This is a genomic window from Paenibacillus puldeungensis, assembly GCF_042678945.1.
Taxonomy (GTDB): domain Bacteria; phylum Bacillota; class Bacilli; order Paenibacillales; family Paenibacillaceae; genus Fontibacillus; species Fontibacillus puldeungensis.
Genome location: NZ_JBHTLM010000002.1, coordinates 460,999 through 518,669, shown reverse-complemented (window position 1 = coordinate 518,669; position 57,671 = coordinate 460,999). Strand labels below are relative to the sequence as shown.

The 57,671-nt window shown below is 49.1% G+C and carries 44 protein-coding genes and 1 riboswitch (2 of these 45 only partly in view); of the genes, 15 read left to right on the top strand and 29 right to left on the bottom strand.

The window, feature by feature from the left end:
- Together ACFQ3W_RS04825 and ACFQ3W_RS04820 are read right to left on the bottom strand one after the other, a co-directional pair.
- Positions 1–268, bottom strand: partial view of an HD-GYP domain-containing protein gene (locus tag ACFQ3W_RS04825; RefSeq protein ID WP_379317155.1) — the 5' end (the start) only. 353 nt of this gene lie to the left of the window's left edge; only the first 268 of its 621 coding nucleotides appear in the window; it begins with the start codon at positions 266–268; its stop codon lies beyond the left edge, outside the window.
- A 312-nt stretch (positions 269–580) separates the two neighbouring features.
- On the bottom strand, positions 581–1,546 hold the full coding sequence (locus tag ACFQ3W_RS04820; protein ID WP_379317153.1) for a tyrosine-type recombinase/integrase: 966 nt from the start codon (positions 1,544–1,546) through the stop codon (positions 581–583).
- A gap of 219 nt (positions 1,547–1,765) precedes the next feature.
- Between ACFQ3W_RS04820 and ACFQ3W_RS04815 the strand changes: the two genes are divergently transcribed.
- A complete protein-coding gene (locus ACFQ3W_RS04815) occupies positions 1,766–2,575 on the top strand; it encodes a TatD family hydrolase (RefSeq protein WP_379317231.1) in 810 nt (269 codons plus the stop codon).
- Between the two features lie 76 nt (positions 2,576–2,651).
- Here ACFQ3W_RS04815 and nfsA read toward each other — a convergent pair whose 3' ends face one another.
- A complete protein-coding gene (gene nfsA / locus ACFQ3W_RS04810; protein ID WP_379317151.1) occupies positions 2,652–3,395 on the bottom strand; it encodes an oxygen-insensitive NADPH nitroreductase in 744 nt (247 codons plus the stop codon).
- 163 nt (positions 3,396–3,558) lie between these two features.
- Positions 3,559–4,173 carry a LysE/ArgO family amino acid transporter gene (locus ACFQ3W_RS04805; protein WP_379317149.1) on the bottom strand — a complete coding sequence of 205 codons (615 nt, stop codon included), beginning with the start codon at positions 4,171–4,173 and terminating at the stop codon, positions 3,559–3,561.
- A gap of 200 nt (positions 4,174–4,373) precedes the next feature.
- On the opposite strand from ACFQ3W_RS04805, the gene ACFQ3W_RS04800 reads away from it, so the two are divergent.
- The 4 genes from ACFQ3W_RS04800 (at position 4,374) to ACFQ3W_RS04785 (ending at position 7,935) form a co-directional block, all read left to right on the top strand.
- A complete protein-coding gene (locus tag ACFQ3W_RS04800) occupies positions 4,374–5,828 on the top strand; it encodes an aminotransferase-like domain-containing protein (RefSeq protein ID WP_379317147.1) in 1,455 nt (484 codons plus the stop codon).
- A gap of 447 nt (positions 5,829–6,275) precedes the next feature.
- Positions 6,276–7,133 carry an SPFH domain-containing protein gene (locus tag ACFQ3W_RS04795; protein WP_379317145.1) on the top strand — a complete coding sequence of 286 codons (858 nt, stop codon included), beginning with the start codon at positions 6,276–6,278 and terminating at the stop codon, positions 7,131–7,133.
- An 18-nt stretch (positions 7,134–7,151) separates the two neighbouring features.
- Positions 7,152–7,346 (top strand): toxin-antitoxin system HicB family antitoxin, encoded by a 195-nt coding sequence (locus ACFQ3W_RS04790; protein WP_379317143.1) that lies wholly within the window; start codon positions 7,152–7,154, stop codon positions 7,344–7,346.
- Positions 7,336–7,935, top strand: coding sequence for a hypothetical protein (locus tag ACFQ3W_RS04785; RefSeq protein ID WP_379317141.1), 600 nt, complete (start codon positions 7,336–7,338; stop codon positions 7,933–7,935). Before ACFQ3W_RS04790 ends, ACFQ3W_RS04785 begins: the two co-directional genes overlap by 11 nt.
- 184 nt (positions 7,936–8,119) lie before the next feature.
- On the opposite strand, the gene ACFQ3W_RS04780 is transcribed toward ACFQ3W_RS04785, so the two are convergent.
- The 10 genes from ACFQ3W_RS04780 to ACFQ3W_RS04735 form a co-directional block, all read right to left on the bottom strand.
- Positions 8,120–10,345, bottom strand: coding sequence for a heavy metal translocating P-type ATPase (locus ACFQ3W_RS04780; RefSeq protein ID WP_379317139.1), 2,226 nt, complete (start codon positions 10,343–10,345; stop codon positions 8,120–8,122).
- Between the two features lie 81 nt (positions 10,346–10,426).
- Positions 10,427–10,627, bottom strand: coding sequence for a copper ion binding protein (locus ACFQ3W_RS04775; protein ID WP_379317137.1), 201 nt, complete (start codon positions 10,625–10,627; stop codon positions 10,427–10,429).
- 55 nt (positions 10,628–10,682) lie between these two features.
- A complete protein-coding gene (locus ACFQ3W_RS04770) occupies positions 10,683–10,976 on the bottom strand; it encodes a metal-sensitive transcriptional regulator (protein WP_379317229.1) in 294 nt (97 codons plus the stop codon).
- A 731-nt stretch (positions 10,977–11,707) separates the two neighbouring features.
- The gene (gene qoxD, locus ACFQ3W_RS04765) at positions 11,708–11,992 is read right to left on the bottom strand and encodes a cytochrome aa3 quinol oxidase subunit IV (protein WP_379317135.1); all 285 of its coding nucleotides are present in this window, start codon (positions 11,990–11,992) and stop codon (positions 11,708–11,710) included.
- Position 11,993: 1 nt separating this feature from the next.
- A complete protein-coding gene (gene qoxC, locus ACFQ3W_RS04760) occupies positions 11,994–12,590 on the bottom strand; it encodes a cytochrome aa3 quinol oxidase subunit III (protein ID WP_379317133.1) in 597 nt (198 codons plus the stop codon).
- Positions 12,587–14,560, bottom strand: a complete 1,974-nt coding sequence (gene qoxB / locus ACFQ3W_RS04755) for a cytochrome aa3 quinol oxidase subunit I (RefSeq protein WP_379317131.1) — start codon at positions 14,558–14,560, stop codon at positions 12,587–12,589. The genes qoxC and qoxB overlap by 4 nt, the downstream gene beginning before the upstream one ends.
- Before the next feature lie 24 nt (positions 14,561–14,584).
- The gene (gene qoxA / locus ACFQ3W_RS04750; protein ID WP_379317128.1) at positions 14,585–15,562 is read right to left on the bottom strand and encodes a cytochrome aa3 quinol oxidase subunit II; all 978 of its coding nucleotides are present in this window, start codon (positions 15,560–15,562) and stop codon (positions 14,585–14,587) included.
- Between the two features lie 832 nt (positions 15,563–16,394).
- Positions 16,395–17,609, bottom strand: a complete 1,215-nt coding sequence (locus ACFQ3W_RS04745; protein WP_379317126.1) for an SLC45 family MFS transporter — start codon at positions 17,607–17,609, stop codon at positions 16,395–16,397.
- Between the two features lie 3 nt (positions 17,610–17,612).
- Positions 17,613–18,350 (bottom strand): glycerophosphodiester phosphodiesterase, encoded by a 738-nt coding sequence (locus ACFQ3W_RS04740; RefSeq protein WP_379317124.1) that lies wholly within the window; start codon positions 18,348–18,350, stop codon positions 17,613–17,615.
- Between the two features lie 159 nt (positions 18,351–18,509).
- Positions 18,510–19,064, bottom strand: a complete 555-nt coding sequence (locus tag ACFQ3W_RS04735) for a flavodoxin family protein (protein WP_379317122.1) — start codon at positions 19,062–19,064, stop codon at positions 18,510–18,512.
- Positions 19,065–19,318: 254 nt separating this feature from the next.
- Between ACFQ3W_RS04735 and ACFQ3W_RS04730 the strand changes: the two genes are divergently transcribed.
- The 3 genes from ACFQ3W_RS04730 (at position 19,319) to ACFQ3W_RS04720 (ending at position 21,225) form a co-directional block, all read left to right on the top strand.
- On the top strand, positions 19,319–19,543 hold the full coding sequence (locus tag ACFQ3W_RS04730; protein WP_379317120.1) for a PspC domain-containing protein: 225 nt from the start codon (positions 19,319–19,321) through the stop codon (positions 19,541–19,543).
- A 41-nt stretch (positions 19,544–19,584) separates the two neighbouring features.
- Positions 19,585–20,256 (top strand): PspA/IM30 family protein, encoded by a 672-nt coding sequence (locus ACFQ3W_RS04725; RefSeq protein ID WP_379317118.1) that lies wholly within the window; start codon positions 19,585–19,587, stop codon positions 20,254–20,256.
- A 180-nt stretch (positions 20,257–20,436) separates the two neighbouring features.
- Positions 20,437–21,225 carry a polysaccharide deacetylase family protein gene (locus ACFQ3W_RS04720; RefSeq protein ID WP_379317116.1) on the top strand — a complete coding sequence of 263 codons (789 nt, stop codon included), beginning with the start codon at positions 20,437–20,439 and terminating at the stop codon, positions 21,223–21,225.
- 306 nt (positions 21,226–21,531) lie between these two features.
- On the opposite strand, the gene ACFQ3W_RS04715 is transcribed toward ACFQ3W_RS04720, so the two are convergent.
- From ACFQ3W_RS04715 to ACFQ3W_RS04690, 6 genes are all read right to left on the bottom strand, one after another.
- Positions 21,532–22,467 (bottom strand): SPFH domain-containing protein, encoded by a 936-nt coding sequence (locus ACFQ3W_RS04715; RefSeq protein WP_379317114.1) that lies wholly within the window; start codon positions 22,465–22,467, stop codon positions 21,532–21,534.
- The gene (locus ACFQ3W_RS04710; RefSeq protein WP_379317112.1) at positions 22,467–22,901 is read right to left on the bottom strand and encodes an NfeD family protein; all 435 of its coding nucleotides are present in this window, start codon (positions 22,899–22,901) and stop codon (positions 22,467–22,469) included. Before ACFQ3W_RS04710 ends, ACFQ3W_RS04715 begins: the two co-directional genes overlap by 1 nt.
- A gap of 184 nt (positions 22,902–23,085) precedes the next feature.
- Entirely contained in the window at positions 23,086–24,051 is a 966-nt protein-coding gene (locus tag ACFQ3W_RS04705) for a DUF4367 domain-containing protein (RefSeq protein ID WP_379317110.1), read from the bottom strand.
- Positions 24,044–24,634, bottom strand: a complete 591-nt coding sequence (locus ACFQ3W_RS04700) for a sigma-70 family RNA polymerase sigma factor (RefSeq protein ID WP_379317108.1) — start codon at positions 24,632–24,634, stop codon at positions 24,044–24,046. The genes ACFQ3W_RS04705 and ACFQ3W_RS04700 overlap by 8 nt, the downstream gene beginning before the upstream one ends.
- Positions 24,635–24,844: 210 nt before the next feature.
- Positions 24,845–26,236 carry an L-cystine transporter gene (locus tag ACFQ3W_RS04695; protein WP_379317106.1) on the bottom strand — a complete coding sequence of 464 codons (1,392 nt, stop codon included), beginning with the start codon at positions 26,234–26,236 and terminating at the stop codon, positions 24,845–24,847.
- Positions 26,237–26,404: 168 nt separating this feature from the next.
- Positions 26,405–27,775 (bottom strand): MATE family efflux transporter, encoded by a 1,371-nt coding sequence (locus tag ACFQ3W_RS04690; RefSeq protein WP_379317104.1) that lies wholly within the window; start codon positions 27,773–27,775, stop codon positions 26,405–26,407.
- A gap of 340 nt (positions 27,776–28,115) precedes the next feature.
- Here ACFQ3W_RS04690 and ACFQ3W_RS04685 point away from each other — a divergent pair, with 340 nt between their 5' ends.
- The gene (locus ACFQ3W_RS04685) at positions 28,116–29,819 is read left to right on the top strand and encodes an alpha-amylase family glycosyl hydrolase (protein ID WP_379317102.1); all 1,704 of its coding nucleotides are present in this window, start codon (positions 28,116–28,118) and stop codon (positions 29,817–29,819) included.
- A 237-nt stretch (positions 29,820–30,056) separates the two neighbouring features.
- Here ACFQ3W_RS04685 and ACFQ3W_RS04680 read toward each other — a convergent pair whose 3' ends face one another.
- From ACFQ3W_RS04680 to ACFQ3W_RS04665, 4 genes are all read right to left on the bottom strand, one after another.
- The gene (locus ACFQ3W_RS04680; RefSeq protein ID WP_379317100.1) at positions 30,057–32,123 is read right to left on the bottom strand and encodes a methyl-accepting chemotaxis protein; all 2,067 of its coding nucleotides are present in this window, start codon (positions 32,121–32,123) and stop codon (positions 30,057–30,059) included.
- A 130-nt stretch (positions 32,124–32,253) separates the two neighbouring features.
- Positions 32,254–33,099 (bottom strand): sugar ABC transporter permease, encoded by an 846-nt coding sequence (locus ACFQ3W_RS04675; protein WP_379317098.1) that lies wholly within the window; start codon positions 33,097–33,099, stop codon positions 32,254–32,256.
- Positions 33,096–34,394 (bottom strand): sugar ABC transporter permease, encoded by a 1,299-nt coding sequence (locus ACFQ3W_RS04670; RefSeq protein ID WP_379317096.1) that lies wholly within the window; start codon positions 34,392–34,394, stop codon positions 33,096–33,098. The genes ACFQ3W_RS04675 and ACFQ3W_RS04670 overlap by 4 nt, the downstream gene beginning before the upstream one ends.
- 99 nt (positions 34,395–34,493) lie before the next feature.
- Positions 34,494–35,819, bottom strand: a complete 1,326-nt coding sequence (locus tag ACFQ3W_RS04665) for a sugar ABC transporter substrate-binding protein (protein WP_379317094.1) — start codon at positions 35,817–35,819, stop codon at positions 34,494–34,496.
- A gap of 788 nt (positions 35,820–36,607) precedes the next feature.
- On the opposite strand from ACFQ3W_RS04665, the gene ACFQ3W_RS04660 reads away from it, so the two are divergent.
- The 4 genes from ACFQ3W_RS04660 to ACFQ3W_RS04645 all read left to right on the top strand — a co-directional run bounded on the left by ACFQ3W_RS04660 (position 36,608) and on the right by ACFQ3W_RS04645 (position 42,811).
- Positions 36,608–38,353 carry an alpha-glycosidase gene (locus ACFQ3W_RS04660; RefSeq protein ID WP_379317092.1) on the top strand — a complete coding sequence of 582 codons (1,746 nt, stop codon included), beginning with the start codon at positions 36,608–36,610 and terminating at the stop codon, positions 38,351–38,353.
- Between the two features lie 259 nt (positions 38,354–38,612).
- Positions 38,613–39,647 carry a LacI family DNA-binding transcriptional regulator gene (locus ACFQ3W_RS04655; protein WP_379317090.1) on the top strand — a complete coding sequence of 345 codons (1,035 nt, stop codon included), beginning with the start codon at positions 38,613–38,615 and terminating at the stop codon, positions 39,645–39,647.
- 102 nt (positions 39,648–39,749) lie between these two features.
- Positions 39,750–40,412, top strand: a complete 663-nt coding sequence (gene pgmB, locus ACFQ3W_RS04650) for a beta-phosphoglucomutase (RefSeq protein ID WP_379317088.1) — start codon at positions 39,750–39,752, stop codon at positions 40,410–40,412.
- Between the two features lie 80 nt (positions 40,413–40,492).
- Complete coding sequence (locus tag ACFQ3W_RS04645; RefSeq protein WP_379317227.1) at positions 40,493–42,811, top strand: glycoside hydrolase family 65 protein; 2,319 nt, start codon at positions 40,493–40,495, stop codon at positions 42,809–42,811.
- A gap of 370 nt (positions 42,812–43,181) precedes the next feature.
- Here the strand turns inward: ACFQ3W_RS04645 and pulA are convergent, their stop codons facing one another.
- The 3 genes from pulA to ACFQ3W_RS04630 all read right to left on the bottom strand — a co-directional run bounded on the left by pulA (position 43,182) and on the right by ACFQ3W_RS04630 (position 51,444).
- Positions 43,182–45,149, bottom strand: coding sequence for a type I pullulanase (gene pulA / locus ACFQ3W_RS04640; RefSeq protein WP_379317086.1), 1,968 nt, complete (start codon positions 45,147–45,149; stop codon positions 43,182–43,184).
- Positions 45,150–45,154: 5 nt separating this feature from the next.
- On the bottom strand, positions 45,155–47,296 hold the full coding sequence (locus ACFQ3W_RS04635) for an amylo-alpha-1,6-glucosidase (protein ID WP_379317084.1): 2,142 nt from the start codon (positions 47,294–47,296) through the stop codon (positions 45,155–45,157).
- Between the two features lie 608 nt (positions 47,297–47,904).
- Positions 47,905–51,444, bottom strand: coding sequence for a DUF6359 domain-containing protein (locus tag ACFQ3W_RS04630; RefSeq protein ID WP_379317082.1), 3,540 nt, complete (start codon positions 51,442–51,444; stop codon positions 47,905–47,907).
- Positions 51,445–51,709: 265 nt separating this feature from the next.
- Between ACFQ3W_RS04630 and ACFQ3W_RS04625 the strand changes: the two genes are divergently transcribed.
- Complete coding sequence (locus tag ACFQ3W_RS04625) at positions 51,710–53,059, top strand: metallophosphoesterase (protein WP_379317080.1); 1,350 nt, start codon at positions 51,710–51,712, stop codon at positions 53,057–53,059.
- Between the two features lie 285 nt (positions 53,060–53,344).
- Here the strand turns inward: ACFQ3W_RS04625 and ACFQ3W_RS04620 are convergent, their stop codons facing one another.
- Complete coding sequence (locus tag ACFQ3W_RS04620) at positions 53,345–54,781, bottom strand: NAD(P)/FAD-dependent oxidoreductase (RefSeq protein ID WP_379317078.1); 1,437 nt, start codon at positions 54,779–54,781, stop codon at positions 53,345–53,347.
- A gap of 73 nt (positions 54,782–54,854) precedes the next feature.
- Positions 54,855–54,954, bottom strand: a riboswitch (purine riboswitch).
- Positions 54,955–55,207: 253 nt separating this feature from the next.
- Here ACFQ3W_RS04620 and ACFQ3W_RS04615 point away from each other — a divergent pair.
- Positions 55,208–56,518, top strand: a complete 1,311-nt coding sequence (locus ACFQ3W_RS04615; protein WP_379317076.1) for a hemolysin family protein — start codon at positions 55,208–55,210, stop codon at positions 56,516–56,518.
- A 69-nt stretch (positions 56,519–56,587) separates the two neighbouring features.
- Here the strand turns inward: ACFQ3W_RS04615 and ACFQ3W_RS04610 are convergent, their stop codons facing one another.
- Positions 56,588–57,671, bottom strand: partial view of a hypothetical protein gene (locus ACFQ3W_RS04610; RefSeq protein ID WP_379317074.1) — the 3' portion only. Its footprint extends 356 nt past the window's final position; the window shows 1,084 of its 1,440 coding nt (coding positions 357–1,440); the start codon falls outside the window, past its right edge; the stop codon is at positions 56,588–56,590.

The window sequence follows — 57,671 nt, the reverse complement described above, 5'->3', positions numbered from 1 at the left end:
GCTTTAAAGACAAGGGTCCAGGCTGGTTAATAATATCCCATGGAATCATCGATTTTCCAATATCGTGCAAGAAGCAGCCCCGAATTAAAACGCCCTTCTCCCTTCTGCTTATGTTTAGCGGCTCCGCAATTTTTTCAGCCAGCATAGCTACCCGCACACAATGATGGTAGGTCTCAGGATGCTTATTCATAAGCATATTGAACCATTTTACCGCATCGGGGTCTTTTCCAATATACAGCTCGTCGATGAAGTCATTATAGCCAGTCAACCGTTTTGCCCCCTAAATATCCTGTTTCGTCACTTGCCCGGTCAAGTTCCCCAATGGGTGTTACTTTATTAGCGATGTTACATAAAAATTCACTATTCCGTAGCTCATTTATGCACTTTTTCCGTTTCTCCTCAGGGCAAACGGTTTAAAAATGAACAAATGTCGTACAATAACAATTATGCGACATATATCAGTAAAATTTGTAATAAATGTGGCAAGGTTTGTAATACAATACATGTTACATTATAGGACAAAAGATGCAATTTTGCATTAAAATCATATTAAATAGTAGCTTAAAAGAACTAACGTTTTTTATTTAATAAAATCAATCAAGCAGTCCTGGACAAAGTCAGGGGCTGCTTTTTTCATTTGCTCGACGGTATGTAAATAACGCTGTGTCGTATTGATATGCGAATGTCCCAGCGTTTCTTGAACCTGCTGCAAGGATGCCCCCTGTAGCAGCGCTAGCGTTGCATTCGTATGTCTTAACCAGTGTGGGGTCGGCTCTTTAGTGATCCCGCTCTGTTCTGCGGCTCGTTTTATAATCCGCTCAATTTGACGTGTGGTTATGGGGAATAGCTCTTGATTGGCTTCAGGCTCACCGGATTTAGATATATTACTAGCATGTTCCTCGTACATTTTCCACAGGAGTGGAGGAATTTTAACCTCACGGCTCTTCCCTCGCTTAGCCTGCGTAATCGTTAACCACATGGACGTTTCCATCAAATCCGTATGGAAATCCCTCCACTTGATCCCTTTTAGCTCCGACACCCGCAACCCAAGCAAAACTAGAGACAAGCCGATCAAATAATTTCTAAGGCTTTGTCTACGTAAACTATCCAGCAGTTTTCCTACTTCATTTCGGGTCAAAAAGTGCTTTCGGCTAGTAACGGTCGTCATTGGAATTTTAATGTTTTGGGTAGGGTTATGCTTAAAGATTCCGATACCTTGATCACTTCCCCATTTGTAAAACGACTTCAATGGAGCGATGAAGGCAGCGACACTGGCGGGGGCTAGCGGTTTTTGGGACTGCCTATAGAAGCCTTGGGTCAAGTAAATTTTGTAGGCTTCAATTTCTCGCCACGTCACATCCTTGAATGCCATGCCGGATAAAAAACTTCTAAATTGCTCTAGTGCTCTATAGTAATTTTTTCGAGTATTCGGTGCTTTGGTACACATGGTCAAAAACATCTCAATAATCTGTTCGTCATGATAGCCTTGGGTTTGAGGTTGAAAGGGGTACTGCTCAGTGACCGCTGTTAAATAGTCTTGTAGCATATGATTAATGAACCTCCTGTTGACTGATATATGTCGCATAATTGTTATTGTACGACATGAATATTTTGCCAATAAAAATTTGCACAAAAATACTAGAATCTGTATGGTGAAAAGTTCACCTAACCCCTTTATCTTCCTGACAGAGCCGCCGAAAAAAAGGTATAATTAAAAGCAAATGAGCCTGCCTTGAAGGGAACTGATGAAATGTCCTCAAAATTAATGGGATGGCCGCTGGAAGCTCCACTCCCGCTAATCGATGCACACATTCATATGGATCTCTATGATGAAGTAACCCGGGAACGTCTGCTGCAGGAACTGCCTGGCTTCGATTTGGAAGCTGTTATAGCCGTGTCTATGAATCTTGCATCATGTAAGGTCAATCTTGCTTTAGCAGAGCGGCACCAAGGGCTTGTGTATCCGGCGTTTGGCTTTCATCCTGAACAACCGATCCCGCTGGAATCAGAAATCACCCGGCTGCTGGATTGGATAGGACAACATGCAGGAGAAATGATTGCAGTAGGTGAAATCGGGCTTCCCTATTACGCACGGAAGGATTCTCAGGCACAGGGGATTCCCTTCGATTTGGAACCGTATGTTGATTTAATGGAAAAAATGCTGCTAACCGCCAAAAAGTATGACAAGCCCGTCGTCCTGCATGCTGTATATGACGATGCGGACCTCGTGTGCGATTTACTCGATCGTCATAACATCACCAAAGCCCACTTTCACTGGTTTAAAGGGTCAAAAAAAACGGTTCAACGGATGGCGGACCGTGGGTTTTACATCTCGTTTACCCCGGACATTCTATACGAGCCGGAAATTCAGGGGCTCGCCCGAATGTATCCGCCAGACCGGGTCATGGCGGAGACGGATGGACCTTGGCCGTTTGAGGGACCATTTTGCGGACAAATCACGCATCCTCGAATGGTCGGAAATGTCGTAAACGCCTGGGCTAACCTTCAGGGAATGAGCCAAGGTGCTTCAGCTGCGACGCTTTATCACAATACCCGGCGCTTTTACGGAATTTAGCGCATTAAAGCAAAAACGGGGCCTCATGTTTAGGCCCCGTTTTTTTTAGAAATGTAAGTTGAATTTCCGTATCACGTTACTTCAATTCGAAGCCTCGTCGCTGCAAAAACTCCCGCATATGAAGCCGGGACGGCTGCGCCAGCTTCTCTGCCATCAGCACAGACCACGGCGTATCCTTCGCTCCGCCGCTCCGCTTGCGCAGATAATCCGACATAACTTCATCGTACTGATTAACGGCAGCGTTGGAGCATTCGCTATCATATTTATTCCAATGCAGCACTGCTTCAAGCGGAAGTCGCGGACGTTGCCCCGGTTCTTGATCCGGATAACCGATGCACATGCCGAAGACAGGGTATACAAGTTCCGGTAAACCTAGCAGCTCAGCGACTTCCTCGATCTTGTTGCGTATCCCGCCGATATACACGATGCCGAGCCCCATCGATTCAGCAGCAACCGCCGCATTTTGAGCTGCCAGAGCGGCATCAATCGTAGCCACCATAAAATTTTCCGTCGTTCCCTCATAAGTCTCCCGATCCTGAAGATGCCGCTCTGCCGCCGACTTCAGCCGGGATAAGTCCGCACACCAGACAAGAAAAACAGGGCATTCCGAGACATAAGCCTGATTTCCGCAAAGCCCCGCGAGTCGCTCCTTGAGCTGTAGCTCGCTCACCGCAATCACACTATAAGCTTGGACATTGCTTGAAGTGGAAGCCATTTGCGCCGCCTGGATAATCTCCTCCACCTGCATCGGCGTAACTGGCTGACTGCTATATTTTCGGATAGAACGATGATTTTTAAGTAATGATAGAACCTCATTCATTCCTTGACCACTCCTAAACCTCTCATAATAGATATTAACCGTTTGCTCAGGAAAAGTATCTGTAAAGTTCCCTTCAATATACTAGTCTCATTATGGAGCTTCCATACCCGATACGCAAGCAAACACGGTACCAGACGTGGGTGGGATACCGACAAAAACTCAGTTAAAAAGCTATTCCAGTAAAGAGCAAATATGCTGCCATCGCCCACACGACGAACGCCGATACTTGGTTAATTCGTTTTATCAGTCCGCCGCTGCGGTTTAGCTTCAACGCCATCCGGCCAGCTATTGCCAACCCGGCAAACCATATCCATGAGACGGCGATTGCCGCCAGTGCAAATGCAAACTTATCATTGCCATTATAATGAAGCGAGCTTGTACCTATGACGCCGATCGTGTCCATAATGGCATGAGGGTTGAGCAGGGACACTGACATCGCAAACATAATCTGCTTTTGGACTGGGAGTCCTTCAGCTTCCGCAGCATCACCGGACGGAGCACTGCGCCAGATCGACCAACCCATATAGATCATAAAGCAAGCCCCCACGATAAAAAGAACCGTTTTTAGCCATTCCAGCGATAAAATGATCATGGATACGCCAAGTACCGCTAAAGTAATGAGTACTGTATCGCAAAGCGCCGCTGTCATAACAGCGGGAAGCGCCCGGCTCCAGCTTCGTCCGGCAGCCCCCTGGTTAAATACAAATATATTTTGTACGCCAAGCGGTATAATGAGTCCTACAGCGAGCACGAACCCATGTATAAAAGCCCCTATCATTCGATCTCTCCTCTACTTTGCTTCGTTAAACTTGGATTTACCAGCTATATATTTTCGTCGCGACTTCTGATCTTTATTGTAGCGTGACCTTGACTCGGTGGCTCCATCCATTTGGATGGTTATTAAACCAACCAAATTATATAATGTATAAGCAAGCAGTTTTACATAAAAATCATAATCAGTTAGGAGCGGATGTTCCTATGATAGACAAACCAAAATGGCGGCCGAATCGCCTTTCCCCCGTTTCTCTGCATATTCAGATAACGGAGTATATCCGAGACAAAATCGTCAGCGGAGAGTGGCCCGTCGGAACCCGGCTTCCCTCCCAGCGCGACCTGGCAAAAAGCTTCAGTGTCAACCGCAGCACTGTCGTCGCTGCGATGGACGAGCTCACCGCGGCCGGACTGATTGAAGGCGGCCGTGGCGGCGGAACCCGGGTCGTGAATCAGACGTGGGGCGCGCTAGCCTCTGCACCGCCCCCGGACTGGAATGCCTATGTCCGCGGGGGAATTCACCGGCCGAACCTGCCGGCGGTGCAGGAGATCAACCGGGCGGAATTCCGCCCAGGTATTCTTCGCCTCGGTACCGGTGAATTGTCGCCGGAGCTGCTGCCGCGGTATGGAATGAGCGAGCTGCTGCACCGACTTGCGGACCATGTGCCAAGCTTGGGATACGGAGAACCCAACGGTGACCTGCGACTGCGCGAAGAGATCGCCTCCAGAATGAAAGGGCTCGGCGTATCTGCTTCCCCCGGCTCGATCCTGGTCGTATCCGGCGCGCTTCAGGCGCTGCAGCTTATCTCCGTCGGACTGCTTCAGAAAAGATCGACCGTGCTGTTGGAACGCCCTTCGTATTTGTATTCTGTTCCGGTGTTTCAATCCGCCGGCATGAAGCTGCAGGGCGTGCCGATCGATGAAGAAGGCTTGCGGCCTGAGCTGGTCGTCCCCTACGCTAAGCAGTACGGTGGCGCGCTCCTTTACACCATTCCAACCTTTCATAACCCCTCAGGGACAGTGATGAGCGAAGTGCGCCGGGAGCGGCTGCTGACAGCGTGCCAGAAGGAAGGGCTTCCGATTCTGGAGGACGACGTCTACCGCGATTTATGGCTTGATACGCCGCCGCCCGCTCCGCTGAAGGCGCGGGATACGAGCGGCAGCGTCCTGTATATCGGCAGCCTGTCAAAAACACTCAGTCCCGGCCTGCGCATTGGCTGGATCACCGGTCCCCAGCCGGTCATCGAGCGGCTGGCCGACATCAAGATGCAGAGCGATTACGGCTCCAGCGCTTTATCGCAGCAAGTAGCTGCGGAATGGCTGGCCAGCGGCATGTACGACCGCCATGTAGAGGAGCTTCGGGGCCAGCTAAAGTATCGCAGAGATAAGGCGTTATCTGCGCTGCAGAGGCATTTCGCGGAATTGGCCAGCTGGCAAGCTCCGCAAGGAGGATTTTACATCTGGATAAAGCTCCGTAACTCCCCTGCTCCGCGGAAGCTTTTTGATGCTGCGCTCAAAGAGAACATTCTGATCAACCCGGGCAATTTGTACGACCCGGAAGCTATCGATCGGATCAGACTCTCCTATGCCTACGCCTCACCTGAGCAACTTGAGGAAGGCATCGCTCGTTTGGCTGAAATTGTAAGGCGCCTATGCAAGTAAAAACGGACCGAACAGTATAAGGGCATTTATGCAAATGCCCCCTCCTTAGATTCATCCTTCTCATCACCTGATCAGATCACGGACAGAAATAAGGGAAAATAATGGTCCTATTTCAGCGATCTAGCCGTTTTTTTAAAAATAGGTACAAATAATGGTCCTATTCACCGCTTCAAGCCCCAAAAGCCACCTTTTTTCTACTATCCGCATGAAATAGGTCCAAAAAATTCCCCTATTTTGCTCAAAACTTTCTGTTCAGCAAAAATAAGGCCATTTTTTACCCCTATCTTACTCGTGCCCGTTAAAGCACCGCATTTCGCCTTATGTTCACACATTTGCAAAACAGGCTGAAAAGTAAGCACTATTTTAGGTCGTACGTATTTACAATATATTCTAAAAGTGATATCATAACAACATCAATACAATATGAATAAGAAGGAGTGCCCTCACATGTATAAGGAAAAAGAAATATCGTATCTGAACGGATTTATCGCCATGTTGTTTATTGCCGGCTTCACCGCCGTAGGCGTGTACTTGCTGACACTGACCGACGTGCTTCCGATGGTAGCCGGAATCGCGGCCCTCGTTATTGCATTTATTCTGCTGACGGGTCTAACGATCGTGCAGCCGAATCAAGCCGCTGTCGTTACTTTTTTCGGCCGTTATCTCGGCGTCATTAAGAAAAGCGGGTTTTATCTGGCTATCCCGTTCTCCACTCGCAAAAAAGTATCGCAGCGCGTTCGAAATTTCAATAGTGCTAAACTGAAGGTCAACGATGTGAACGGGAACCCGATCGAAATTGCTACTGTGGTCGTTTTCGCGGTTGTCGACTCTGCTAAAGCACTTTTTGAAGTGGATGAGTATGAAACCTTCGTTGAGATTCAAAGTGAAGCTGCACTACGTCACGTTGCCAGCAAATATCCTTACGATGAATTGAATGATTCGGGCAGCTTCTCACTACGTGCAAATACCGAAGAAATCGCGTTGGAGTTAACCGAGGAATTGCAAAAACGTCTTGCCATGGCCGGAGTTAAAGTCATCGAATGCCGCCTGACTCATTTGGCCTATTCGACCGAAATTGCCAGCGCTATGCTGCAGCGCCAACAAGCCGAAGCGATTATCGCTGCCCGCGAAAAAATCGTCGACGGGGCGGTTACGATGGTACAAATGGCTATCGAACGTCTGCAGGCTGGTCACGTCGTGGAATTGGATGATGAACGCAAAGCCGCTATGATCAACAATCTACTCGTCGCCGTTGTATCCGACCGTTCCGCCCAGCCGGTCATCAACTCAAGTACGCTGTACTAAGATAGGCTCAAAAACACCATGGCCAGCAAAAAAAGCTTCCCACTTCGCCTTGACCCAATTCTTTATCAAGCTTTGGAACGCTGGGCAGCGGACGAATTCCGAAGCGTGAATGGTCATATCGAATACCTGCTACGAGAAGCTCTGCGCCGGGAAGGCCGCCTGCCTTCCCCCCATGGACTTCGCAGGGAGGAGGAAGAGAAGGATGCAGACTAAAGCGGTTCGCAAGCGTTGGTGGGAATCTAAAACCACGGTCCTTCTAAAAGAATATGAAAAGATGTACGGCGGAAAATTTGTAGCTGCGAAGTTCAAAGACTTCAAATATACCGGCCAGTATGTGCGAGTATTGCTTACCAAGGGTCTTGGAGAATGCACCATTACCCTGACGGAGGCCAGCTCCGATTCATCCAACAAAAACCTTGTCATCGGCATAAAATACAGCTTCCGGCCGCGCCGTAAGTTGGAGTTTGATCTTTTTTCCGCCAAGCGGCCTGCATTTGCCTTGTTCCTGCATGGACGGAGACCAACCACTTTGCCCACATCGGATATGAACAAGCGGTTCCAGGCTAGGGCATCTCATCCCAGCGTATTCCGTTCTGTCTTAAAACAAGATGGACTGGCGGAAGCGCTCGATCAGCATCCAAGCGCTTATGTGAGAACCCGCGTTAAAGAGAATAAAGCGACGCTCACCTTTACGGAAAGCTGCAAAAATCCGGATGTCCTAAAAATTGAGGACTGCCTGAAGCTGGTGAATCTGTTCATAGCGGGACTGCAAGAGCAGGGCGTTATTTACGTAACGCATTAGCACGAAGTGATTATTGTAGCGATAATACTAGCGGGTTTAGTGACGATCGTTGCAGCGTTAATAGTAAGCTAAAAAACAAGCCTTCAATGTCGGTTCCCTATTCAGGAACTCATTGAAGGCTTGTTTGCGGTTTTAGGGAATGCTGTTCACGCGGTTGGAAACTAAGGTAAACTTTATTTCCTTCTTATAGTTTCACTCGCTGCAGCCTGAGCGCATTCAGTACGACAGACACCGAGCTCAGAGCCATCGCCGCGCCGGCCAGCCATGGGGCAAGAAAACCTGCCGCTGCCACCGGAATGCCAATGGTATTGTAAGCCAGCGCCCAGAACAGGTTCTGCTTGATGTTGCCCATCGTCCGTTTACTCATGGCGATGGCATCCGGTACCCCGTGAAGGTCGCCGCGCATCAGTGTCACATCGGCTGCCTCCATAGCGACATCGGTGCCCGTGCCAATAGCGATGCCGACGTCGGCAATGGCGAGTGCCGGAGCGTCGTTGATTCCGTCGCCGACCATCGCGACCTTGCGGCCTTGCTCCTGCAGCTTTTTCACTTCCGCCGCCTTGCCTTCCGGCAGTACCTCCGCAAGCACCTCATCGATGCCCACCTCGGCGGCGATTGCTTTCGCGGTGCGTTCATTGTCGCCGGTGATCATGACCACGTGAAGCCCCATCTCCTTCAGCCGCGCCACGGCGGCTTTGGATGTGTCCTTCACGGTGTCGCTCACCGCGACCATCCCCGCATAAGCGCCATCCACGGCAACAAGCAGCACGGTGTTGCCGCCTTCCTCGAGCTCCGCCATCGCCTTAAGCGCGGCGGAAGCGTCCACGCCTTCACGCGCCATCAAGCGGCGCGTTCCGGCGAGCACTCGGCGGCCCAGCACGACCGCCGAGATGCCGTGCCCCGGCGCCGCCTCAAAGGCGGTCGCCTCGGGCAGCTCGAGGCCGCGCGCTCTGGCGCCGGCCACCACCGCTTCCGCCAGCGGATGCTCGGATCCGCGCTCGGCGGCACCCACGAGCCGGAGCAGCTCCGCGTCGTCCACGCCTTCGGCGGGAACGACTTGCCGGAGCTCCGGCTGCCCCCGCGTGATCGTGCCCGTCTTGTCGAGCACGATCGTGTCAAGCCCTTGGGCGGTTTCCAAGTGCTCACCGCCCTTAAACAGGATGCCGTACTCCGCGGCTCGTCCGGACCCGGCCATAATCGACGTCGGCGTTGCTAGGCCCAATGCGCAAGGACAGGCGATGACCAGGACCGCAATCGCCTTTTCCAGCGCCTCTGAAAAGCTGCCCGGCTCGACGAGAAAGAACCATACTAGAAAAGTGACGATAGCGATCCCGACCACGATCGGCACAAAAATACCGGAAATGACGTCAGCCACGCGCTGAATCGGAGCCTTGGAGCCCTGCGCTTCTTCTACAACGCGGATAATTTGCGCCAGTGCCGTTTCGCTTCCTACTCGGGAAGCCTCGATGCGCAGCACTCCATGTTTGTTCACGGTCGCGCCGATGACGGGGTCGCCTTCCTTCTTCTCGACCGGAATGCTTTCCCCGGTTAGCATCGATTCGTCGACAGCCGACAAACCGCCAACGACTACCCCGTCGACTGGAATTTTCTCACCCGGCTTGACGATCAGAAGATCGCCCGGCACAACGGTCTCAATCGGTACGACGGTCTCCACTCCATCCTTGACCACAAGCGCAGTCTTGGCCTGCAGTCCCATCAGCGTTTTGATCGCCTGGGAAGACCGTCCTTTCGCTAGTGCTTCAAACCATTTGCCGAGCAGGATCAGTGTAATGAGGATCGAGCTCGTTTCATAATACAGCTGGGGGGTATGCCCGTGCGGCATCGACAAGGCATCCAAGCTTAAGTACAAACTGTAAAAATAAGCGGCTGACGTGCCTAACGCTACAAGTACATCCATATTGGCGCTGCGGTTTCGCAGCGCTTTATACGCTCCAATATAGAAGCCCGCCCCAATCACAAACTGCACCGGAGTTGCGAGTATGAGCTGGAACCAAGGATTCATGAACAGCTCTGGCGTCCAAATCCATGAAGTGAAGGAGAAGTGTCCGGCCATCGCCCACAGCAGAGGAAAAGACAACACTGCCGATACAATCAGCTTATGCTTCTGTCGGGTAATTTCCCTGGCCCGAATATCCTCCGATTCCTGTTCTGAGGGCTTCAGTACCGCACCGTATCCGAGCTGACCTACTTTATTCATAATCTGATCCAGAGATACTTGCTCCGGCTCGTATTTCACCTGTGCGGTTTCCAGCGCCAGGTTGACGTTGGCCTGCTCTACGCCGGGAAGTCTATTCAGCCCCTTCTCAATCCGGTTCGCACAGGCCGCACAAGTCATACCGGTAATTTGCAGCGTCGCCTGATCGGCGGATGCCGACAGCGCTTTTTCCATAACAATCCCTCCTAATCTCATCTATCACCGCTAAATACCCCATGGGGGTATATTTTAGGCAGCAGAAACGGAGTTCTGCCTTTAAACAACGTCATATCCTTGTTCTTCAATCGCTTCTTTAAGCTGATCAACCGTCAATTGGGTTTCATCATAAGTGATGGAAACCTTTTTAGCCGCCAAGTCCACTTTTCCCGTAGCGCCCAGTCCGGCAACAGCTCCTTCAACCGATTTCACACAATGATTGCACGACATTCCTTCTACATTCAACGTAATATTTTGCATATTTAAGTCCTCCTAAAAAGTTATTTATAAATTAGACCAGCCTTCTGACTAGCTTTTATTTCATAAGCTTATTGACCGTAACGAGCAATTCGTCGACCACTTCCGTCTCGCCAGCCTGAATGCGCTCGATGACACAACTCCTCATATGCCCTTCCAGTAGCAAACGCCCAACACTGTTCAGCGCCGATTGAACGGCAGCTATCTGATTGAGCACATCATCACAGTAAGTGTCTTTCTCTATCAAGCCTTTGATTCCACGAATTTGCCCTTCGATACGGTTCAAGCGGCTTGTCAAATTGCTCTTCATCACTTCGGAATGGTGACTGTGTCTCACCGACTTGGAATGCATGTCATTGTCAGTACAACCGCAATTCTCATCCTTGCAGTGTTCCGCATGGGAATGTTGATTCTCCTCTGGCATACCCCTCTCTCCTTCCCTTGCCTGCTGGCTTCGTTTCTGATGTCATTATAATATACCCCATGGGGGTATGTAAAGATGTTTTTTGATAATCTGGCTAATACAAGTAAAATATCCGCCAATGCCTATGAATATTCGCCTCCGGTACGTGGTATCTGCTATAAAGCAACGTAGAAATGAATGAACGAACGGTTCAACCTACATTTTTACCTTCATCTATGTATGGCCCCTCCAAGTAAATGTAAAAAATACATCTAAATCAGCGGTAATCCCCGTTTCACTTCAAATAGCTGCATAACCTACATCTAATCTCGGCTCCCAAGCGCCTTATCCCTGAAATCCGAACTTTTAAATGTACTTTTTACAACTAAACGACCCTCTTTCGATTTCTAGCCAAAAATAAATGTACAAAATACATCTAGCACAACAAATGGACTACCTCGCCCTAGCTTGACAACACCTAACACAGCTCTCTACATCGAATGCGCAGGGCCTAGTATCTCACCGCATCGGTAGTTGCCTGTACAGAATTTATTCAACTCCGCCGCTAAAAGCTTACAGACTCTATCATTCAAAAAAAGCCCGCCGCCACATTTTATGTGACGACGAGCTTTTTGCAGCTTCCAAAGGTGGGGACGATTCGCCTCCACTCTCGCCCTAACTTATTGATATCCCCAAATCATCGTAAACAGCGTACCGAACACGGTTACGAGGCCGACGAACAGCGCGTAGGCCAGGTTGGTGAGGAGCGCGGTTTTGCTGCCATTTTCGCCGATATGCATAAACATAAAGAGCTGAAGTGACATTTGAATGACCGCGCAAATCACCAAAATGAATATTCCGGTCGATAAAGACAAGTCCCAGAAGATCACGGACAGCGCGACAACCGTAAGGATCAGCGAAAACACATATCCCATGACGTGTTGAACCGGGAATAGCTTTTTCATGTCACATCAGTCCTTTCAAATATACGAAGCTGAAGATGAAGATCCAGACCACGTCGAGGAAGTGCCAGTACAGCGAGAAAATAAACGATTTGTTCGCCGTATCGAGCGAAAATCCTTCCCGTTTCACCTGAATCAACAGCCCGCTACCCCATAATAAACCGAGTGTGACGTGAGCGCCATGCGTGCCAAGCAAAGTGAACAAACTCGAAAGGAACGCACTGGTTTGCAAGGTCGCGCCTTCATTGACATAGGTCACAAACTCGGAAATTTCTACCCCGAGGAACACGAGTCCAAGGAGCAATGTGATCAGGAAAAACGCCATAAACGGCTTTTTCAGTCCCAGACGCATACTGTTTATCGCCAGCCCCATGGTGAAGCTGCTGGTCAAAAGAACGAAGGTTTCGATCAGTACCGGTCCGATTTCAAAAATCTCATGCCCGGAAGGACCGTTGCCGGTCCGATTCCAAAGTGTTAAATACACCGCGAACAACGTAGAGAAGAGAACGATTTCCGCACCCAGGAAAATCCAGAACCCGAGAATCCGATTGCTGTTTTCTTCCGAACGGTATTCAAGCGGCAGCGAATGATCTAATTTCATGCGTGTTCACCCCGCAATCCTGCATCAGTGTTGTTCCGATTTGCAAGCGCTTGTTCGGTCTTCAAAATTTCCTTGACCGGAATATGATGACCATGATCCCGCTCAAACGAACGTACGGCCAGCATAATCACAACGCCGATGCCGGCGATAATTGCCGGAACCCACCAGCTGAACACCAGGAAAAATCCGAGGAAGAAGAAGATCGCGCCCAGGATCACTGGTTGACCGCTGTTATTCGGCATGTGAATCTCTTCAATTTTATCTTCAAAAAGTGGTTTTCCACCTTTTTTAGCTTCCCAGAACGGATCATGTCCGTGCACTTTCGGAATGACGGCAAAGTTGTACTCCGGAATCGGGCTGTGCGTGCTCCATTCCAGCGTCCGTGCATCCCATGGATCACCGGTCTTATCTCTCTCAGCATAACGGAAGCTCCAGTAAATGTTGTACACCAGAATTCCAAAACCGATGGCGAGGCCTACCGCACCGATCGTAGCGATCATGTTTAGCGGACCAAAGCCTGTGCTCTCTGAATAGGTGTACATTCTCCGAGTCATCCCTTTAAGGCCGAGGAAGAATAGTGGCATAAACGCAACGTTAAAGCCGATCGCTATGAACCAGAAGGCCAATTTGCCTTGACGTTCATTGAGCCGGAAGCCGAACAGTTTCGGGAACCAGTAGTAGAGACCGGCGATAACCCCGAACACGGTACCCGGAATGAGCACGTAGTGGAAGTGAGCGACCAGGAACATCGTGTTATGGTACTGATAATCGGCACTCGCCATCGCCAGCATAACCCCGGTTACACCGCCGATCGTAAAGATCGGAATAAACGCGAGAGCATACAGCATCGGGGTCGTAAATACGATTTTCCCCTTACGCAGTGTGAACAGCCAGTTGAATATTTTTACCCCTGTCGGTATGGCAATAGCCATCGTTGTGATCGAGAATACCCCGTTCACCATCGCGCCATGGCCCATCGTGTAGAAGTGGTGCGCCCATACGACGAACGAGAGCAGTGAGATGACAACCATACTGAATACCATCGACTTGTAGCCGTACAGGTTTTTCCGTGAAAACGTCGAGATAATTTCACTGTAAATCCCGAATGCCGGCAGAATAACGATATATACTTCCGGATGACCCCATACCCAGAACAGGTTCGCCCAGAGCATATCCATCCCGCCGTTGGCCATCGTGAAGAACTGTGAGCCAAACAACCGGTCGAACATCATCAGCGCCAGCGCAATGGTCAATACCGGGAATGCGAAAATGATGATAACGCATGTGATCAGTACCGACCAGGTAAACATCGGCATTTTCATCAAAGTCATGCCCGGCGCACGCATTTTCAGAATCGTTACGAGGAAGTTGATCCCCGTCATTAGCGTACCAATCCCGGCAATTTGCAGTGCGATAGAATAGTAGTTATTGCCCACCGTCGGGCTAAACTCGATGCTGGCCAGCGGGAAATATGCGGACCAACCTGCGTCCGGGGAACCCCCGATGACAAAGGAAATGTTGAACAGCATCGCCCCGGCAAAAAACAGCCAGAAGCTGACTGCATTCAGCCGTGGGAACGCAACGTCCCGTGCTCCAATTTGCAAAGGAATAACCACGTTCATCAGACCGATGATAAACGGCATCGCCATGAACAAAATCATGATGACCCCGTGCGTAGTAAAGATTTCATTATAGTGCTGCGCATCAAGCAGCCCGTTTTCAGGCACTGTCAATTGCGCCCGCATAAGCAGCGCATCCACGCCACCGCGGAACAGCATCAACAGGGCAGAAATAATATACATGATCCCAATTCGCTTATGGTCAACCGTTGTTAACCATTCGCGCCACAGGTAGCCCCATTTTTTAAAATAGGTTAGACCGATGAGAATCGCCAGCGATACCACGACAATGCTGACCATCGCGCCGTAAATCATCGGCTCGCCCGTGACGAAAAATTCGTCCCATTTCATGTCAAGCTACTCCCTTCCCCTTCATTAGTTGCCGCCCGAACCTTGCTCATTATTTGCGGAGTGATCCATGCCTTCCATTTTGGAGTGGTCCATGCCCTCCATATCGGAGTGATCCATGTTCTCCATGTCAGAACCATTCTTTGTACCTTCCGAGCCGCCATGCTGATGACCAGCATTTTCACCTTCAGGTGCAGGTTTAAACGCCAGGTGTGTGGAAGTATAAGTTTTACGGCCGACATGCTCCGCCTTCAGAAGCGAATCAAATTCCTGCTCCGTCAGCGCCGTTGCCGACTCTTTAACTTCTTTTACCCATTTGTCATATTCGCTTGGTTTCATAGCCAGTGCTTCAAACTCCATATGTGCAAATCCTTTACCGGAGAAGTTCGAGTTCTTACCCATATAGGAGCCTTCATGTTCAGCTACGATATGAAGCTTGGTTACCATGTCGCTCATGGCATACTTCTGTCCGGCTAATTGCGGAATCCAGAAGCTTGATATCGGGCCGTAAGAATACAAGCGGAACTCGACTGGACGATTCGTTGGGAAGTTCACATAGTTTACCGTTTCGATGCCTTCCTCCGGATAGCTAAAATGCCATTTCCAGTTAGAGGAGGCGGCATAAATAACTAGCGGTTTTTGATTTTCATAGCCTGCAGGCACTTTTTCTACCGCATAGGTACTCCGTACGGTAATTACCGACAGAATTACGACGATCACGACTGGAATTGCCGTCCATGTGAATTCCAGCCATTTGCTTCCTTCATCATGAGGCGGTTCGTAATCTGGAGCCGCTTTGGAAGCACGGTATTTTGTCAGCATGTAAATGTACAAAATATAAACAACTAACAGGATCAACGCCATTGTTAGAATCGAGAAAATAATGACGTCTGACTGGGTCTTGGCCACCGGACCTTTCGGATTCAACACCGTTAGGGAGTTACAACCGGTCAGGAGGACAAGAAGGGCTGAAAAAGCAACTAGCAGCAACCCTTTCCTTTTCATAGGATACCGATACCCCTTTCTTCATTGTGAGCGCCATCATGATAAATCAGGATGACGTTATATTTCAGCTAAAACTTATGTTATGGAAGGGGCGTTCGAATAACAATTCATACAGATAGGTATATCTGTTAATTTATGTAAGATAATAGTGTGATAATTATCCTTTACAATACGGTAAAAGTCTGTTATCGTTCATTTTCGACGAAAATACGCCAAATTTGCTGATTTTGATAAATGTTCACAATAGGTGGTCAAGACGTCAAAGTTCGCAGAATTGTCATATTAATAACACATGGTTGTGACTTTGTTCACTTACTTTGGCTTGTTGAATTTCATTTTTTGCTTGCATGTTAACTCGATTATTACAAATCATGCTGGAACCACCCGGTCTGTGGAAGTCACTCCTAACCACTCGCACCCACATAAAAAAACCGTCCGAAAAAAATCTTCGAACGGTCCATTATGATGGAATCCCATACGTTACCTATCCCTCTTTTATTCTACGTTCTGCTCCCTCAAGCGCTTTAATTCTCACCAAACTTCAATCCGGTAGATCCGGTAATCATGTCACCATTCACCACTAAATGTATTTAGTGCAGCTATTTCCGGGCAAAATGTTGATTTTTGGATTTTAACTGCAAAATGTACATCTAAATTGGATCAATTTGTATTGATAGGGGTAATTTATACCTTTTAGCTGCACTTTTTGCATTTATATGCTCAATACTTCCAATAAGGCGATTTTTAACTGTACTAAATGCATTTAATAAGTTTACGGAAACGTATTTCAAAAAGAACCTCCTAAGGTCCGCCACACTGGAGGCTGGAGCTGCTACTCCGCCGCAAACGGCAGCTTCGCCTCTGGACCTTGCCCTGCGGATTTTCTCTCCGAGGAAACGCCAAGCAAGCACATCAGCGCGCACAGCATTCCGAGCGAAGCGCTAATGAACAGCGCCTTATAGCCGAATACGTCGATCAGCCAGCCAAGCAGCGGCGGTGAGGTGATGGCAGCCAGTGAGGACACGAAGTAGTATATCCCTGTCCGTGTACCGATGCTTTCTTCCCGGCCGGTGGCCACCACCCAGGGATATGAATTAATGTTGATGCAAGCCCAGAAAATTCCCCCGATGATAAGCAGCACGCGGAGCCATAACACGGATTCAACAAAAATGAGTGAACCGAATATGAGGATCAGCCCGGATACACCAATGGATATGATCGCTTTTTTCCCGAATTTGGCCCCGAGCCAGCCGCTTGGCAGTGCAAAAACAAGGAATGCCAGCGAAAAGAACGTTAGCGAAAAGGAGGCTTCCCCATCGCTCATGCCGAGATGCTTTGTACCGTACAGAGTAAATAGCGCTTCAACCCCTTGATACGACACAAACCAGAAAAAGATCGCGCACAGAATGAGTACCGTCGTTTTATCAAGCTGCTCCTTGATCCGAATTGGCTGCTTCGGTTCCGTCTTCACTCCAGCTTCCAGGGCCAGTACAGCTGGCTCCTTAATGACGGCTTTCAATACGAACATAGACGCCAGCATGATGATTCCCGCGAACACAAATGGCACATAAGAACCGATCCCATACAGCTTCGAACCGATGCCAAAGGCCAGCACGGACCCGATCCCGCCCATAAAGTTGATGACGCCGTTTGCCTTCGTCCGCAGGTGCTCCGGAGTAATATCAGGCATTAAAGCAACTGTTGGGGCTCGGAATAAGCTCATCGACAGGTTCATCAGCACCATGAACAGAATCAAAGTAACAAAGCCGGTATGTAAAGGAATTAAAGTTGCAAAAATAGCACCAAGCGGCATACCGATCAACAAATAAGGCATCCGCCTCCCGTACTTCGTGTTCGTCTTATCGCTGCGGTGTCCAATCCATGGCTGCAAAACAATGGCGAAATAATTGTCGATCGTCATCATAAACCCGATCATGGCGGCATGCTTCAAGTAGTCGTCCAGAAACAACGGGACGAACGCGTTGTACAGCGCCCAGGTTAAGCTAATGCTGAAAAAACCGAGTCCCAGCAGCCATGTTTTTTTCATCCGTCACACTCCTTGTTTGGACAACAGCTCGGTCAAGCGGTCGGGATAATCCGTAATAATACCAGCTACACCCGCCTGAAGCAAAGCCTTCATGTGCTCCGATTCGTTGACCGTAAATGGATGATACACAACCCCCGCCTGCTTGGCGGCAGCCACCAGCTCCGGAATCAATGCGTATTTATAGGCGTGCAGCGCGTCCGCTCCGATTTGCTTGGCATAATTCCAAGGCTCATACAAGCCTTCCATGTACAAAATGCCGGTGCGAATTTCCGGGGCAATTTTCTTGCACTCCACCAGAGAATAATGGTTGAAGCTGGAGATAATGATCCGCTTCTCCATACCAAAACGGCGCACGGCTTCGATCACCTTAGCTTCAATCCCGGGATACATGACGACGCCGGTTTTCAGCTCCAGATTGACGATCGTGTCCGTATCCTTCACAAGCTCAAGGAGCTGCTGCAGCGTCGGAACGGTTTCTCCGCGATAATCCTCATGAAACCATGAGCCCACATCATGCGACTTCACTTCCGCCAGCGTAAGATCCTTAATCCACAAAGAAACTCCTCCGGTACGGTCCAGCGTCTCATCATGAATCAGCACGAGCTCCCCGTCCTTCGTCATTTGAACGTCTGTCTCGATTCCAGTAGCACCAAGCTCCAGCGCCCGGGCAAAAGAAACCATCGTGTTCTCGGGCCGATGACCAGCTGCTCCACGATGTGCAAAATTGATGATTTCAGTCAATGTATTTTCCTCCTTGAGGGTTATTTAAAATTTATATATTATCCATCCATCTACTATAATCCTGCAATGTTATTGCTGTGTAAAAAAAGAGATTCACTGTCAACGATTCGACAGCAAATCTCCGATATTTGACGAATAAAATTCACTCGGACTTGCGGATTATTCCCCACGCACTCGTGCTCTAAGCTCGGCATTTAGCGTCTCCGCCTCCCGTATCGCCCGGGTATCCTGGATAATGTCACCTGGCTTGCTTGCCTTACCAATCACATAGCCTGCAAATGGCAGCCCGACAAATTCAAACGAATACTTCAACTGTTGAATAAGAGGAAGCGCCTTAATACGCGGATCGTCTCCCCCTACAATAACGGCATACGCCGTTTTCCGAGCCATCAGCTCTTTAAAATTGTACCGTGAATCCCGGAGGCTTTGCGACCAACGGTCCATAAAGTTTTTCAAGAGGCCGGAAATACCATACCAATAAACCGGCGAAGCAAAAATAATAATATCATGCTCCAGCACCTGCCGAATGACCTCGTCATAATCATCCTCGACTGGATCAAACCCGCCCTCCATATGCCGCTGATCATGAATTGGCAAAATTCGTTTTTCCCGCAGAACGATTTCCGTGCAAGGTACGCCCTCCAGTAGAACTTTGGTTAACTGCTCGGTATTTCCTCCATCCCTTGTACTACCTTGTAAAACTGCGATGCTCATAGCTCGCACTCCTTTCCCTACCGTATTTTTCCGAAAAAACGGCTACTATATTGTTATACGATACTTTGCCCATTTTATGCTAATGTCGCCCACATCCCAGACTTCAAGACGAGGCCGCAACCCGACCAAGGTCCAGTTCACAAACCGTCTCCAGCCCGTTATCCCACCCCAAAAATCCAGGTAGAATAAAACCATGAAGAGCGGATGATAAACGCTAACCCGATTAAATAAATTTTAGAAAGAGAGTGTTTTACATGAGAAAACTGTATCGTTCAGCTACGGACAAACAAATTAGCGGCTTGTGCGGTGGCATCGCCCGCTGGCTCGATGTGGATGCAACCGCGGTCCGTCTGGTCGCCCTAATCGCCGTCTTTTTCAGCTTTGGAACCGCCGTTGCCTTATACCTCATCGCCAGCCTCGTCGTACCGAAGGAACCGATCGGCGTCTTTGGCTACGATGATCCATTCTCAAACTATTAATTCACCAAAAAACAATTGATAAACCAAAGGAGAGATTTGAAATGAGTCTGTTTGACAGAATATCCAATTTAGCAAAAGCATCTATCCATGAAGTATTAGACAAACTGGAAGATCCGGTCCTGATGACGGGGCAATACCTCCGAAATTTGGAGGATGACCTGAATACTGCAGAAAAAATGCTGAAGGAACAACAAATGACAGCAAACATTCAGGAACGCAAAAGCGCGGACATCGCCCATCTGGCTAAGCAATGTGAAGTTCGGGCGCTAACCGCACTACAGGATGGGGATGAAGCTACAGCCCGCCATGCCGCGGCCGAGAAGCTCCGCTATGAGGAACAAGCCCAGCAGTATGCCGCCGAAGCTAAGGAAGCCCGGGATCGGGTAGCCGAGCTGGAAATTCGCCTTAAGGAAGGCAAGGAAGAGTTCACCCGCTTGAAGGAAAAACGGAGTGAACTAGCTGCAAGAGCCCGTAAAGTCCATGATCGGGCCGACATCGAGCGTCCTAACATCAGCTATGGCATTAAAAGCGGCTCCGCTGCCCGCGGGTTCGAACGTATGGAAGAGAAAATTTTGGAATGGGAGGCAAGCAAACAGGTTTCAGGCAGCACTTACGGCTTTAAGGCAGAAAACGATGCAAAACGTGCCGAAATTGACGCCGAATTAAACCGGCTGAACAGCAAGCTGGCGGATTCCAGTAAGGCTGACGCGTAAAGCGTAAGCCCCCCCTCTTCCGTTTTATAACTTACCAGACCAATGAACGACTTTCCGATCATTGGTCTTTTTTTTTCGAGAAACAATTAATCTGATAGACTATTTACGCTCTTAATTATAAAGTAGTATAACTAGACTACGAAGATTTATTTACACAAGCATGTAAGGTCGGAGGCTCTTATGTTTAAAAGAATGACGGTGGCCGGCATCATTATTGCCTTTATAATTATTGGCTTGGTGTTGCAGAGCACCTTTTATTATTACCCTGAGCTTTCTTCCCCTTGGAAGAATTCTAGCATTAAGATCCCTGTGTTAGCCTACCATTCCGTCTCAAATAGCGGAATCAAAAATAGATTCACCGTAAGTACTGCGGAATTTCAGCAGCAGATGAAATTTCTGCACGATGAAGGCTACAAAACGATTAGCCTAGAACAGTTTCGCGCGATTCTGCAGGGGAAAGTCAAGAACAACGGGAAACAAATATTGATTACATTTGATGACGGTTATGAAAATACGTATACCGAAGCCTACCCCATTATGAAGCAGTACGGCTATATCGCCACTCTGTTTGTCATTACCGATTGGATGGATGGCCACAACTATATCAACTGGGACCAAGCGAAGCTGCTGCACCACAGTGGGTGGGACATTATGCCCCATACGAAAAACCATAAGTCGCTGCCGCTACTGACCAGAGAGGATCAGCTTGATGAAATTAGGTCCGCTAAGCAAACCATTGAAAAGCATCTCCGTTCCAAGGTTCGGGTATTTGCCTATCCTTACGGATTTAGAGACAAGACTACGGTGGACATTTTAAAAGGCAATGGCTTTGATTACGCTTTTACCTTTGAAAACGGGATTACAGACGCCTCGCAAGACCCCTTGCTGATGAAGCGATTAATCGTCTGGGGGACTAAAAGTTTGATGTCGTTTGAGGAAGAGTTGCAAGCGGCAAGCAAGAAAAGTTAATAATCACAACTAAATGTAAAAAGTGCATCTATCTTCAGGAAAATTGTGTATTTTTCGATTTTAATTGTAAAACATACATCTAAAGTTGAGTAATTTTGCTTAGCAGAGGCGTTTTGTTCCATTTAAATGTACTTTTTGCATTTAAATGCTCGAAATGTCCAATAAAGCCATGTTTAACTGCACAAAATACATCTAGTGAACCCCTAAAGTGACCGTAAATCCTAAGGTAGCAGTAAGCTCGACGATGCCTATAGCGGTATCTATCAAAGAAAAAGCGCGAGGTAGGAACCTCGCGCTTTGTCATGCCTATTTATCAGCCTTGCCGCTCTTAAACATTTCGCCGATCGCACCGAGGCTGCCGAGTGTCTCGATGGCGTTGGAAGGAATAAATACTTTGTTAGCCGGTCCCTTGGCCACTTCCTTCAAGGCGTCAAAAGATTGATATGCCAGCACCTGTTCATTCAGTGCAGCATCACGCAGCATTTCGATCCGCACTTTTTCGGCTTCTGCGACTGCTTCGATCGCTTTCGCGCGACCGAGCCCTTCCAGTTCCTGCGCCTGACGCAAGCCTTCCGCTTCACGAATCCGCGCTTCCTTATCGCCTTCCGCCTTCAGGATCTTACTTTGTTTATCCCCTTCAGCCCGAAGAATCATGTCCTGCTTAGCGGCTTCCGCTTCAAGCACGATCGCCCGTTTGCTGCGTTCCGCCTTCATTTGCTTATCCATTGCTTCTTGAATATCGAGCGGAGGTTTGATGTCGATGACTTCTACCCGTTCGATCCGAACGCCCCATTTCTCCGTCGCTTCATCAAGCGCAAGCCGGATTTCCGTCGAAATCTTTTCCCGGCCGGACAGTGTTTCATCGAGCTCCAGCTTACCGATAATTTGCCGCATCGTTGCCGTAGTAATGTTCCGCACCCCATATACATAGTCGGAAATACCATAAGTAGCTTCTTCCGGGCCAACGACCTGATAGAAAATAATCGTATCGATCTGCACCTGAACGTTATCCTTCGTAATTACGGTTTGCGGCGGCACGTTAGTCTGTTGAATCCGCAAATCGTGGTACAAACGCACATGATCGATAATCGGGATCAAAATGTTAAGCCCCGGCGTCAGCAGCCGATTAAACTTACCAAGCCGCTCGACAACCCCGACTCTTTGCTGGGGCACGATCTTGACCGTAAGTGAAATAAATACAACCACAACGAAGATAATGATCGCAATAATTGCCCATTCCATTAATAAATGTCCTCCCATCGTTCTACCTCGATAATTGTACTGCTTCGTTTCAATACCCGTACCAGTTCATCCTTGCCGATCGGTGCTGCAGACGTGGCGGTCCAGGTATCCCCGCCGACCTTCACGATCCCGTTCTTCCCCTCCTCAATCGGTTCGACGACTACCCCCTGCTTACCTATAAGTTCGGTACCGATATCCCTAAACCCTTTCGACCCGCGATATTTACGGACAAGCGGTTTGGTAAATACGGTCAGAACAACAGCAACCAAACAGCCTGCGACAACCTGCCAGAAGTAAGCTTCAGGAGCTACGAAAGCAACAGCCGCTCCAACGAGCGCCCCGATACTGAGCCAAAGCAAGTAAAACGTAAGCGAAAGCATTTCACAGATCAGCAATATTCCTGCGATGATCAACCAAATCGCCCATGCATCCATCCTGCAGATGCACCACCTTTCCGCATTATAATTATATATACGTCGGTCAGACCAAAAAGTATCAAGGAATGATTAACCTCTACGGCTTGGTATGAGATGTGGTAGTGTTTAGGGGCTCTACAGACAAAAAAACCGACCGCTTACGCGGACCGGTTTTTATCGTTGATGCGATTATAGCAGTACTTTATTTCATCGACTCGGCGATTTGGATCAGTTCGCTCTTGTCCAGAGCTTCACCCACTTCTTTGGCATCGACACTGTAGAGTACTCCATCCGCTTCCCAGTCGATCGAATGTCCATCCGTAATTACGGCATCCACACCATTAACTTTTGCCTTTTCAACTGTACCGGTTGTAGAGTATTCATATGCGGTTTCATCATCGGCATACCGCTCCTGAATAGAAAACTCCTTATCGGCATCGCCGTTGCTGAAATACAAATCGATGTATTTAGGACTAGCTCCCCCCTGCTCATCGACATATTGCTCAGCGCGGCTAAACGCATAACCTTCAGGCAAATGAGCCGGCAATTTCACCTTGAAATCGGTATATTGACTTAAGCGATCCAGATCTGTCAATGTCCGGGTACGGACACCTTCCTGTTTGTCCGCTTCTGCCTTGGTCACAATTTTCCCGTTTTTAATGTCATTGATCTCCTGACCATCTACCGTATAAAGCGTTCCCGTATGCTCATTCACCTTATTAACCGGATTGCCATCATGGTCAAATACTTTACCCTGCAATGCTTCTGGAATCTGATACGTCAAATTTTCATTAGAAGACGCAACCTGGAAAGCCGTAATATGGCCCAGCGTCACAGTAGTGATAATCCGGTCCAGCAGCCCGCTTGCAAACGACGGCTGAGTAAACAGGGTGCCAAGCAAAACGGCGAATGATGCGGCCACGGCCAAGCTTCCGGCTAGCTTCCGGTGAGAATGTGTACGAACCGGTTGCCGAGAGTTAGCTCCCTCGGAAATCTGACCTCTAACAGCCTCTTTATGACTTGCGGCTCCTAAATCGGCGGCAGCCAGTATTTTGCCCATATCAAGCAGGTCTTGGTATTCCTTTGTTTCACTCATTGAATTCACTTGTCCATTTAGATGGGCGTCCAAATCGCTATTAAACTGACGAATACTTTCACGGTTATTCATCTTTATCCATCCTTTCCATTTCATGCTTCAATTTCTGCATAACTCGAAATAACATTACACCGACGTTGCTCTCGCTGATTTCCATCAATTCGGCAATCTGGACATTTTTTAATCCGGCTCCGAACTTAAGCGCCAGAATATGCCGTTCCTTGAGCTTTAGCGATTTCATCGCCAGGTTTAAGTTCCTTTCGGTTTCCTTGACGATAGTTCGGGATTCCGGCCCCTGATCGCGTGATGCTGCGTCTTTGAACAGGTCCAGAGAAAACAATCTCTGCCGCCGCCGGCTTCGAAAATAATCATTTACCGTATTGCGGGCAATGGTAATCAGCCATACCTCAAACGGAGATCGATCGGTCCGATAAGTACTGCGTTTGGTCAGCATCTTCTCAAAGACCTGGCTGGTCAAGTCCTCGGCCGTATATTCGCTATCTACCCGGTAACGTATATATTTAAAAATTCGGGTATAGTAGGTCTCAAAAATATTGCCAAACTCTTCGTCGGCTGACACGGCTTCCGGCTTTGCTCGATTTTTCTGCTTGTCCTTCTCCGTCAGGGGTGGATACAGCGCGCGCTGCTGTAGCATGTCTCTCGCCCTCCTTTCGCTTACTCGGACGATTCTTTGCGAATGCCTTCTTTTTTCTCTCATCTATCGGCTAATTTCTTGCCTTTGAATCATCCGAATGTTAATACGCTGGTATGCTCTTTTCATTACATAATACCAAAACAACGCAGAAGAACCCCCGAAGATGCTTCATCCGGCGGTTCTTTTGCATTATTATTTTATTTCTACAACCTATGCCTGAACAGCATCAAGGTCTACGTTTCGGTTGAATACCTTCTGATCGTTCTCGCCCAGCACCTTGCTCGTAATGACGCCGGCTGTAATGGAATCGTTGACATTAAGCGCGGTGCGCCCCATATCGATCAACGGCTCTACGGAGATCAAGAGGCCGGCGAGTGCAACCGGCAGGTTCATCGTCGACAACACGATCAGCGAAGCGAAGGTGGCGCCCCCGCCCACACCAGCTACGCCAAAGGAACTGATCGTGACGACCAGGATCAGCGTCAAGATGAAATCCCAACTCATTGGGTTGATTCCGACCGTCGGCGCGATCATGACAGCCAGCATCGCCGGGTAAATCCCGGCGCAGCCATTTTGCCCAATCGTCGCTCCGAACGACGCCGACAGATTAGCGATCCCCTCCGGTACGCCCAGGCGTTTCGTCTGCGTCTCGACATTTAGCGGAATCGTAGCTGCACTTGAACGCGACGTAAAGGCAAACACGAGCGTCGGCAGCACCTTCCGTACATATTGCACCGGATTGTAGCCGAACAGGGCCAGCAAAATCAGATGGATGATGAACATGACGATCAAGGCAACGTAGGAGGCCCCTACGAACTTGATCAGCTTCATGATCTCCTCTGCGTTTGTCGTAGCGCCTACATTCGTGATGAGTGCTAAAATCCCGTATGGCGTAAGCCTCAAAACGAGCGTCACAATCCGCATGACGACCGCGTACACCGCCTCCACTAGTTTTCGGAAGCTCTCGGCTTGCTCGGGTTTCTTTTTATCAAGACCAAGCACCGCTACCCCGATGAAAGCTGAGAAAATTACGACCGCCAGTGTGGACGAGCTCCGCGCCCCGGTCATATCTGCAAACGGGTTGGTCGGAATGAAGTCGAGCACCTGCTGCGGAATCGTTTTGTCTTCGACATCGACCAGCTTCTCCTCCAGCTTTGCACCACGCTGCTGCTCTTTTTCACCAGCCTGGATTTCAATTGCCTTCAAGCCGAAGCTAAGGCTCGTAACGATACTTACGGTCGCAGCAATCGCCGTCGTAATGAGCAGCACTGCGATGATAAGGGCAGTCATTTTGCCTAGATTTTGCTTGCCCTTAAGCTTCATAATTGCCGATATAATCGATACCATGATAAGCGGAATGACGATCATCTGCAGCAGTCCTACATAACCGCGCCCCACCAGATTAAACCAGTCCGTTGACTTCGCAATAACCTCGGAGCCTGCACCATATGCCAGTTGAAGGATTACCCCGAATACGAGTCCGAGCCCGAGTCCGGTGAACACCCGTTTTGTAAAAGAAATATGCTTCTTCTGCATCCATAGCAGAGCACCGATCAGCACAAGCATCACGGCTACATTCAAAATAATACGCAGCGTATCCATCTACGATCTCCCCCTATCGTGATTTACGTTTGTAATCGTACCCTCTAAAACAAGGCGTCCTTATGAGTTACAGACGTAATATTATCATAAATACAAGTATTTTGATAGGATTAATTTTATTCCAAAAAAATGCTTGCACTCATGCGTACAATATAGGGGGCTATTCCCTTAAAAAGGACTTCCACTTACCGTATGACCGCTGCCGATCAGTTCCATGCTTTCCCAACGTCTTGATTTCCAGCGCCGCCGCAGCAGCCAGGTTTTCAGCCATTCGTCGGCAATAAACGCGAGGTATACGCCTACCATTCCCCACCCCACGAGCACTCCCAGTACATACGACAGGAAGACACTAACGAGCCACACGGACGAAACGCTGATATATACCGGGGTTTTCACGTCTCCCGCCGCGCGGAGCGCATTGACCATAATCAGATTCCCGGCACGGCCGGACTCGAGCAGGACCGAAAGCCAAAGCAGGTACATCCCCTGCCGAATAATCAATTGATCGTCCGTAAAGAGGCCTATCAGAAAACTTGAGCCTAGCGCAATCAATAGCGCCGATCCTGCGGAAATAAGTGCAGCCATCCTGACATAACGCCTACCTTTTTGAAAAGCCTCATCAAACAGCTTCGCCCCGATTAACCGGCCAATGACGATTTCCGTAGCCAGCGCCAAGGACAATGTAAACAGGTTGTTGAACATACCGATATTTTGTGCGTAAATTTTGGCCGATAACGCCTGCGTACCTAGGAGCGCAATAAACGAAGTAATGCAAAGCTGTGCCATCGTGGAAAAGAAGCTTTCCCCCGCTGTAGGAATACCGATTTTGAACAGTCCGCCGGCATAAGCACGGATCGACCGGGGACTTACCATATTCCAATGCCACGAAAATCCGGTCTTCATGATCAGAAGTAAGGTCAGTAAAACAAGGCCGGCAATGCGGGCCGTCAGCGTAGACAGCGCTACCCCCGATACTCCGGAAAATGGAGGCGGAAATGAACCGTACAATACGAAATAATTGCCCACCAGATTGATGACGTTCATGCCAAGCGCGACATACATCGTAATACGGGTCATCCCATAGCTGCGAAGAATCGTCGCCATCGTCAATCTGACCGCTTCGATAAAGGCAAACCCCCCGGTAATTTGCAGAAAAGTCGAAGCATCCGGAAGCACCTCCACAGGAAGGTTCATGAAGCGGAATAGCACCGGGCCTCCTGCATAGAGCAGCAAGCTAATGGCTAGACCGAACAGTAAATTCAGTACAATCGCTACCGCGGCCACCTCTGAAGCCGACTGCTCACGCCGCGCTCCTATGTACTGTGCAATCAAGATACTGGTGCCTGCGGACACGACATTGAACATTAAATTGACGAAAAAGATGATTTGATTGGCCACCCCTACGGCGGCAACGGCCTGATCGGAATAATGGCTGAGCATAAACGTATCGATGTTACCCATCAGCATTCCGAGCAGCATTTCCACAAATATCGGCCAGGTTAGTGCGAATAGGGACAGCTTTTTTCCGGCTTCGTTCACAGAGCAGACACCTCCTAATTATCCTAAAATTTCAATTCTATCCTGATCATATAAGATAATAAGGAAAAATAAAACGTTTGCACATTAAAAATACTGCTTATTTTCTAAAAAAAGTCCGAGTCCTGATACAACAGATGAATTTTTGAGTTGTTCTGCATTGTAATAGTGGATAATAGCAAGTAATCATTAATATTACGCTGATATTTGTTGATTTTCTCAAGTAAACCGAGTGAAAAAGCAATATTCATCTATTTTCGCTTGTGCAAACGTTTTAATTATTAAGCGTAGTCAGGTATGATGGTGAAAAGACGATACTTTTATATAAAAGGATGGATTGCATATGCGCGTACCCAAAAGCCCCACCCTCCGGCCGTTTTCAAAACGGATTGGAAGCGCTATCCTGGCACTGCTGCTCCTTGCCGGATGTACAGGAGAGCCTGGCAGAAGCAACGCCCCTGCAGGTTCAGCTGCGGATTCCGGCCATGCCTCCAACAATCAAGCACAGGCGAATTCGGCACAGCCGGCGTCCCAAGCTGTGGACACGCAGCCGTCCAGCGTGTACTATGAGGTCTTTGTCCGCTCCTTCTATGACTCGAATGGAGACGGCATCGGCGACTTTAAAGGACTAACGCAAAAGCTCGATTACTTAAATGACGGCAACCCCGATACGAATGATGACCTTGGTGTTGAAGGGATCTGGCTCATGCCGATTCAGCCTTCTCCAAGCTATCACGGCTATGACGTGAAAGATTATCGCAGCATTAATCCCGACTACGGAACGATGGAAGACTTTCAAAAGTTTCTTGACGAAGCCCACAAACGGGGAATCAAGGTCATCATGGATCTGGTCGTCAACCACACTGCTAAATCGAACCCTTGGTTCGTAGAGTCCGCCAAGAACAAAGACAGCAAATATCGTAACTGGTATATCTGGGCGGAAGATCAAAAACGTGGCACCGGCGGCACGAGCGCTGCAGGTAGCGGAAGTCCGTGGCATGCTCTGCTTGGCAGCCACTATCTCGGTATTTTTTGGGACGGAATGCCTGACCTCAACTTCGATAACCAGGAGGTCCGTGATGAAATGAAGGATATCGGGCGTTTCTGGCTGAAGCAGGGTGTGGATGGCTTTCGGCTGGATGCGGCCAAACACATCTATGAGGATTTAATGAGCGATAAAGGTAAGAAAACAACGGAGAAAAACGTAGCCTGGTGGCAGGAATTCCGCAGCGGTCTGAATGAAGTGAATAAAGACGCCTACCTCGTCGGGGAGATTTGGGATCCTTCGGCCACTCTCATCGCACCGTATTTGGATAAGGCACTAGACTCCGGATTTAACTTCAGCGAAGCCGAAACGATTGTCCAATCGGTAAAAAGCGAAAAGGACGGCAATCTCGGTTTTACCCTGGAGCGAATCTACAAATTGTATGGTGAAAAATCAGGCGGACATTTTGTCGATGCTACGTTTTTGACGAATCACGACCAGAACCGGGTCATGAGCCAGCTGGACGGGGACCTTAATCATGCCAAAATGGGGGCCAGCCTCCTGCTGACGCTTCCCGGAAATCCGTTTATTTATTACGGAGAAGAAATTGGTATGCTTGGCGTTAAGCCGGATGAGCATATTCGCGAGCCTATGCAGTGGCAGCCTGGAGGTGCCCAAGGGCAAACGACCTGGGAAATGGCAACAAACAATCCTGGCAAACCTGGCTCTACCGTTAAAGAACAAATCGCAGATCCAAAATCGCTGCTGTCCCATTACCGCAATATGATACGCTTAAGAAACAGCATTCCAGCTTTAAAAGAAGGAGCTATTCGGGAATATACGACTGGTCTTCCCGGGATTACCGCCTTTGTTCGATATACCGAGAAACAGTCGGTGCTCGTCGTCCACAATTTGACCGGGAGCAGTCAAACGGTTCCATTAAGCTCCGAATCCAATCAGGATGGCAGCTTTAGCAAAATACTGAAATCGACCGATGCGAGCGCTGCCCTTAGCGGGGATAAGCTGACGATCCCGGCTTATACTACGGTGATTTTGGAGTAAATAAAAACAAAAGCCTTAATAGCACTAAGCATAAACAGCAAAAGAGAATAACGACCTCGGGCCGCTCTTGTCCGCCACTTGTTCCTGATTAGACTTGGATGTTGACAAGTGGCTCCCAAATGCGGGCGTAAACTCCCTCCGGTTCGTTATTCTCTTTCTTGATGCCTAAAAAAAGATGCTGTCCCTCGAAAAGATCGAGGGACAGCTTGAAATTTATGCAACGAACAGTCAATCGGGTTAGGCCAAGTCTACCTGGAATGCGCCTAAGGACTCCTTAAGCGATGCCGCCAGCTCCTCGAGACGATTGGAAAGCTGGACTAGCTCCTCGCTTACTTGATGTTGGTCTGCCGCCATGGATGCGACCTCTTGGGTTGATGCATTTGTTTGCTCAACAACTGAAGAGATGCTGGTCAGAAAATCGCGCATTACCGATTGCGAATGGTTCAGCTCTTCAACCGAGGCTGAAGATTGATGAATATGCAAAACGAACTTTTCCATCTCTTGCTTAACATTTTTGAAAATGGATGCCGCTTCCTTTACTGAGTTCAACTGCGCCGCAAACATCGGCGAGATGCTTAAAAGCACTTCTACCGTATTCCCGATCGTCTCCTGAATCTCCTCGGTCACTGCGGAAACCGTCTCAATGGAATGGCCTGACTGGGTAGCAAGCCGACGGATTTCTTCGGCGATAACTATAAAGCCCTTCCCGGCTTCCCCGGCCCTCGAAGCCTCGATTGAGGCATTGAGCGACAATATATTGGTCTGCTTGGTAATGTCCACCATCGGCGCTAATATGCTTTTTATCGAATCAGTACTTTTCGTCAGCTTTCCGGAATTTTCTTCAATTAGCCCTGTCAATCGGGAAACAGCCTCCGTTTTCTCAACAAGCTGCTCCATGTACTGCTGACCGGTTTGACTTACTGCGATGATGCGGGCAGCAGATTCGTTCATTGACGTGTTCGAAGCATTAACCTGACTCACTCGTTTTCCAACCTCTTCAACAAGCATCGTACCGTTCTCCGCTTCATCAGCCAAACTAGCTGCTCCTTGGGCAATTTCACCTGCGGCTCCGGCCATTTCCCCGGCGGCTGAGGAAGTATCTTTCGAAGTACGGGTAAGCTGCTCTGCCGTTACCAGAAGCTCCTGAGTTGAACCATTTGTACGCTCCACCAGCTTCGAAATTTGCTCCAGCATACTATTGAAGCTGTGACCCAGTCGGCCGATTTCGTCTCGCCCTTTAAAATGGGTTCGTACGCTTAAATTCCCCCGTTCCCCCTCTTCCATAAGCCGGCACAGCTTGTCCAATGGCCGCCCAACCATTCGCAGCAGGATATATCCGATTAAGACGGCAACGATGACGGCGCACCCCAGGACATACAACGTCACATAGATCAGCTTGTCCGCAGCGCTCAGGAAGTCGCTCTCGGGAGCAAAGCCCATGATACGCCAATCGGCAGTCTTCAGTGGCTTATACACGACAAGTTGTTTTACACCATGTTCATCCTTTGTACGGAATGATGAGGAGCCACTGCTCTCCTGAAGCTTCTGAGCAAGCTTGATCGTTGAAACAGATTCCAGCAGATCACCGTTCACAGCATGAACGATTTTGTTATCCGCCGTAAGAACTCTTACCTCCCCGGATTTTCCGATTTTCAAATTGGATAAAATATCGCCGAACGATTTCTCTCTAATCTCGAACAGCAAAAAGTATTCTGCTTCCGGATGCTTCATGTTTCGTAGCAGTCTGCCCATCGTGACCGTCGGTTCCGTGTAGGCGTCGAAAAAGCCCTTTTTTAACGCTGGAAACCATACAGGGCGACCGTCGGCTTCCAGTATTGTCTTTACCCTACTCTCAACATTGGCATCCGTACGAATCCCGCTCACGCCGGAGGATTTGTACGATTCCGCCTCCTGAACACTTTTTGCAACCAGCCTTACCCCCTGCAAACGTTCATCCGATCCCTTAAGGGCATCCAGCTTTTTACGAATCCGATCCTCGGCCTGCACTTTTTCAACGGTCCCGATTCCCGGCTTGTTAACGGTTTCCAGATCACTTTTTAAAGCCTGGTCAACCGCCAGCTGCCTTGAGAGCGACTCATACTCCGCAAACATAAAATCAAGCTTGTCCGCTGCCTGCTCAATCGCCTGTGAAGAAGCAGAGGCAACCTGCTCCCGTATAATCTCTTTGGACATCGAATAAGAGCTAAATCCAAGCCCCCCTGATAACGCCACAACTGTCGCAAACAGAATAACAAATAGTTTCATCCCTACCGAATTCATCCGAATTAGGCCACGAAACTTCATTGATGTTCCCCCTCTATATATGTACCATTAGCTTCCTCAACCCTATTTTTGGAACAAAAAAGGTATAGACGCTCAGAAAAACTGAGGCTATACCCAGATGTCTCGTTCAATTTTCCAAAGACAATCACCGTTATCCTTTGCTTGCTCCTGAAGTCAACCCACTGACAAGTAGCCGTTGCAGGAACATGAACAAAATGGTAATTGGCAAAGCGATCAATACAGCACCCGCGGCAAACAGTGTAAAATTCGAGTTCTGGTTACTGCTGACCATGTCCCACATACCTACCGCAAGCGTCCAATTTTCCTTCGTGCGCAGCACCAGCCGAGCGAAAATAAAGTCTACCCATGGACCGACAAATTGGGTTAACGCCATATACGTCAGCATTGGCTTGGACAGCGGAATAATAATTCGTCTGAAAATCATAAAGTTGCTGGCCCCGTCAATACGCGCTGCTTCGTCAAGTGACCGGGGAATCGTATCGAGGAACCCTTTAGCGATAAAGGTTCCTTGCAGTGGTGCCCCCGCTGCATAAACGATGATAAGGGCAATATGGGTATCCAGCAGGTGCAGTTCTCTGAGAAGCAGATAGATGGCAATCATACTCATAAAGCCAGGGAACATGCCCAGGACCAGCAGTCCTGACAGTGCTGTCTTCCGTCCGCGGAACCGGAACCGGGAGACCGCGTAGCTCGTGAGGAGCGTCAGCAGCACGCCCAGCAGCATAGAGAACGTTGCTATTTTCAGCGTATTCATGTACCAGTGGCCAAACAGGTACGTTTCCGAAGTAAACAGTTCATGATAATGCTCTAAAGTAAACTGTTCCGGAATCAGCGTATCACTGTAGAGCGATTTGCCTGGACGAAATGAGCCAAGTACGACCCAAAGCACCGGATATACGGCACAGATGCAGAGAATGACGAGCATAATATAGCTCAACGTCAACCGAATGTTTTTTCTTATTTTCATGCCGCTCATTGGATCATATCCTCCTCTTTAAACGACTTGGTTCTCCGGTAGTTGTAGATAGAGAAAGAGGCGATAATCAAGAAAATGATGATCCCGATGGCGGAAGCCATGTTGTATCTGTTCTGATTAAGTGTCAGTTTGTATAGCCAGGTAACCAGCAGATCGGTTGCTCCAGCATATTGGTAATCCCCTTTGACCGGATCTCCTCCTGTCAGCAGGAAAATCGCGTTAAAGTTGTTGATGTTGCCGGCGAATTGCATAATGAGCGTTGGCGCCGTAGTGAACAGCACCATCGGAAGCGTGACGATTTTGAATTTTTGGAAGCCGGTAGCCCCATCTACCTCGGCGGCTTCGTACATATCCTTCGGAATCGTCGTCAATACACCTAGAATAAGCAGCATCGATACCGGAATACCAACCCACATGTTTACTACGATAACCGTTACCTTCGCCCAGAAGGGATCGGTTAGCCACGGTAAACCGTCAAGGCCGAAATATCCTAAATACTGGTTAATCGGCCCGAATTGTCCGTTAAACATATTTCTCATAACGAGCAGCGAAATAAGCTGTGGAACCGCGTACGGGAGAATTAGAATCGTTCTCCACAGCCCTTTGAACCGGACGCCCTGCTGATTAATGAGCAAAGCGACCAATAGTCCACCGAAGTAAGTGGTAACCGTCGACAATATCGCCCAAACGATCGTCCAGGTTAATACTCCATAGAACGTATGGCTCCACGTTTTGAGCGCGACCAAATTTTTAAACGTTTCAAATCCGACCCAATCGACGAGCATGGCCGGCGGAATATGCTTAGGTGCCGAATAGTTGGTGAAGGCCAGCATAATCATGAAGATAATCGGCATTACGGTAAAGAACAATATCCCTATTGTAGGAATGGTTAAAAATGCAACCGCAAATTTATAGTCAAGCACATAGCGTATAGACTGCAAGAAATTGTTCGGCTTCTTGCCAAGGTCTCTCTCCTGACCAATTTTGCGTGCATCTCTTACATTCATAATGTAAATAATGACAAAAACAGCCAAGAATAATATGGTTATTAAGCTTTGAATCATAATGAAAATAGAATGATCCCAGTGTCCATTCATATTCTTGGGCGTTCTTGGCGTTTCCCCGAGCGTCACGATACCCCAAATCGCTTTATATAAGTTGTTAATAAAATAGGTGAGCCCTAAAGCCTCGAGCAGTAAAAATATCAATCCCTTAATGTACTGGCGATTATATACTTGACCAAGTCCCATACATAGAACTGACAAAATCGTGGCTTTATTTTTATGTCGGTCCATTTGTCTTTCTTCTCCTCTCCCTTGGGAACTTGAGGAATTACCCGCCGCTTTAAGGAAGCGGCGGGTAATTCCATCCCATCTGGGTGATGACAAGCGCGATTACTTGCTAGCCCCGTTGTTCAAATCCTGAATTTGTTTGATTGCTTTTTCCATAGCTGTTTTCGGATCTGCATTGTTGTTCCAGATTTCCGGCAAGGCAGCGTTCAGAGGAGCCCAAACGTTGGCCATTTCAGGAATGGAAGGCATTGGCTGAGAATTTTTCGCTTGCTCTGCAAAAGCGGAGACAAAAGGATCATTTTTAATTTGATCGGATTCCAGTGCTTCCAGGTTAGTCGGAACAGCGCCAACTTTAGAGTTTAGCAAAAGCTGTGCGTCTTTCGAAGAAGCAAAGTTTGCAAACAATTTTGCCGCATTTGGATACTTCGTAAAGGAGTTAACGACCCAAATTTTGATACCGGAGAACGTAATAGCCGTTTTACCGTCTACAGATGGATATGGAGCCAAGCCCAGCTTGTCGCCAAGAGCTTTCTTATAACCAGCAAGTTCCCAAGGACCGTTAATATCCATCGCAGCATCGCCTTTATTGAACAAGCTGCGTTTGATATCCGGAGTGATATCGCCAGTATTGACTGGAAGAATTTCCTTCAAGCTTTTATACACGTTCAAGCCTTGAATTGCACCGTCGTTAGCCAGACCCATGTCGTCTTTATTTGTACCGTTGTCGCCGAACATATAGCCGCCGGTGCTGGCAATGAACGGATAGTTGAAGTACAGGTTCCCGGTTTCCCACATAATCCCGTATTTGTTTTTCGCTTTATTGGTGAAAGTCTTACTGAAGGCAATAACATCTTTAAAATCCTTCGGTGCTTCCTTCACGAGCGATTTGTTATAGAACAATGCCATCGTTTCAGCGGCCCGAGGGTAACCGTAAAGCGTGCCGTCATATGTAGACCCTTGAACGGCTGCTTCCGTGTTTTCCTTCTTCGTTTGTTCCGCAAACACATCGTTCGCTAAGAGCAAGCCCGATGTTGCCGCATTCCCTAAGTGGTCATGTGGAATGACCAATACGTCAGCAGCAAGTCCGGACGGACCATCTTGCGTCAGCTTACCAACTTGATCCGGAGGAGCTACTTCCTCAATTTTCACTTTAACGCCATATTTATCAGTAAACTGCTTTGCAATCTCATCCGTGAACGCTCTTTCGTCTTTACTTTCCCAAATTAGCAACTCAGCGCCATCTTCAGGTTTGATTTCATCGCCTGAGGCCTTGTCATTCGTGCTTGCATTTCCTTTATTTTCGGTTTGGTTTGTTGTTGCAGGTGTGTTCTTACTGTTGCCGCTGTTGCTGTTATTCGACCCGCAAGCCGTAATGGAAACAACCAGCGATAGTGCAGCGATTAAAGTCAGTATCTTTTTGGACTTCATAACAGTTAACCCCTCCTTGATTTGTATAGAAGTGCCTTCAGGCGTTGCGCAAACGATTTCAGAAAAAGAACTGAAGCTTACGTTATTAGTGGGATTTTATGCCTTTACACTCAGCTTTTTCGATTCGTAAGCGCTTTATCTACGCCTTCATAATACAACATGGTCGAGTCCTTGTAAAAACGTTTGCACATGATGTTTTTAGAGTATTTTGACCACTTTTCTTAAAAAAGCTCCTTTTTGCTCCCTCAATCGCAATTTCCCTTCATTTCGTATTTTGCCGAAGCTTGTCGTTTTAGGGTAACTTGTACCTTTTTTCTCTTATTCATTAAGCTCCCATTCATACTTTACCATCGTGCTTGCCTATATTCAAAGCTGCATGTTTTTAAGAAAAAACAGACAACTTGTGCAATGGTTTGAACAATGTTATAATCCACGAAGTTGAAACGAATACTATGTTTGTTTCGGTTCAAAATTTGAAGGCACTGTTATCGAAAGGTACATCCTCTGCCACTTCTTACTGGCCCGGGTGTGCTTTTTTTTCGATACAAGGAATTCCTTTGCGAGATCCACAAAACTTAAGCCTATGCTTCCGAAGCAAGTTTTGTTCGATGCTTTTCTTTGGGGCCTAGGCTCACAAAACTTAAGCCTACGCTTCCGAAGTAAGTTTTGTTCGATGCTTTTCTTCGGGGGCCTAGGCTCACAAAACTTAAGCCTACGCTTCCGAAGTAAGTTTTGTTCGATGCTTTTCTTCGGGGGCCTAGGCTCACAAAACTTTTAGGAGGTTTCACATGCTGCTAGAAGCGATTTATCATCGTCCAAAGCTCAATTGGACTTATGCTTACGATTACAAGACGCTTCATATACGGTTGCGTTCCAAGAAGAACGATCTAACGGAGGTTTACGCTTTCACCGGAGATAAATATATGTGGGACGAAAGCAAGGAGCTAGTCCCTATGCACCTTATGATCAGCGATGAAATGTTTGATTATTGGGAATGCGCCATTCAGCCCCCGCTGCGCAGAACTCGTTATGGATTTCTGCTCAAATCCGGCGATGAGCAAATTTGGATGACCGAAAGTGAATTTACGAAGGAACGGCCGGAAGGCCCTGAGCGTTTGTTTGAGTTTCCGTTCATTAACCCGATAGATGTGTTTACACCGCCGGAATGGGTGAAGGACGCGATTTTTTATCAAATCTTCCCGGAACGCTTTGCAAACGGCGACCGCAGCAATGACCCGGAGGGCGTACTCCCCTGGGGCGGCAAACCGGAGCGCGACAACTTTTTCGGCGGAGATCTGCAAGGGGTCATAGACCATCTTGATCATTTGAGCGAGCTAGGGATTACAGGCATCTATTTCACGCCGTTATTTGAGGCAACGACCAACCATAAGTACGATACTGCCGACTATATGAAAATCGACCCGCATTTCGGGGATGTAGCGACGATCAAAAAGCTCGTGAACGCTTGCCATGAGCGCGGAATTCGCGTTCTGTTCGACGCCGTGTTCAACCATTCTGGGAAAACCTTTGCACCGTTCGTCGATGTGATGGAAAAAGGTGAAAAATCCCGTTACAAAGACTGGTTCCATATCCGCGAATATCCGCTGCAGGTCAAAGACCATGTGCCGACTTATGACACGTTCGCCTTTGAACCGCTGATGCCGAAGCTAAATACAGAAAATCCCGAAGTGAAACAATATTTGCTAGAGGTTGCTGAATATTGGATCAAAGAAGTTGGCATCGACGGTTGGCGCCTTGACGTGGCTAACGAGGTGGATCACCATTTTTGGCGTGACTTCCGAAAAACCGTTAAAGCTGCTAACCCCGACGCCTATATTTTAGGAGAAATTTGGCATGAATCCTCCGCCTGGTTGCAAGGGGATCAATTCGACGCCGTCATGAACTACCCGTTCACCGAAGCCGTTCTGGACTTCGTCGTTCGCGGCAAGCTGGATGCCGAAGGATTTGCCAATGCAATTGGAAAACAGCTGTCGCGTTACCCTCAACAGGCTAGCGAAGTGGCCTTCAACCTGTTGGATTCCCATGATACGCCGCGTTTGCTGACCCTTTGCGAAGGCAATAAGGACAAAATGAAGCTGGCCGCGCTGTTCCAATTTACATATAGCGGGACTCCTTGCATTTACTATGGCGATGAAATCGGCCTGGATGGCGAGCAGGACCCGGACTGCCGCAAGTGCATGGAATGGGAACCGGAGCGTCAGGATCAAAACCTGTTCAAGTTTTATCAGAAGCTGATCGCTATTCGAAAGGAACTCGCGCCGCTGCGTACCGGTGCTTTGAAATTTTTGAGTGCTGAATCGGGTGGATCGAAGCTCGCATATGAACGAATTCTGAACGGTGAACGCGTGCTCGTCCTGCTCAACAACTATGATGCTGGGCAAACCTTTGAAATTTCCGTAGACGGTCAAATCTGGAAAGATGCTCTTAGTGAACAAACCTATAAAGCCGCTGAAGGAAAATTATCAGTTAAACTTTCTGCTTACGAGTATGCCGTGCTGACTGCGGCGAACTAAGATATACCGGGCTGTCCCTCTTGGGGTTCAGCCCCCTCCTACTAATAAAAAATAGAACGAGTACTCGGTGTGACATCATCTTTTCTAATCATGTAATGGCTATGTAAAGTCGAAGCGATGAATTTTGTCAAAATCGTATCGACAATTTCGCTTAAAAAGGCAAATCACCGTCTAGAAAAACGTTTGCACTATTTACTTTCAGCTATCTTTCGATTAATATTACAGTGTAAAGCAAACGGTTCCACAGAGGAGGTTTTTTATGGCTGTTACCATAAAGGATGTTGCCAAAAAGGCCGGAGTATCGCCCTCTACCGTGTCCCGGGTGCTGTCCAATCATCCAAGAATAAGTGCCGAAACTTCGCGAAAAGTCAAACTGATTATGGATCAGCTTGGATACCATCCGAACATGATGGCCAAAAGTCTGGTATCCAAAACGACAAACAGTATATGCATCATGTTGCCAAAGTCCGCTGAGGAGCTTTTCTCCAACTTCTTCTTTATGGAACTGATTCGCGGGATTGTTACTCAAGCAAGCCGCCTCGGTTATGACGTCCTGATTAGTTCGGGAGCCAATGAAAAAGAGGAAGTCGAAAGCGTATCCAGACTTTTAAACGGACGCCGGGTTGACGGGGTGATATTGCTATATTCGCGAACAAACGACCCTGTTATCGATTTTCTTCATGATGGCGGTCATCCGTTCGTACTTATCGGACGCAGTGAGCAGTATCCTGATATTTTGTCGGTCGATACGGATAACATCCAAGCTTCATATGACGCCACAAAGCATTTAATCGCTTTAGGACATGAGCGCATCGGATTCGTCAGTGGACCTCCGGAGCTCGTTGTGTCGAAAGACCGCTTAAAAGGTTACCAAGACGCCTTGAAAGATTCCGGGCTGGAATGTCGGCCTGAATGGATCGTTGAAGGCGAATTTTTGCAAGATAGCGGGTATCGGGCAATGTCATTTTTTATGAATCTCCCGGATCGCCCTACAGCGCTAGTGATGATTGATGACGTCGTTGCATTTGGCGTTTTGCGAGGCTTGCATGAACTGAAATATAAAGTGCCTGAAGATTTATGTCTGGTTAGCTTTAATAATATCCCGTTGTCTGAATTATCAACACCGCCGCTAAGCAGCATGGATATCGGGATATACAATCTGGGTTACACAGCTTCTCAGGTGTTGATCCAGTCTGTCCAGAACAACAGCGACAAGGTGTACCCGAAACGGCAAATCATTCCACACCGCCTCATGGTTCGTGACTCGTCCATGTACTCGGTGCCAAGGAAATAACCGCAGAGTAACTTTTATATCTGCAAAAAATAACTGAAGCCTACTGCTTCTTTTATTTTTTGAATTTTGTTCAAACGTTTGCGCTAAAAAGGGGGAGAGGTCATGACCTTAATCAAAGCATGTATTTTTGATCTAGACGGCGTGCTTGTTAATACCGCCAAATATCATTATTTAGCCTGGAAACGGCTCGCTGCCGAGCTTGGTTTCGAGTTTACCGAGCAGGATAACGAGCAGCTGAAAGGCGTGAGCCGGATGGCTTCCCTCGACATTTTGCTGGGGATCGGCAAGCTTAATCCGGATGAATCCACCAAACAGGAAATGGCCGAGCGAAAAAACAACTGGTATGTCGAGTCCATTTCAAAGATGGACCCTTCGGAAATTCTTCCGGGAGCTTTAGAGTTTTTGAATGAATGCCGGAGCCACGGCCTAAAAACTGCTCTCGGTTCGGCAAGTAAGAATGCAATGACGATTTTGAATAATACGGGACTTACCCCTTATTTTGATGCCATTATTGACGGCACCCGTACCTCAAGTGCCAAGCCAGATCCAGAGGTTTTCCTTCTCGGTGCAGAAGAGCTAGGTTTCTCACCGGCAGAGTGCGTCGTGTTTGAGGACGCCGAGGCGGGCATCGAAGCCGCGCGTCGTGCAGGTATGCGATGCGTAGGTATCGGCGGAGCGGAAACCTTAGGCAAAGCCGACCTCCTCATCTCCTCCCTCGAAGAAATGTCGGTAGACCGACTGCTTCGCGAGCTTGTTGTTTCCTGACAGACCGGGCATTTAAAAGGGATAAGGGTATTTTCCTAAATCATATATTTATTTAGAATCACCTAAAGGAGCCGGATATGATGAAACAATATTTAAAAGTGGATGAATGGTCAATCATTGAGGAATCATTTGATCCTACTAATCATGAAATCTCGGAAAGTGTTTTTAGCATCGGTAACGGATTTATGGGGCAACGTGCCAACTTTGAGGAGCAATACAGCGGTTCCTCCCTTCAAGGTAGCTATATGGCCGGGGTTTATTATCCTGACAAAACACGCGTTGGCTGGTGGAAAAACGGGTATCCAGAGTATTTTGCCAAGGTACTGAACAGCACGAACTGGATTGGCATTAACGTGTTTGTTGACGGTACGGCTTTAGATCTGGCGCAGTGTCAAGTTAAGGACTTTGTCCGGGAGCTTAACATGAAAGAAGGCTATTTGGCCCGCCGCTTTACCGCCGTACTCGCTGACGGCAAAGAGCTCGCGGTAGATGCTCTCCGTTTTGTAAGCATTGCACGCCATGAGATCGGTGCTATCCGCTATTCGGTCACCCCGCTGAACTTCTCTGGTGAAATTCGGTTCGTCCCTTACCTTGACGGGGATGTGAAGAACAAGGACTCCAACTATGAGGAGAAGTTCTGGCTGGAAGTCGAAAAGGCTGCAGGCGCTGACCTTTCCCACCTTACGCTCAAAACGAAAAAGCTCGACTTCCACGTCACTTCCGTAATGGCCTACGATGTTGTCAAAAACGGACAACGCTTGGAACTCTCGCCAGCCTTAACGGAGAAGGAAAAATACGTAGCCAGCGAAGTCGTAGTATCCGCCGCTCAAGGCGAAGAAGTTACGCTATACAAATACGTTGCTAATGTGACTTCCCGGAATCATGGGCTTGGCGAGCTGGTGGAGGCTGGTACGAAGGCCCTGCTCGAAGCGAAGCAAGCCGGGTTTGATCAACTGCTCGGCGAACAGGCGAATGCTTGGGCGGAGAAATGGAAGGAAAGCGACATCATTGTTGATGGCGATGCATCGGCGCAGCAAGCGATCCGCTTTAATATTTTCCAATTGAATCAAACCTACAGCGGCGAGGACGACCGTCTAAATATCGGACCGAAGGGCTTCACTGGGGAAAAATACGGCGGCAGCACCTACTGGGATACCGAAGCGTACTGCGTGCCATTTTACCTCAGCACTGCCGAGTCAGACATCGCTCGCAACCTGCTGATCTATCGCTACAAGCAATTGGAAAAGGCTAAGGAAAACGCCAAAAAGCTTGGCTTCTCCAAAGGCGCTCTTTATCCGATGGTAACGATGAACGGTGAGGAGTGCCATAACGAATGGGAAATTACGTTTGAAGAAATCCACCGGAACGGCGCGATTGCTTATGCTATTTTTAACTATGTAAATTATACAGGGGATAAATCGTATTTGGGCCAATACGGTCTTGAAGTACTCGTGGAAATCTCCCGTTTCTGGGAAGAACGTGTTAACTTCTCGGCGACTAAAGGCAAGTACGTCATGCTGGGCGTAACCGGTCCAAACGAATACGAAAACAATGTCAACAATAACTGGTACACGAACCGGATCGCCTCCTGGACGATGGAATATACGCTAGAGGTTCTGAATTACCTGAAAACGAACGAAAACAGCCATTATACCGCTCTTATCGATAAATTGCAGTTGAAGGACGAAGAGGTTAAGAAGTGGCAGGACGTTATCGAAAATATGTATTATCCGTATGATGAGGAACGCGGGGTATTCCTGCAGCAGGATGGCTTCCTGGACAAGGAGCTTATCGCCGTCAAGGATCTCGCACCGGAAAACCTGCCGATCAACCAAAACTGGTCATGGGACCGTATTCTTCGCTCCTGCTTCATCAAGCAAGCCGACGTGCTGCAAGGGCTGTATTTCCTCGGCGACCGCTACGATCTGGAGACGAAGAAACGCAACTTTGACTTCTATGAGCCGATGACGGTGCATGAGTCCTCCCTCTCCCCTTGTTTGCATGCAATTTTGGCCTGTGAGCTGGGCTACCAGGAAAAGGCTTATGAAATGTACCTGCGCACGGCCCGTCTGGACCTGGACAACTACAACAACGACACCGAGGATGGCTGCCATATTACAAGTATGGCCGGAACCTGGATGTCCATCGTCCAAGGCTTCGGAGGACTGCGCGTCCAAAATAATGAACTCGTACTGCGACCGTTCATTCCGTCGCACTGGAAGTCCTTCTCGTTTAAGGCGATGTTCCGCGGGGCGCGCCTGAAGGTAAACGTCACAGAGGACAGCATCATCGTTGTGAACGAAACGGACAGTCCGGCCGCTGTCCGCATTTACGACCAAAGCTACACTGTAGGTGGTAATGCGGAAATCAAAGCCGAAAGAATGTCTGTGACGATGTAAAAATGTAAGGCAAAAGTAATGCAAATATAAGGCAAAGGACAGAAACCTGCGGAAAGCATAGGTTCTGTCCTTTTTGGTTTGCTTATTTGTTAGTGGAACCAAAAATAAGGGTATATTTTGGCCTTATTTGCTCCTTTTAGTTTACTGAGTGAAAAATAAGGGTAATGTATGGCCCTATTTTTCGAAAATCGCCTCGAGAATGGCTTTTGAGGCGTCATCTACGATAAATAGGTCCATAAAATTCCCCTATTGTCTCGAAAAATGCTTAATTGCTGAGAATAGGTCCAATTTTTACCCTTATTTCACTTTCACTTGCATACAGCACCCCAGATCCAACCGAGCATCTTCCCCAGGATGAATAGACCCTGCCCTACTCCGCAATGCTCAGCACAACCATTCCGATGCCTTGAACGACCAGCTGGCTGCCGCCTAGAGTCCGAACAAACTCGCCACCATAGCGAATCTGCCACGCGCCAAGCTCTGGAAGGCGCAAGGTGACCGCCTCCAGTGACGCAGCGTTGTAGAGCACATACAAGTGGCGTGCCTGATCGCCTCCGGCATGATCCCGCAGTGTATAAGCGACGGTGTGAGCCGGAGCATCTTCAAAGCGCAAATGCTCCCGGATTTCCTCCGCTGTCCGCATGCGAAATGCCGGATGCGCCTTGCGCAGTTCGATCAGGCTCCGCATATAGGCTACGTCATGCTGGTGTGCTGCGCAGCGCTCCCAATCGAGCCAGTTGATCTCGATCGGGGATTTGTAGCTATTTTCCACACCGTCCTTCGTTCGCATAAACTCCTGCCCTGCGTGTATAAACGGAACCCCCTGGCTGGTCATCACGATGGCCGAGGCAAGACGGTGCATAGTACGGCGCTGTTCGTCATTCACTCCGGGAGTAGACAGTACGATTTTGTCCCATAACGTGTGGTTGTCGTGGCACTCGACGTAGTTCACCGACTGTCCGGGTTCCACAGCAAATTGCCGGATCGAGCCGCCATAATCGATGCCCCCGGCGACGCCCCGCTGTACGCTCTCCTCAAAGCCGTCGCCTCCACTGATGAACCCCGTCTTTTCAAACTGGAAAATATCGCCTTTAACCGCGTCCCGAATGCCGTCATTAAAGAAACCGATACCCGGCAGCCGGGCTGCGTTACTCTGATTAGCCCTCGCAGCCTCCGGCAGAACCGTATCCATGATCCACCCTTCACCTAGTAGCATCAATGAAGGGTCTATCTCCTGGAGCTGCCGCCGGATCTCGTTCATGGTATCAACATCAATCAGACCCATTAGATCAAACCGAAACCCATCGATATGGTACTCGCGAACCCAATGAAGCACCGAATCAACAATATATTTTGACATCATCGGCCGCTCCGAAGCGCACTCATTCCCGCAAAACGCCCCGTTTGAAAATGTCCGATCCGGCTTGTAGCGCAAGTAATAACCGGGTACTAGTTTGCTGAAGTGGATCAGGTACCCGTCATATACGTGGTTATACACCACGTCCATAATGACCCGCAGCCCCCGGTCGTGCAGGGCCTGAATCATCCGTTTCAGCTCTGTGATGCGCAGCGCAGGGGAATACGGATCGGTCGAGTAGGAGCCTTCAGGTACGTTGTAATTTTTCGGATCGTACCCCCAGTTGTAATGCGGCTTATTGAGCTTTTGCTCATCCACGCTTTCCGTCGCGTAATCGAAAATCGGCAGAAGCTGAACATGCGTCACCCCAAGCCCGGCAATATTATCGAGACCCGTAGCGATTCCACCATGCCCTTTTGTACCGCTTTCAGCAAGGCCCAGAAACTTTCCTTGGTACTGAGGATCAATGCCGCTGCCAGGATGAATCGATAAATCGCGGACATGAAGCTCATATATCACTGCGTCCACGGATGAATCAAAAGGCGGCTTCTCCTCATTCCAGCCTTCCGGGTTCGTGCTTCGCAGATCGAGGACCACCGCTCTATCCCCGTTTACCCCTACCGCTTTGGCATACGGATCGGCAGCTTCATTCCACTGTTTGCCAACCTTAACACGGTACGTGTAGTAAACATTCGCGCAATCCTCCATAACGGCAAGCGTCCAAGTTCCCTGCACATCCCGCTGCATAGGCAGCTCTTTCTCCGGCTCCCCATCCCAACTTTTGTACAATATCACCTTCGCCTCGGAGGCCGTCGGCGCCCAAAGTCGAAACTTCGTCTGCCCCGGCGTATAGGTCGCTCCAAGATCGTCGCCGTTGTAATTATATTTTGCGTCGAATTCCCCGGAGAAAACGGATATCCCTTCAGTTACCGCCAGGTCGCCGTAATCGACTACAGCATTGCTTTCCTTCTGTACTGACAATGGATTCACTCCCCTTCCTTCAAATTCGGCAATACGTCTTCCGTGTAGGCCCGCAAAATTTCTCCCACGCTCCAAGCCTGGGTAAAGCATCCTCTGCCTGTACATGCAAAATCACCATCAAAAATCTCCGCGATCCCGCCAATGCCTCCATCGCTTAGGTGATCGTCGAACACTTCACACATCTCTTTCGCCGTCTGAACCGCTGCGCTGCTGTAACCGTTTACTTTGCAGTACGCCGTTATGAAAGCCCCCAGCGGGAATGCCCATACCGTCCCCATATGGTAGGCGCCATCACGATCGATCAGCTTGCCGATATAGTGAGCTTTGTAATGCGGATCCTTAAACGAAAGCGAGCGAAGGCCGTAAGGAGTATACAGGTGCTTGTAAACTGTATTTACCACCGCTTTGGCTTTGTACGGAGGCAGCATCGTAAACGGCAGCGAAACAGCCCAGATTTGATTTGGACGGATCGCGGCGTCATTTTGCATCGCCCCATCCAGCTGTTTGACGTCAACTACATCATACAGACAGGCTGCTTCCTCATTCCAAAACCGCCGATTAAACGAATCGCGGACCTTACACGATAATGCATCATATGGCGCAGCTTCCCCGAAACGTTCCGCCAGTTTTGCCATGATACACAGCGCGTTGTACCACAGAGCATTGATTTCAACCGGCTTTCCGTGACGCGGGGTGACCACCCAGTCGCCAACCCGGACATCCATCCAGGTCACCTGATCCAGCCCGCCCCCGGCATGAATAAGCCCGTCCTCATCCATCCCGATGGAAAAGTCTGTTCCACTGGAGTACGCCTCGACAATTTCCTTCAGCTTAGGATAAATCAATTGTTGGATAAACCTGTAATCATCTTCTCCACCGGTGTGTTTCAAATATTCATAGACAGAGTGAAAATACCAAAGCGAAGCGTCTACCGTATTGTAGAGAGGCTCCTGACCATCGTCCGGGAACATGTTCGGGATCAGGCCGTTGCGAAGGTATCGTGAAAAAGACTCCAAAATCTCGCGCGCATCGGCAAATCTTTTGGTCGAAAGCGTCAAACCCTGCAGCGCGATCATCGTATCCCGGCCCCAGTCGGTGAACCAAGGGTACCCCGCCAGCACCGTCTTCAGGCCGGTAGATTCACGGTGAACGATAAAATGATCCGCCGCCTCGACCAACCGGTCTGCAAAGCGGTTGCCGTAACCTGCGTCCTTAACCAGCTTGTCCATCCGCTCCTTATATTCACGGATGATCGTGAAACCGTCCTTGGCGTCCAGCGGTTCGGTAGAGCATTTGAGATAGAACCGTTTATGCTCATATGGCTCAACCGTTATATGGATTTCATACGGCGTATAATGCTGGTCTACACCGAGGAAACCGTTACGGTTTTCAAAACTGTAATAGTGGTTTTCCTCATACAGGTAGGATGGCGTGGCCATCGTCGTGGGGAGGGTTGTGCGATCCAAGTAGTCCCCCTCGGAGGCCATAAACGAGATCGTTAATCCCAGGTTAGCCTCGGGGATAAGCCGCAACTCGTTGCCGGTAAGCCGTGTATTGAAGCGAAGGCTGCCCTTTTCGGATACTTCGCCCGGAGATCGGTAGTTGAACAGCGGGACAAGCGTGACGCTTGTGCGTTCCTTCCCGCCGGAAATGTCATAGCAAACCGTTACGGTGTTGTGGCCGTACTCCATCGCTATCGTTTTGCGCAGCCGGACGTCTTCAACTTGATAGTCATATTCCGGGATGACATCAAGCTTGAAACGTCTCAGGTATTGCTGTCCGTTTTTTTGCCAATTGATATATTGCTGGGAGGCAAGATCGTAGGTTGTATCGCCTATGGTGACCTGCTCCTGCGTCCGGGTAAACACCAGCATGCGATTCACCGGGGCCTTGGCCGAAGCTACCAGATATCCATGCGACATCCGGTAGCCCCCGCCCGCAACAGAATGGTTGGCATAGCCTCCGATCCCGTTTCCAATCAGCCATTCGCGTTCATTGCCCTCCTCAATCGTTCGCCAGGCGCTGCGTCCCAAAATGTACGCTCTGCTGTTTGTTATTGAGTCGTACGCATATGGCGTCTCTCCCGATCCGCCGCTCTGATATTTCTTCTGTATCTTCCCTTTAACGTTCTCTGAAGCATTGCCCATGCCAGTTTATCCCCTTTCGCTAAGGCGTGGCGGCCTCCCCCTAGGCCGTCTACTTAAACGTTTACTCTCTTATATGTGCTGCATTATAACACCGTTTTCATAATTAGGTCAATCGTTTGCACAACTTTGCGTAGAGTAGTGTTGTATGCGCCAACCACATCATTTTTGTGCAGCGGCTAACAGTTTTTGAAGTATTGGCCGCGCTGCATCCACCACAATTGATACATGCGATCATCCATGTCTTGATTTGCAGAAATTGCGGGGGTGAGAACATCTGAAGGACGTCCGCCTGAGTTGTCACTCGGGAAATAAGGGCATTTTGTGGCCCTATTTGGGACAAATAGCTTCAAACTTGAAATATAGGGGAACTTTATGGCCTTATTATTCCATGGAGCCCCAAAAATGCCTCATTATTCTGACTTGAACAAGAAATAGGACCATAAAGTTCCCCTATTTGAACGAACAACACTAAAATGGCCTATTTAAGGCCCTTTTTTACCTCTATTCAGATAAGTTAAACAGGGGAGCACCTTTGTGCCCCCCTGCCTCAACTTGCAGCAGCAATATAGATTTATCCCGTTATGGCTGCTCCAAGCACGAAGTTCGGCTTATGAAGCTTGCTTGCTAATATAGTTCAGGTCCGTCAGGATCAGGTTCGCAAAGCTTTGCGTAATCCCGTTGCCGCATTGTACTGCCACGGACAGCTTGAGCGCACTTAGCTTAACGCTACGTTCAAACGGTGATTTCGCCTTTTGCAGCGAGCTGATTTTGGCCTGCAGGCTGACGGCCGTGCCCTGCTTCTTAATCAGCTTCTTCGCTGTTCCCAGGTCGATCAGCTCGTCAAGGTGAGCGATATCAATCGTAACTTTAAATGAAAACTTAGAGGTCGCTTTGTGACCGACTGCATCCTCCGCAGTTACGACGAGCATGTGGCTACCCGGCGCGAGCCACAAAGGATCAACCTCCTGCAAGCCGCTGATGTTCCGGCCGTCGAGTTTATAGATCGTCTTTTTCACGCCGCTTCCTTGATCTTGAATATTAATGGCAAAAGGAACGGATGACTCCACCTGTAAAAATTGCTGATCTCCCGAGAAAGCAATTTGCGGTGCTGCACGATCGATGTTGACGTACACGGTTTTGGCTGCTTCCGTATTTCCCGCTTTATCCACCGAACGGAACTCAATGATATACTTTCCTTCCTTCGTCAGCACGAAGGATCCGTCCACAGGCGTCCACTCCCCGCCGTTTACGCGATATTCTGTACGATTCACGCCGCTGCCGCCTTCATCCTGAGCTTTGAACGCCACCGTCACATCTGCCTCGTTGTAAACATCTTGCCCGCTTTTTCCGGAAACTACTGCTTCCGTAACCGGAGCAATCGCATCATAAAGCGCTACATGCTCCAGCTTAAGCGGCTTCAGTTGAAACGTTCCCTTGAAGATGGACGAAATTCCGGTGATGTTCACCCGTGAGCCTAACGGAAACGCTTGGTTAAATGCCGCAACGTCGACGCCGGTTCTCCCGTCAAAACGAACGCGTGTCAAGCTGCCATCCCTACCGGCCACGTTAAACTCGAACGAACCGGCAGGAGAAGCTGGCACAACCTCTTTAACTTCAACATTGGTTAATGTGATTAATCGGCCCTGGTTGCTGTCCGTAATCGCATCCTGAGGTTCGGCTGTCGGAAGCGTAGCCGTCCCTTTCTTCTCGATCACAATCGGGTTTTCCAGCTCAACTTCCCCGTTATACAGCGTTTTGGAGGCGCTGATCCGGATCAAATCTCCAGCATGATAGCCGGTCCCGGACTGAAACACATATATTCCAGCTGTGCCATCCTGCATGTAGAAGCCCTGTCCCCCAAACGCTCCCGGCTCAGAAGTAATGACACCTTCCACCGTTACTACTGTGCCGTCAGCTACCTGGCGGGCTGCACTTATCGTAGACAATGCCGGCACCGGCGGATGATCGCCCGGGAGCGGTTCGGCATCGACATTTGCAATCGCTACTGACTTCGTAATGACATTGTCGCTGCCTGACTTTAGTCGAAGGGTGGCGCTGCTGACCGTCAGGCCAGGTTTAAATTGAACGGTGAGTTCCTTGGCCGCATGGCCCTGTGCATTTCCCGTTAAGGAGAATATCGGGCTGTAGTTATAATCGGACCAGCTGCCGTCACTGTTCTTGAATCTTGCGATTTGCTCGCCGCCGGTCACGTAGATGCCGACCTTCAAGCCGGATACCGTCTGTCCTGGCGTCAATCCATCAGCGGTAAGTCGAATTTGAAACTCCTGAGCGCTCGGCAATTGAGCTTGATGAACAAAAGCGTAAACCGGATTCGAGGTCGGCGGCTGGGTTGATCCGTAGGATCCCGGCTTAAACGTCGTCGGATCATACCATTTGTAACCGGCGGCCGGGGCAGCCCATGGTTCCGGCTGAGGTTCAGTTGAGGCTGCTGGCTCCTCTCCAGAGATCAGCGCAGTCGGAGTATCCAGCTGCAGCCCCGGTACCTCGCTGAAGGAGGTGTAGTTTTCATCGTGAGCCAACCATTTCACGGTTTGTACCAGGAACAACCCGTCATTCACTTCTTTGAAGCCGTCATAGGTTGTTTTGGATTTGCCGTTCTCTTCACGTACATATTTAGGCGATGCATCCTCTACAGGCGAAGAGTCCCCGATAAAGGCCGCTTTGCCGAGGCCGAGCTTGGATACAGCCGCAAACGGTCCTTCCGCGCGTCCGCCTCCGTTATACACACCGCTATCCACCGCATTGTTCCATGCAGGAATACCCGTAGGAACATACACAACGCCTTTCGCTTTTTGCGGATCCAGAATGGCAACGGTTGATCCCGCGTGGACGGCAACGGCCGAAACGCCCGACGTAATGCCAAACGCCTGGGACGGGCTGACAATATCGGTCGCGTTTACGTCCCCGATCGCATTATAACGGAAGCGCGCGCCGAAATTGTCGGCGAGCCAATCCGAGCTGGACAAGCCTTGCATCGCCGGAGAATTGGCCTCTTCGGCAGCCATTCCCTTCGCCGGGTTTTCATAGGCTCCACGCCGGTATCCGTTGAACACCTCGGAAGAATCCCAGCGATTCTTGTTCCGGTCCGCATTATAATGATCGGCAATAAAGAACACGGCACCGCCGTTTTGAACATATTGCAGCAGCGCTGCTTGCTCCGAGGTTTTGAATGGAATATTTGCTTCCGGAATGATGAACACATCATAGTTCTTCAAACCATCGTAGGTAATTGCCGATTCGCCAAACGTATACGGAACCTTTCTGTCTAGCGAATCTACCGTAAACCCGGACGTACGCAGACCGTCGGCAAAGTCGGAAAATGCTCCGTCAATGACCCAGTCGGCTGCTCCAGCCGTTTGACCATGCGCGTTGTCGAACAGCACTTTTTTACCGGTTCCGTCCGGCAATGTCGGCGTTTGACCCGGGTCTGGAGTTACCGGGCCCTGGCCAGGATTTTCACCACCGGGGTTTTGTCCAGGGTTCTCGCCGGGAGTCCCGCTTCCCGGATTTTCGCCCGGCTGCTCCGGCGAAGCCGAAGCGAATTCAATCGCTGTAACGCTTTTTAAGCCAGGAAAATTGTTATATGCACTGAGTGTGCCGGACACAATGACCTTTTGCCCGACAATACTTGGGTTGGTTTGCAGCCCGTACTTCGCTCTAAGACCGGAGGGAATCTGTACATCGATCAGCTTCGCCTGATCCTGTTCCCCGGTAGTGTCTGCCATCAAAAAGTTAATATCATTGCTGAAAGGCGATGTGAAATCGGCAGTCAGGGAACCGGACGCATGACCTACAATGTACCCAGTCACCTGGACAGCTTCGCCGCTATTTCCTTTTGCAATAGCCTGAGCTACACTAAGCTGTGCCGCAGCCGCCGGTTCCGCAAGTTGGGCCCCTTCCCCGCCAGCGTTCGTATTTACCTGCACCTCCGGTGCAGCTTGCGCATCGGTGGAAGAAGGCTCCGCACCAATCGTCAAAGCGGCCGGCTGATCCGCAGCTATGGACGCATTCTGTTCCGAATTCGCCGATTCTGCCCCCGCATAGGGCGTAAGGCCCGGCATGCCTGTTACCACCAGTGCTCCAGCCAAAATAAGGCCAAGCAGTTTGTTTCTCCAAGACGTGCCCATAAATGTTCGATGCCTCCTCAGATCTGGTATTGGACTACCTAACCATCATATTTTTAAATAAAACGCAGATTATTTCCTTACTGTTAAAATATTGTAAAATATCGAATCCTTTTGCAAGTGTCTTAGCTCCTATTCCTATTTTTCGGGAGGAGGCACAATATCTCATCTTACGGAGTTAAAAACAGCACAGCGCTTCTTCTTCGCTACGTATAAAGTAGATTTATTTCCATTCAATAGTCATTGTTAAGAGGGAGACGTTAAACCTATGGGGAGAAAAACCTATTCCCGTTATGCGTTTAGGTGGCTGCTAGTCCTAGCTATGCTGGGGGTCGGTGGCTGCGATTTATTCAAGCAGCATGATGCCCCTGTCAAACCGGTCACTGGAAAGCCGCTTGATTTGTTTGTTGCCACGGATATCCATTATCTCAGCCCGAAGCTGCATGACAACGGCCAAGCCTTTCAAACCTTTATCAGTGACGGTGACGGGAAACTGCTGAGCTATATAGACCAGATGACGGACGCTTTCACCGAGGAGATTTTCCGTAAGAAGCCACAGGCGCTCATCTTGAGCGGAGATCTTACGAGCAACGGAGAAAAGGCAAGCCACGAGGATTTGGCCGCAAAGCTGGGGCGGATCGAAGCATCGGGGACGGCGGTTTATGTCATCCCGGGAAATCACGATATTTTGAATCCGTGGGCCCGGAAGTTCAAGACCGATTCGCAATATAAAACCGAGTTCATCACGCCGGATCAATTTAAGCAGATATATGGGAATTTTGGGTACAACGAGGCCATCTCCAGCGACAAAACGACATTAAGCTATCTGGCCGCGGCTTCGGACGATCTTTGGCTGCTCATGCTGGATACGAGTCAATATGACAAAAACACGTTGTTCGGGGTTCCCCAGACTGACGGGGAAATTCCCGGCCCAACTCTTAAGTGGATTGAGGAATGCAACGATTTGGCGCAAAAAAAGGGAGCCCGTATACTGACCGTCATGCATCACAATTTGACGGACCATACGACCGTTCCGATGGAGGGGTTCACCCTAAACAACAGCAAGGAAGCCATTCGCACGTTCAAGTCGGCTCGGCTGAATCTCATATTGTCCGGCCATATCCATATCCAGGACATCCGGGATGCCGGGGACGGGATTTACGATATTGCGACCAGCGCTTTTGGTGTATATCCGCACCATTATGGGGTCCTTCATTACGAACCCAAGCCTCATAAGGTCAGTTATCATACCGCACAGGTAGATGTGGCGCAGTGGGCGCAGGATCACCATAGCACGGATGAGCACCTGTTAAATTTTGATGCTTATGCACGTCAGTTTTTTGCAGACCATTCATACGCGAAAGCCTATCCCTCATTAAAAGACCTTGATTATTCCGAGGAGCAGAAGAAACAAATGGCACATGCCATGGCGGAGATCAATGTGAGGTATTTCGGGGGTACGGTGGAGCAGGACAGGGCGCAGTTGGAGTCGTTGCCAGGCTATCAGCTATGGCTGAAGGCTAAAGCCCCTTTCATGACGGATTATATCAAAAGCATGCTTGAGCCGAAAAAATTGGACAACAACTCTCTGGAGGTTATTCTTCAAGGCACCACCTAGCACTAAATGTATTTAGTGCAGCTAATTTAGGGCTAATTGCCGATTTTCGAATTTTAGATGTATTTCATACACTTATATCGGGGTGATTCGGCCTGGCTGGAGTATTTCACCCTATTTAGATGCACTTTTTGCATTTAAACGTCTGGGGTTCCCTATAATACCGTGTTTAACTGTAGAAAATACATCTAGTCAGTTCAAAGACAAACAACGGGTACCGTCCTTGCAAACAAGGATCGTACCCGTTTTTCATATCTCTGAGCGAATAGTCGGCGCCCGCACATTAAATCAAACGCCCGCTTTATCCAGCATGCCGCGAGCGATCCAAACGCCTGCCGCTCCGGCCTGAGCCAGGCCGCGCGTAATGCCCGCACCGTCTCCCCCGCAGAATAAGCCTTCGATTTCCGTCTCAAGTGTCTCGGTCAGTTTCGGACGGGCGGAATAAAATTTCGCTTCCACGCCGTAGAACAGCGTGTGCTCTGAGGCAATCCCCGGCGTAACCTTATCGAGAGCCTCGATCATTTCGATCAAGCTTTTCATCGTGTTATAAGGCAGGACAAGACCGAGGTCTCCCGGCACCGCTTCCTTCAGCGTCGGCTCGAGGAACCCCTCTGCAATCCGTCTTGCGGTCGAGCGACGGCCGCGAAGGATGTCCCCGTATTTCTGCACGATGACACCGCCATTTGATAAATCGTTCGCCCGCTGGCAGATTTCCCGCGCATATTCGTTCGGCTTATCGAACGGCTCGGTAAATTGATGCGAGACGAGCAAAGCAAAGTTCGTATTCGCCGTGCCTAGGGCAGGGTCCTTATACGAATGGCCGTTGGCTGCCATGACTCCGCTGTGATTCTCGACGACGACGTGCCCGGAGGGATTGCTGCAAAACGTGCGGACTCTTGTCCCGACGGACGTATTGAATATGAACTTCCCTTCATACAAATGCTCGTTAATCTCACGCATGACCACGTCCGACGTCTCCACGCGCACCCCTACGTCCACCTGATTATTCGTCATTTTGAGTCGACGTTTCTTCAAAATTTCCGTCAGCCAGGCCGAGCCGTCCCGCCCCGGGGCTACCATCACTAAATTGGCTTCATGCGTCTCCCCGTTTTTCAGCGTAATTCCGCGAACCTGATATCGGCCATCTTCTTTTTCTGTGATCAGGTCCTCTACCTCAGCCTTGAACATCATGTCGATCCGCTCATTCAGGTATTCGTAAATCGACCGCATAATCTCCAGGTTTTGCTCCGTGCCCAAATGACGAACCTGCGCCCGCAGCAGCTTTAAGCCCGCAGCATATCCCCGCTGCTCAATATCCCGGACCGCATCGGTCATTGGATCTGTGATAGTTGTCGTAGCCCCGTGCTCCAGATTGATCGAATCAACATATTTGATCAGCTCGAGTACCTTTGACGGTGCGATATAATCGCTTAGCCATCCGCCAAATTCGGTAGTAATGTTGAATTTTCCGTCGCTGTAAGCTCCGGCTCCGCCAAATCCCGCGGTGATGGAGCAGGCTGGCAGACAACCGGCAAACTCCTTCCGACCGGCTGCGGGAGGGCACAATGTTATTTTCTCCTCCAGGATCGGACAACGACGGCGGTAAATATCATGTCCCTTATCCACCAGCAGCACCTTCCATTGAGGCGCCTTGCGCGTTAATTCATAACAAGCAAAAATGCCGGCAGGTCCGGCGCCAACTACAATTACATCGTATTTACTCATCTGTTTCCTCCTGAGGTTCTATAGTGAACATATGGCCTAACGGCAGCAAAAAAATCCCGGCTATGAAATAGGTATGCAAAAAGCACCTATTCGTAGCCAGGAATTTATGGTTCCTTGTAGAGACCCCGGGCCCGTATTGCCAGGGATATACGAATAAAAATGAACTATGTTGTTGAACTGTTACAAGAGAAGTATATGCAAATCAGACGTACGAGTCAAGGCCATTTTTATATTAATATTCGTGATTAATTAAATTATAATTGCCTAATAGGATTATTAAGCCAAATACACAGTCAAAATCCGAACGTTATCGCTTACCGCTTGATCCTTCAAACGTTTTGATTCGCTTTCAGCTAGGATCATAATATATAATATAATTGTGAATTTATTATTTTATATTTAAAACACAAGGAGTAGATGCAGAGAATGGACAGTGACAGGTTTTTGGGTGTTAACTTGATGTTGGTCGTGATTCTTATCGCTTTTACAGCTTTTTTCGTTGCGGTAGAATTTGCGATCGTACGGGTTCGGGGCAGCAGGGTGGATCAATTGATTGCGGAGGGGCGCAAAAACGCGCGTGCCGTCAAGCAGGTCACCTCCCATCTGGACGGCTTCTTGTCAGCCTGCCAATTGGGGATAACGATCACCGCGCTCGGACTCGGGTGGCTGGGGGAACCAACGGTAGAGAAAATGCTTGAGCCGGTTTTCCATAGTCTTCAAGTGCCTCAAGGGCTAGGCCATGCCCTTTCTTTTATTATCGCGTTTGTCGTTATTACTTATTTTCATGTGGTTGTTGGCGAGCTGGCGCCTAAAACGATGGCCATCCGGAAAGCGGAGGATATCGCCCTACTTACCGCGAAACCGCTCATTATGTTCACCAAAGTGATGCGTCCCTTCATCTGGGTTTTGAACGGGTCTGCTAATCAGTTGGTACGCCTGTTTGGGATCAAGCCGGCCTCGGAGCACGAGGAGGCTCACTCGGAAGAGGAGCTGCAAATCATTATTAACGAGAGCTTTGAGAGCGGCAAAATTAATCAAAGCGAATACGGCTATGTAAACCGGATCTTCGCCTTCGATAATTTGCTGGCCAAAGAAATTATGGTGCCGCGCACCGATATGGTGTGCTTGTATACTGATAAGACGCGGCAGGAAAACCTCGACATTATCAAAGAGCAGCAGTATACCCGGTTCCCCGTCGTGGATGGAAACAAGGATAACGTTATCGGAATTATAAATACAAAGCAGTTTTTTCTTGCCTATGAGAGCAATCCGAATCTGGAGGTCGCCTCGATTTTGCAGCCCGTGATGGCGGTTTCGGAGGTTACCCCGGTCAATGAATTGCTGAAAAAAATGCAGCAGGAGGGCACCCACATAGCCATCCTGATTGATGAATACGGAGGAACGGCCGGTCTCGTCACGATTGAGGACATCCTTGAGGAAATTGTCGGTGAGATCCGCGACGAGTTTGACAAAGAGGAGGAAGAGCCGCTCGTTCAGCTTAACGACAACCATGTTGTAGCGCTAGGTACAGTGACGGTCAACCAAATCAACGATGTTTTGCTCGCCGACTTGAGTACGGAGGAAGTGGATACCATCGGCGGCTGGCTGTATGGCATGAACCCCGGCATGAACGTCGGCGAGACGCTAGAGCACGAGGAACTCACCTTTAAATTGCTGGACAAAGAACCGCACCGTTTTAGAAAGCTTGAAATCATAAGGCGCCCCTCGGGCTCCTAAGTTAGGCAAAAAACACCGGAGCGGTAAAAATGCTCCGGTGTTTTTGCTTTTAATTACTTAAGCAGTCCGCTACCTTAACAGACGCTTTCTTAGTTCCCTCACTTCGTCATCTCGCGGTACTTCGTTTCCGTAACGTACTTTATCGTATAACTCCGCGAACGGCTTCGGTTCCGCCCCGCCGGGATCTTTTGCAGCTTTGCTTATCCGGGATTTCATACCGCCCATTCTGCGGGCTGTCTTCTTGGAAAACCGTTTGTCCCTCTCGAGAAGAATGTCTTCAGCGGTTTCGAGCGGGGTCAGATAGGACTTGATACCGTACCCATCCTCGGCTTCCGCGCGAAGCAAGCTTCGGTACAGGAAGCGAACACGCTCGCGATTATCGCGTAAATCCTCCAAACGCTCAGCCCTTCTTCCTGCGCGCAGCCACCCCGTCCCGGCCTTTTTCCATTTCTGCATCGCCGTTTCCCAGGTGAAGAGGCTTTTCTCTTCGTCATGATAAGAGGTATTCTCCTCCCTGCCCTCTTCCCTTCGCAGTAAAGCCATGAGCCGATTCCAGGTCCGGCGCCACATGCCTCCGGCATTACGGTACAAATAGTAACCCAGAAAACCAACCAGGGCTAGCGTAATCAGTGCCCCAATCGAGTAGAAGGCAATATCCAGGATACGCGAGAGCAGGGTAGGCCCGTGGTGTTCTACCGGAAAAGGAGACTCCGGTGGAGCGGTTTTCTGAACCTTCTGCTCGGGCGGTACTGGCTCCGGCTGTGAGCGAAAAACCCATTGCAGTACAGTATGCAACAGCTTCCACAGCATTTGGCCCAACCAGCGGCCTGTACCTATTGCGAGCACCAGAGATACAAGGATGATTCCCATAATAAACAAACGGTTATGGCGGCTTAAACCGCTCGGCAGGTGCTCTTTAGGATCGCCTGATAACGTGTTGTATCGCAAGTAATGATGGTTTGTTATGAATAGTGTTAGGATCAAACAGGCAATGCCCGCCCATGTCAGGAGCGGGACTGTTTCCTTCAGCTCGGGGATGCGCGGGAAGAAAATACCTGAGGCAAAATATAGTCCGATGCCGATCCAATGCAGCTTCATGTATCCCTGCCGCGATGAGACCGTCGTACCCTGCAGCACGGCTAATGCATAAACC

Bases quoted from the DNA above. Each gene is read 5' to 3' on its own strand.
- ACFQ3W_RS04620 (WP_379317078.1), bottom strand. From the start codon at position 54,781: ATGAGTAAATACGATGTAATTGTAGTTGGCGCCGGACCTGCCGGCATT.
- ACFQ3W_RS04795 (WP_379317145.1), top strand. From the start codon at position 6,276: ATGTATAAGGAAAAAGAAATATCGTATCTGAACGGATTTATCGCCATG.
- ACFQ3W_RS04735 (WP_379317122.1), bottom strand. From the start codon at position 19,064: ATGAGCATCGCAGTTTTACAAGGTAGTACAAGGGATGGAGGAAATACC.
- ACFQ3W_RS04710 (WP_379317112.1), bottom strand. From the start codon at position 22,901: ATGGATGCATGGGCGATTTGGTTGATCATCGCAGGAATATTGCTGATC.
- ACFQ3W_RS04625 (WP_379317080.1), top strand. From the start codon at position 51,710: ATGGGGAGAAAAACCTATTCCCGTTATGCGTTTAGGTGGCTGCTAGTC.
- qoxA (WP_379317128.1), bottom strand. From the start codon at position 15,562: ATGAAAAGGAAAGGGTTGCTGCTAGTTGCTTTTTCAGCCCTTCTTGTC.
- ACFQ3W_RS04680 (WP_379317100.1), bottom strand. From the start codon at position 32,123: ATGAAGTTTCGTGGCCTAATTCGGATGAATTCGGTAGGGATGAAACTA.
- ACFQ3W_RS04645 (WP_379317227.1), top strand. From the start codon at position 40,493: ATGAAACAATATTTAAAAGTGGATGAATGGTCAATCATTGAGGAATCA.
- ACFQ3W_RS04800 (WP_379317147.1), top strand. From the start codon at position 4,374: ATGATAGACAAACCAAAATGGCGGCCGAATCGCCTTTCCCCCGTTTCT.
- ACFQ3W_RS04630 (WP_379317082.1), bottom strand. From the start codon at position 51,444: ATGGGCACGTCTTGGAGAAACAAACTGCTTGGCCTTATTTTGGCTGGA.
- ACFQ3W_RS04655 (WP_379317090.1), top strand. From the start codon at position 38,613: ATGGCTGTTACCATAAAGGATGTTGCCAAAAAGGCCGGAGTATCGCCC.
- ACFQ3W_RS04785 (WP_379317141.1), top strand. From the start codon at position 7,336: ATGCAGACTAAAGCGGTTCGCAAGCGTTGGTGGGAATCTAAAACCACG.
- qoxC (WP_379317133.1), bottom strand. From the start codon at position 12,590: ATGAAATTAGATCATTCGCTGCCGCTTGAATACCGTTCGGAAGAAAAC.
- ACFQ3W_RS04665 (WP_379317094.1), bottom strand. From the start codon at position 35,819: ATGAAGTCCAAAAAGATACTGACTTTAATCGCTGCACTATCGCTGGTT.
- ACFQ3W_RS04675 (WP_379317098.1), bottom strand. From the start codon at position 33,099: ATGAGCGGCATGAAAATAAGAAAAAACATTCGGTTGACGTTGAGCTAT.
- ACFQ3W_RS04805 (WP_379317149.1), bottom strand. From the start codon at position 4,173: ATGATAGGGGCTTTTATACATGGGTTCGTGCTCGCTGTAGGACTCATT.
- ACFQ3W_RS04725 (WP_379317118.1), top strand. From the start codon at position 19,585: ATGAGTCTGTTTGACAGAATATCCAATTTAGCAAAAGCATCTATCCAT.
- ACFQ3W_RS04730 (WP_379317120.1), top strand. From the start codon at position 19,319: ATGAGAAAACTGTATCGTTCAGCTACGGACAAACAAATTAGCGGCTTG.
- ACFQ3W_RS04820 (WP_379317153.1), bottom strand. From the start codon at position 1,546: ATGCTACAAGACTATTTAACAGCGGTCACTGAGCAGTACCCCTTTCAA.
- qoxD (WP_379317135.1), bottom strand. From the start codon at position 11,992: ATGAAAAAGCTATTCCCGGTTCAACACGTCATGGGATATGTGTTTTCG.
- ACFQ3W_RS04660 (WP_379317092.1), top strand. From the start codon at position 36,608: ATGCTGCTAGAAGCGATTTATCATCGTCCAAAGCTCAATTGGACTTAT.
- qoxB (WP_379317131.1), bottom strand. From the start codon at position 14,560: ATGAAATGGGACGAATTTTTCGTCACGGGCGAGCCGATGATTTACGGC.
- ACFQ3W_RS04615 (WP_379317076.1), top strand. From the start codon at position 55,208: ATGGACAGTGACAGGTTTTTGGGTGTTAACTTGATGTTGGTCGTGATT.
- ACFQ3W_RS04815 (WP_379317231.1), top strand. From the start codon at position 1,766: ATGGGATGGCCGCTGGAAGCTCCACTCCCGCTAATCGATGCACACATT.
- ACFQ3W_RS04790 (WP_379317143.1), top strand. From the start codon at position 7,152: ATGGCCAGCAAAAAAAGCTTCCCACTTCGCCTTGACCCAATTCTTTAT.
- ACFQ3W_RS04670 (WP_379317096.1), bottom strand. From the start codon at position 34,394: ATGGACCGACATAAAAATAAAGCCACGATTTTGTCAGTTCTATGTATG.
- nfsA (WP_379317151.1), bottom strand. From the start codon at position 3,395: ATGAATGAGGTTCTATCATTACTTAAAAATCATCGTTCTATCCGAAAA.
- ACFQ3W_RS04700 (WP_379317108.1), bottom strand. From the start codon at position 24,634: ATGCTACAGCAGCGCGCGCTGTATCCACCCCTGACGGAGAAGGACAAG.
- ACFQ3W_RS04720 (WP_379317116.1), top strand. From the start codon at position 20,437: ATGTTTAAAAGAATGACGGTGGCCGGCATCATTATTGCCTTTATAATT.
- pgmB (WP_379317088.1), top strand. From the start codon at position 39,750: ATGACCTTAATCAAAGCATGTATTTTTGATCTAGACGGCGTGCTTGTT.
- ACFQ3W_RS04780 (WP_379317139.1), bottom strand. From the start codon at position 10,345: ATGGAAAAAGCGCTGTCGGCATCCGCCGATCAGGCGACGCTGCAAATT.
- ACFQ3W_RS04745 (WP_379317126.1), bottom strand. From the start codon at position 17,609: ATGAAAAAAACATGGCTGCTGGGACTCGGTTTTTTCAGCATTAGCTTA.
- ACFQ3W_RS04695 (WP_379317106.1), bottom strand. From the start codon at position 26,236: ATGGATACGCTGCGTATTATTTTGAATGTAGCCGTGATGCTTGTGCTG.
- ACFQ3W_RS04705 (WP_379317110.1), bottom strand. From the start codon at position 24,051: ATGAATAACCGTGAAAGTATTCGTCAGTTTAATAGCGATTTGGACGCC.
- ACFQ3W_RS04635 (WP_379317084.1), bottom strand. From the start codon at position 47,296: ATGGGCAATGCTTCAGAGAACGTTAAAGGGAAGATACAGAAGAAATAT.
- ACFQ3W_RS04770 (WP_379317229.1), bottom strand. From the start codon at position 10,976: ATGCATTCCAAGTCGGTGAGACACAGTCACCATTCCGAAGTGATGAAG.
- ACFQ3W_RS04685 (WP_379317102.1), top strand. From the start codon at position 28,116: ATGCGCGTACCCAAAAGCCCCACCCTCCGGCCGTTTTCAAAACGGATT.
- ACFQ3W_RS04715 (WP_379317114.1), bottom strand. From the start codon at position 22,467: ATGGAATGGGCAATTATTGCGATCATTATCTTCGTTGTGGTTGTATTT.
- ACFQ3W_RS04775 (WP_379317137.1), bottom strand. From the start codon at position 10,627: ATGCAAAATATTACGTTGAATGTAGAAGGAATGTCGTGCAATCATTGT.